Source organism: Streptomyces indicus (assembly GCF_900100315.1).
Taxonomy (GTDB): domain Bacteria; phylum Actinomycetota; class Actinomycetes; order Streptomycetales; family Streptomycetaceae; genus Streptomyces; species Streptomyces indicus.
This window is the reverse complement of record NZ_FNFF01000001.1, coordinates 1358531-1416201: the sequence shown is the minus strand read 5'-3', so window position 1 is coordinate 1416201 and position 57671 is coordinate 1358531. Positions and strand designations below refer to the sequence as shown.

At 72.2% G+C, this 57671-nt stretch carries 41 protein-coding genes (2 of these 41 running past the window's edge); 21 read left to right on the top strand and 20 right to left on the bottom strand.

Annotated elements, in window-relative coordinates; translation table 11 throughout:
- Positions 1 to 1304 carry the 5' portion of a TerD family protein gene (locus BLT97_RS06245; protein ID WP_093607595.1) on the bottom strand. The gene continues 904 nt to the left of window position 1, outside the view, so only the first 1304 of its 2208 coding nucleotides appear in the window; the start codon lies at positions 1302 to 1304; the stop codon falls past the left edge of the window.
- A gap of 130 nt (positions 1305 to 1434) precedes the next feature.
- On the opposite strand from BLT97_RS06245, the gene BLT97_RS06240 reads away from it, so the two are divergent.
- Entirely contained in the window at positions 1435 to 2046 is a 612-nt protein-coding gene (locus BLT97_RS06240; protein WP_093607594.1) for a 3'-5' exonuclease, read from the top strand.
- A 39-nt stretch (positions 2047 to 2085) separates the two neighbouring features.
- On the opposite strand, the gene BLT97_RS06235 is transcribed toward BLT97_RS06240, so the two are convergent.
- Entirely contained in the window at positions 2086 to 2724 is a 639-nt protein-coding gene (locus BLT97_RS06235; RefSeq protein WP_093607593.1) for a dihydrofolate reductase family protein, read from the bottom strand.
- 195 nt (positions 2725 to 2919) lie between these two features.
- Between BLT97_RS06235 and BLT97_RS06230 the strand changes: the two genes are divergently transcribed.
- The 3 genes from BLT97_RS06230 to BLT97_RS37765 all read left to right on the top strand — a co-directional run bounded on the left by BLT97_RS06230 (position 2920) and on the right by BLT97_RS37765 (position 7603).
- Positions 2920 to 4815, top strand: a complete 1896-nt coding sequence (locus BLT97_RS06230) for a protein phosphatase 2C domain-containing protein (protein WP_093607592.1) — start codon at positions 2920 to 2922, stop codon at positions 4813 to 4815.
- 105 nt (positions 4816 to 4920) lie between these two features.
- Positions 4921 to 6663, top strand: coding sequence for a pyruvate dehydrogenase (locus BLT97_RS06225; protein WP_093607591.1), 1743 nt, complete (start codon positions 4921 to 4923; stop codon positions 6661 to 6663).
- A 151-nt stretch (positions 6664 to 6814) separates the two neighbouring features.
- Positions 6815 to 7603: a hypothetical protein gene (locus tag BLT97_RS37765; protein ID WP_176953657.1), complete on the top strand. Its 789-nt coding sequence runs from the start codon at positions 6815 to 6817 to the stop codon at positions 7601 to 7603.
- A gap of 138 nt (positions 7604 to 7741) precedes the next feature.
- On the opposite strand, the gene BLT97_RS06215 is transcribed toward BLT97_RS37765, so the two are convergent.
- A complete protein-coding gene (locus tag BLT97_RS06215; RefSeq protein ID WP_093607590.1) occupies positions 7742 to 10801 on the bottom strand; it encodes an alpha-mannosidase in 3060 nt (1019 codons plus the stop codon).
- A gap of 249 nt (positions 10802 to 11050) precedes the next feature.
- Here BLT97_RS06215 and BLT97_RS06210 point away from each other — a divergent pair, with 249 nt between their 5' ends.
- Positions 11051 to 11494: an ATP-binding protein gene (locus BLT97_RS06210; RefSeq protein WP_176953656.1), complete on the top strand. Its 444-nt coding sequence runs from the start codon at positions 11051 to 11053 to the stop codon at positions 11492 to 11494.
- Positions 11495 to 11561: 67 nt separating this feature from the next.
- On the opposite strand, the gene BLT97_RS06205 is transcribed toward BLT97_RS06210, so the two are convergent.
- Positions 11562 to 12611: a DUF2637 domain-containing protein gene (locus tag BLT97_RS06205; protein WP_093607588.1), complete on the bottom strand. Its 1050-nt coding sequence runs from the start codon at positions 12609 to 12611 to the stop codon at positions 11562 to 11564.
- Positions 12612 to 12799: 188 nt separating this feature from the next.
- A complete protein-coding gene (locus tag BLT97_RS06200) occupies positions 12800 to 13663 on the bottom strand; it encodes a (2Fe-2S)-binding protein (protein ID WP_093607587.1) in 864 nt (287 codons plus the stop codon).
- Positions 13664 to 13815: 152 nt separating this feature from the next.
- Between BLT97_RS06200 and BLT97_RS06195 the strand changes: the two genes are divergently transcribed.
- The gene (locus BLT97_RS06195) at positions 13816 to 14709 is read left to right on the top strand and encodes a GntR family transcriptional regulator (protein WP_425442648.1); all 894 of its coding nucleotides are present in this window, start codon (positions 13816 to 13818) and stop codon (positions 14707 to 14709) included.
- A gap of 110 nt (positions 14710 to 14819) precedes the next feature.
- Positions 14820 to 15617, top strand: a complete 798-nt coding sequence (locus tag BLT97_RS06190) for an SDR family NAD(P)-dependent oxidoreductase (RefSeq protein ID WP_093607586.1) — start codon at positions 14820 to 14822, stop codon at positions 15615 to 15617.
- A gap of 36 nt (positions 15618 to 15653) precedes the next feature.
- Here the strand turns inward: BLT97_RS06190 and BLT97_RS06185 are convergent, their stop codons facing one another.
- Together BLT97_RS06185 and BLT97_RS06180 are read right to left on the bottom strand one after the other, a co-directional pair.
- Complete coding sequence (locus BLT97_RS06185; RefSeq protein WP_093607585.1) at positions 15654 to 16403, bottom strand: hypothetical protein; 750 nt, start codon at positions 16401 to 16403, stop codon at positions 15654 to 15656.
- A 338-nt stretch (positions 16404 to 16741) separates the two neighbouring features.
- A complete protein-coding gene (locus BLT97_RS06180) occupies positions 16742 to 18415 on the bottom strand; it encodes a PucR family transcriptional regulator (RefSeq protein WP_093607584.1) in 1674 nt (557 codons plus the stop codon).
- A 299-nt stretch (positions 18416 to 18714) separates the two neighbouring features.
- On the opposite strand from BLT97_RS06180, the gene BLT97_RS06175 reads away from it, so the two are divergent.
- From BLT97_RS06175 to BLT97_RS06145, 7 genes are all read left to right on the top strand, one after another.
- Positions 18715 to 19614 carry an FAD binding domain-containing protein gene (locus tag BLT97_RS06175; RefSeq protein ID WP_093607583.1) on the top strand — a complete coding sequence of 300 codons (900 nt, stop codon included), beginning with the start codon at positions 18715 to 18717 and terminating at the stop codon, positions 19612 to 19614.
- A gap of 2 nt (positions 19615 to 19616) precedes the next feature.
- Positions 19617 to 20210, top strand: coding sequence for a (2Fe-2S)-binding protein (locus BLT97_RS06170; protein ID WP_093607582.1), 594 nt, complete (start codon positions 19617 to 19619; stop codon positions 20208 to 20210).
- A 2-nt stretch (positions 20211 to 20212) separates the two neighbouring features.
- On the top strand, positions 20213 to 22594 hold the full coding sequence (locus BLT97_RS06165; protein ID WP_093607581.1) for a xanthine dehydrogenase family protein molybdopterin-binding subunit: 2382 nt from the start codon (positions 20213 to 20215) through the stop codon (positions 22592 to 22594).
- Positions 22595 to 22893: 299 nt separating this feature from the next.
- Positions 22894 to 24387 (top strand): NCS2 family permease, encoded by a 1494-nt coding sequence (locus tag BLT97_RS06160; protein ID WP_093607580.1) that lies wholly within the window; start codon positions 22894 to 22896, stop codon positions 24385 to 24387.
- Between the two features lie 41 nt (positions 24388 to 24428).
- Positions 24429 to 25580, top strand: a complete 1152-nt coding sequence (locus tag BLT97_RS06155) for an XdhC family protein (RefSeq protein ID WP_093607579.1) — start codon at positions 24429 to 24431, stop codon at positions 25578 to 25580.
- Between the two features lie 214 nt (positions 25581 to 25794).
- A complete protein-coding gene (locus BLT97_RS06150; protein ID WP_245769152.1) occupies positions 25795 to 27471 on the top strand; it encodes an immunity 49 family protein in 1677 nt (558 codons plus the stop codon).
- Positions 27472 to 27565: 94 nt separating this feature from the next.
- A complete protein-coding gene (locus tag BLT97_RS06145) occupies positions 27566 to 28555 on the top strand; it encodes a universal stress protein (RefSeq protein ID WP_093607577.1) in 990 nt (329 codons plus the stop codon).
- 13 nt (positions 28556 to 28568) lie between these two features.
- Here BLT97_RS06145 and BLT97_RS06140 read toward each other — a convergent pair whose 3' ends face one another.
- The gene (locus tag BLT97_RS06140; protein WP_093607576.1) at positions 28569 to 29198 is read right to left on the bottom strand and encodes a hypothetical protein; all 630 of its coding nucleotides are present in this window, start codon (positions 29196 to 29198) and stop codon (positions 28569 to 28571) included.
- Between the two features lie 129 nt (positions 29199 to 29327).
- Here BLT97_RS06140 and BLT97_RS06135 point away from each other — a divergent pair, with 129 nt between their 5' ends.
- The 3 genes from BLT97_RS06135 (at position 29328) to BLT97_RS06125 (ending at position 37262) form a co-directional block, all read left to right on the top strand.
- Positions 29328 to 30530, top strand: coding sequence for a glycoside hydrolase family 6 protein (locus BLT97_RS06135; protein ID WP_093607575.1), 1203 nt, complete (start codon positions 29328 to 29330; stop codon positions 30528 to 30530).
- Between the two features lie 138 nt (positions 30531 to 30668).
- Positions 30669 to 33713, top strand: a complete 3045-nt coding sequence (locus BLT97_RS06130; RefSeq protein WP_425442647.1) for a 3-keto-alpha-glucoside-1,2-lyase-like domain-containing protein — start codon at positions 30669 to 30671, stop codon at positions 33711 to 33713.
- A gap of 171 nt (positions 33714 to 33884) precedes the next feature.
- Entirely contained in the window at positions 33885 to 37262 is a 3378-nt protein-coding gene (locus BLT97_RS06125; RefSeq protein ID WP_245769151.1) for a molybdopterin-dependent oxidoreductase, read from the top strand.
- Between the two features lie 136 nt (positions 37263 to 37398).
- Here BLT97_RS06125 and BLT97_RS06120 read toward each other — a convergent pair whose 3' ends face one another.
- The 6 genes from BLT97_RS06120 to BLT97_RS06095 form a co-directional block, all read right to left on the bottom strand.
- Positions 37399 to 38250, bottom strand: a complete 852-nt coding sequence (locus BLT97_RS06120) for an LURP-one-related family protein (RefSeq protein ID WP_093607572.1) — start codon at positions 38248 to 38250, stop codon at positions 37399 to 37401.
- A gap of 166 nt (positions 38251 to 38416) precedes the next feature.
- A complete protein-coding gene (gene meaB / locus BLT97_RS06115) occupies positions 38417 to 39412 on the bottom strand; it encodes a methylmalonyl Co-A mutase-associated GTPase MeaB (RefSeq protein WP_093607571.1) in 996 nt (331 codons plus the stop codon).
- A gap of 24 nt (positions 39413 to 39436) precedes the next feature.
- Complete coding sequence (scpA, locus tag BLT97_RS06110; RefSeq protein WP_093607570.1) at positions 39437 to 41614, bottom strand: methylmalonyl-CoA mutase; 2178 nt, start codon at positions 41612 to 41614, stop codon at positions 39437 to 39439.
- Positions 41614 to 43428, bottom strand: a complete 1815-nt coding sequence (locus BLT97_RS06105) for a methylmalonyl-CoA mutase subunit beta (protein ID WP_093607569.1) — start codon at positions 43426 to 43428, stop codon at positions 41614 to 41616. Before BLT97_RS06105 ends, scpA begins: the two co-directional genes overlap by 1 nt.
- A gap of 172 nt (positions 43429 to 43600) precedes the next feature.
- Positions 43601 to 44029, bottom strand: coding sequence for an RNHCP domain-containing protein (locus tag BLT97_RS06100; protein WP_093607568.1), 429 nt, complete (start codon positions 44027 to 44029; stop codon positions 43601 to 43603).
- A gap of 22 nt (positions 44030 to 44051) precedes the next feature.
- Positions 44052 to 44441 (bottom strand): RNHCP domain-containing protein, encoded by a 390-nt coding sequence (locus BLT97_RS06095; protein WP_093607567.1) that lies wholly within the window; start codon positions 44439 to 44441, stop codon positions 44052 to 44054.
- Between the two features lie 296 nt (positions 44442 to 44737).
- Here BLT97_RS06095 and BLT97_RS06090 point away from each other — a divergent pair, with 296 nt between their 5' ends.
- Positions 44738 to 45862, top strand: coding sequence for a winged helix DNA-binding domain-containing protein (locus BLT97_RS06090; RefSeq protein ID WP_093607566.1), 1125 nt, complete (start codon positions 44738 to 44740; stop codon positions 45860 to 45862).
- 19 nt (positions 45863 to 45881) lie between these two features.
- On the opposite strand, the gene BLT97_RS06085 is transcribed toward BLT97_RS06090, so the two are convergent.
- Positions 45882 to 46532 carry a LysE family translocator gene (locus BLT97_RS06085; RefSeq protein ID WP_093607565.1) on the bottom strand — a complete coding sequence of 217 codons (651 nt, stop codon included), beginning with the start codon at positions 46530 to 46532 and terminating at the stop codon, positions 45882 to 45884.
- A 133-nt stretch (positions 46533 to 46665) separates the two neighbouring features.
- The gene (locus tag BLT97_RS06080) at positions 46666 to 47568 is read right to left on the bottom strand and encodes a helix-turn-helix domain-containing protein (protein WP_176953655.1); all 903 of its coding nucleotides are present in this window, start codon (positions 47566 to 47568) and stop codon (positions 46666 to 46668) included.
- A 267-nt stretch (positions 47569 to 47835) separates the two neighbouring features.
- Between BLT97_RS06080 and BLT97_RS06075 the strand changes: the two genes are divergently transcribed.
- Both BLT97_RS06075 and BLT97_RS06070 read left to right on the top strand, forming a co-directional pair.
- Entirely contained in the window at positions 47836 to 49377 is a 1542-nt protein-coding gene (locus BLT97_RS06075; RefSeq protein WP_093607564.1) for an AMP-binding protein, read from the top strand.
- Positions 49378 to 49479: 102 nt separating this feature from the next.
- Positions 49480 to 50328 carry an EamA family transporter gene (locus tag BLT97_RS06070; protein WP_093607563.1) on the top strand — a complete coding sequence of 283 codons (849 nt, stop codon included), beginning with the start codon at positions 49480 to 49482 and terminating at the stop codon, positions 50326 to 50328.
- Positions 50329 to 50419: 91 nt separating this feature from the next.
- On the opposite strand, the gene BLT97_RS06065 is transcribed toward BLT97_RS06070, so the two are convergent.
- A complete protein-coding gene (locus BLT97_RS06065; protein WP_093607562.1) occupies positions 50420 to 51337 on the bottom strand; it encodes an NADP-dependent oxidoreductase in 918 nt (305 codons plus the stop codon).
- Between the two features lie 117 nt (positions 51338 to 51454).
- Between BLT97_RS06065 and BLT97_RS06060 the strand changes: the two genes are divergently transcribed.
- Complete coding sequence (locus BLT97_RS06060; RefSeq protein WP_093607561.1) at positions 51455 to 51928, top strand: winged helix-turn-helix transcriptional regulator; 474 nt, start codon at positions 51455 to 51457, stop codon at positions 51926 to 51928.
- A 59-nt stretch (positions 51929 to 51987) separates the two neighbouring features.
- Here the strand turns inward: BLT97_RS06060 and BLT97_RS06055 are convergent, their stop codons facing one another.
- From BLT97_RS06055 to BLT97_RS06045, 3 genes are all read right to left on the bottom strand, one after another.
- Positions 51988 to 52932, bottom strand: coding sequence for an ROK family protein (locus tag BLT97_RS06055; RefSeq protein ID WP_245769190.1), 945 nt, complete (start codon positions 52930 to 52932; stop codon positions 51988 to 51990).
- 210 nt (positions 52933 to 53142) lie between these two features.
- The gene (locus BLT97_RS06050) at positions 53143 to 54201 is read right to left on the bottom strand and encodes a LacI family DNA-binding transcriptional regulator (RefSeq protein ID WP_093607559.1); all 1059 of its coding nucleotides are present in this window, start codon (positions 54199 to 54201) and stop codon (positions 53143 to 53145) included.
- Positions 54198 to 57671, bottom strand: the 3' portion of a protein-coding gene (locus BLT97_RS06045) for a glycoside hydrolase family 38 N-terminal domain-containing protein (RefSeq protein ID WP_093607558.1). It continues 1095 nt past the right edge of the window; only the last 3474 of its 4569 coding nucleotides appear in the window; its start codon lies beyond the right edge, outside the window; it ends in the stop codon at positions 54198 to 54200. The genes BLT97_RS06050 and BLT97_RS06045 overlap by 4 nt, the downstream gene beginning before the upstream one ends.

The following is a 57671-nucleotide window of genomic DNA, read 5'->3' as shown; positions in this document are numbered from 1 at the left end:
TCGGCGACCCAGGCGCGCCCGAGCCGGTTCACGAACACCCGCCGCGCACCGCCCTGTTCGAGCCGGCCGCCCCGGTTGAGCAGATGCAGCCGAACCGACAGCAGCACACGGCCCGCGGCCTTCGGCGCCGCCTGCCCGACGGCGGCGAGCACGGCTTCGCGCTCCTCGTCGGTGCGGGCCAGGCGCAGCAGCCGGTCCACCGAGCGCAGCAGCACACCGGGCGCGGACGTGAGCAGCTGCGCCGCACCGGCCACGTCACCCTCGGCGAGCAGCGCCTCCGTGCGTCCCGCGAGGGAGGGCACCTTCTCCTCACCGCGCGCGACCGCGAACACCCGGGCCGCGGACGGCCACCGCGGGTACTCGTGCGGATGCAGCCGCTCGCCCAGCCGCTTCCACGCCTCGCGGTGCACGCGTACGTCGGCGAGCTTCGCGGGCGACGCGGAGACGACCGCGTCCAGACCGGCGAGCAGCGCGCGGCGCACGGGCCGCGACAGCTTCACGAACTTCGTGGGCTCCCGCAGCGACACATCGCCGCCCGCGAGAGCGCACGCGAGCCGCAGCACGTCGGTCACGGTGTCGAGCAGCAGGCCCGAACCCGCCCCGAGCCGCGCCTTGTTGACGACGGCGCGGTGCTCGCGCACGGGTATCTCCCCGGGCTGCACCCCGTCCACGCAGTGCGCGGCCAGTACACCGAGATCCTCCAGGTGCTCCTCGCCGAGCGGCGTACGGCTCCCGGCCAGCGCGAGATACAGCTCCCGCGCCTCCTCCTCGACCGTCCGCCCGAGGTGCAGCACGGTGACCCGGTCACCGGCGGCCTCGACCAACTCCTCGTGCCGGGCGAGCAGCTCCTCGTACGTGTGCTGGTAGCGCCCGTACGCCGGCAGACTCACCAGATCGACCAGCCCGTCGCGGAGCTGCCCGAGCGTGCCCTCCCAGGCCTCCTCGTCGAGCAGCGCCTTGCGCACGCACTCCAGCCAGAACGCCTGCGTCTCGGGCACGTTCCGCGGGAAGTCGATGAAGTACACGTTGTGCTCGACGTGATCGCCCACGATCCGGCGCACGGTATCGAGGGTGCGCCGCCCGAGCTCCGCGACCGTCTCCGGGGCCAGCCCCCCGACCCGCGCGAAAAGCGGCGCGGACAACTTGAACCCCGCGGAGAGCAACACGGCATCCAACTGCCGTGCGACGACGGCCCCTCGACCGACTTCCGGCGCCTCGGGCACGGGCAGGCGGTAGGTGTGACGGATGACGAGGGATTCCAGCGTGTGCGGTACTTCCAGGGATTCCGGATGACGGTGGGACATGCCGGGCATCGTGACAGAGGGGCACAAGTGTGCGCACACGGATTTCGGACCGGCCGCACCCACCACCACTGAGGTCGACCCCACGAAAACCGGATGCCCGCGTGCTGCCGCCCCTGCCATCCTCGCCCCCATGTCCGCACCGAGCCGGAGCCGCCGCGCGGCCGGACCCAGCCTGTACATCTCCGTGGACGTGGAGGCGGACGGTCCCATCCCCGGCCCGTACTCGATGATCAGTTTCGGTGCGGCGGTCGCGGGCCGCCACGACCCCGACGGCGCCTATGTGCCGTACGACCCCGAAGCCCGCACCTTCTACCGCGAACTGCGGCCCATCAGCGAGGACTTCAACCCCGAAGCCCTCGCGGTGAGCGGCCTCGACCGGGCCCGGCTGGTCCGCGAGGGCGCCGAACCCTCCACCGCTCTGCGGGAGTTCAGCGCCTGGGTGCGCGAGGTGAGTGCCGGAACCCAGCCCGTCATGTGCGGCTATCCCGCCTCGTACGACTGGACCTTCCTCTACTGGTACCTGCTCCGCTTCACCGGCGGGAGCCCCTTCGGGCACTCCGGCTGTCTGGACCTGAAGAGCCTGTACGCGGCGAAGGCGAATCTTCCGCTCAGGGCCGTCGCCAAGCGGACCATGCCCCGCGAGCTGCTTCCGGGCCGGCCGCACACCCACCACGCCCTGGACGACGCGGTGGAACAGGCGGAGCTGTGCAGCAATCTGCTGCGGTGGCGGCCGCGCGGCTGACCGCCACGGCGCACCCGCAGCCGAGCGCGCGACGGCACCTCAGCGGCGCACCAGCATCACATGCGTCACGCTCGACGAGCTCACCATCTCGGCCACCCGGTAGCCCTCCACGCCCTCCGCCACGTTGTCGAGGAGCCGTTCGCCGCGGCCGATGAGCAACGGGGCGATGACCAGGTGCAGTTCGTCGATCAGGCCGGCGCGCAGATACTGCTGCACGACCGCCGCGCCGCCGCCGATCCGTACGTCCTTGCCGTCCGCGGCCTCGAACGCGCGCTCAAGGACCCGCTCCGGAGTGTCGTCGGTGAAGTGGAAGGTCGTGCCGCCGTCCATCTCCAGCTTCGGGCGCGGGTGGTGCGTGAGCACGAACACGTCGTGGTGGTACGGCGGGTTCTCGCCCCACCAGCCCTTCCAGGACTCGTCCTGCCACGGGCCGCGCTGCGGTCCGAACATGTTCCGGCCCATGATCGTGGCGCCGATGTTCTCGTCGCCTCGGACGTAGTAGTCCACGTCGGTCCCCGTCTTTCCCGCGGCGGCGTCCCGCGAGGCCTCGACGAACCACGCGTGCAGTTCGTCGCCCCAGCCGACGCCGTCGCCGAAGGGCGCGTCGATGCGCTGGTTCTCGCCGGCCGAGAAGCCGTCGAGGGAGATCGTCATGTTGTGTACGCGGACCTTGGGCATGGCCGTCACCTTCCGGGTCGGAGTCGATGCGCTCGCGCGCCCGTTGCGCGCTCTCACCCTTGCGTCGAACCGAGCCTGCCGGAATCGACACCCGCGCGGGATTTCTTTTCACGGCCTCGTCACCGCGTTCTCCTCGCGCCGAGAATTTTCGGGATGCCCCGTTTTCGTACGCCGCGTGCGGTGGACAATAGGGGCATGAGCCAGCAGGGGGACAGGCGCAACGACACGGCGGGCCACGGGGACGACTGGTGGGAGGAGTTGTACGGCGACGAGCTCGCCGACGACACCGGCCCGACCGCGACCCCCGAGTCCCTCGACGACCGGTTCGCGTCCGCCGCCGACACGGTGGTGGAGGAGGACGGGGCGCCGGAGGGCCGGGTGCCGCACGCGAGCCGGCCGCCGTACGAGGAGACCGCACCCGGTGGGGAGTGGGCCGCCGGCGACAAGCGGGCCGCCGACGAGGAACTGGCCGCCGACGACGCCCGGGCGGCCGAGGCGGTACGCGCCGCGAACGCCGACCGCGCCCCTGGCGCACCCCGGTTCGATGCGCCGCCCGCCCACCCCGCACCCCCAGCCACGGCCCCGGCGGCGCCCCCGCCGCCCCCGCCCGCGGGCCCGCCCCGCCCGCGCACCTGGACCCCGCCTCCGTACAACCCGCCGCCCGCGCCGCCCGCGACGCCTGCCGGACCCGCGACGCCTGCCGGACCCGCGTCACCGGCCCCGCGCGCGGCCCACGACCGCGACCTCACCGCACCACCGGGCGCCGAAATCCCCAGCAACCAGGCCCCGGTTGCCCCGCCCACACCGGCAGCACCCGCCCCGGCCGCACCCGTCGACGAGCCCACCGACCGGCAGTCCGACAGCCCGCAGCCCGCCGATCCGCAGCGCCCCGGCCGCCCGAAGCACGCCGGACCCGCCGACACCGGCGAGTCGGACATCGCGGTATCGGCGCAGGCGTCCCGAGCGCTGGCGTCCGGAGCGCAGGCGTCCGGATCACAGTCATCCGGAGCGCAGGACGTGACGGACCCACAGCGCACCCAGCACGAACAGCGCACGGAGAGTCCACAGCGACCAGAGAACACACCGCGCCCGGCCACCACGGAGCCGCCCCGACGCCCCACCCCCCTGCCCAACTACGTCGGCGACGGCCCGCCCACCTACGACGCCGAGCCCAGCACCCTCCCGCCCGCCGACCCCGACGAGCTGATGAACCTCGTCGCGGACACCGTGCTCGACGGCGCCCGCTACGGGGCCTACACGCTGCGCGCCACCTCCGTACGCGGGGACTCCGCGCGCTACCGAGGCGAGGTCCGCCGCGACTCGCTGCTCACCGCGCGCTTCGGCAGCGGCGACAGCGCCCTCGTCCTGGTGGCGATGGCCACCGGAGCGCGGGCGACCCCTGGCGCGCACCTCGCGGCCGCCGAGGCCTGTCACTGGATCGGCCGAGCCGTCGGCCGCAGCCACGCCCGGCTCGCCGAGGACATCAGGGGCGCGCGGCGCGGGGACCTGAAGTCGGGCCTGCACCGCCTGACCGACCGCAGCCTCGGCAAGCTGCGCGCCGGCGCGGCCGAGCGCGGCCTTGAGCCCGAGGAGTACACCGCCACCTCCCTGCGCTGCCTTCTCCTGCCCGCCGACCCCGAGTGCCGTACCCGGGTGTTCTTCGGCGTCGGCGGCGGCGGGCTCTTCCGGCTCAGGGGCGGCGAGTGGCAGGACATCGAGCCGAAGGTGGCCGACGCGGCGGGCGAGCCCGTGGTCGGCTTCGGTTCGGTGCCGTCCGAGACGCCCGAGGGGGACCGGCTGACGATGGACCTCGGCATCACCACCCCGCCGAGCCCGTACGACGAGCCGCCGGGCCCGCCCCGCGAGCCCTTCCGCTTCCGCGCCTCCGTGGCCCGCCCGGGCGACACGCTGCTCCTGTGCAGCGGCGGTCTCGCGGAACCGCTGCGCGGCGAGCCCGCGCTCGCAGGTGCCCTGAAGGACCGCTGGTCGAAGGGCGAGCCCCCGGGTCTCGCGGATTACCTGGCCGACATCCAGCTGCGCGTGAAGGGATACGCCGACGACCGCACCGCCGCGGCCGTCTGGGAGGCCTGAGCGCCCTGGGACCGGCGCACACCGGGCGACATACCGCCGCAAGGCGCAGATCATGGACTGCAACCGTACGAAGATCCGTCATCCAGTACGAGGAGTGCAGACCCCATGGCCAAGCAGAACGTCGCCGAGCAGTTCGTCGACATCCTCACCAAGGCGGGCGTCCGCCGCCTGTACGGAGTCGTGGGGGACAGCCTCAACCCGATCGTGGACGCCATCCGCCGCAACGCCGCGATCGACTGGATCCAGGTACGGCACGAGGAGACCGCCGCCTTCGCGGCCGCCGCCGAAGCGCAGGTCACCGGAAACCTCGCCGCCTGCGCCGGCTCCTGCGGCCCGGGCAACCTGCACCTCATCAACGGCCTGTACGACGCCCACCGCTCCATGGCCCCCGTCCTCGCCCTGGCCTCGCACATCCCCTCGCACGAGATCGGGCTCGGCTACTTCCAGGAGACCCACCCCGACCAGCTCTTCCGCGAGTGCAGCCACTACAGCGAGCTGATCTCCAACCCGAAGCAGATGCCCCGCCTGCTCCAGACCGCGATCCAGCACGCGGTCGGACAGCGCGGCGTCAGCGTCGTCAGCCTGCCGGGTGACGTGGCCTCCGAGCAGGCCCCCGAAAAGGCGGCCGAGACCTCCCTGGTCACCTCGCGCCCCACGATCCGCCCCGGCGACGCGGAGATCGAGCGCCTCGTCGCGATGATCGACGAGGCGGACAAGGTCACGCTGTTCTGCGGCAGCGGCACGGCGGGCGCGCACGCCGAGGTCATGGAGTTCGCCGAGAAGATCAAGTCCCCGGTGGGCCACGCCCTGCGCGGCAAGGAGTGGATCCAGTACGACAACCCGTACGACGTCGGCATGAGCGGACTGCTCGGCTACGGCGCCGCCTACGAGGCCACCCACGAGTGCGACCTGCTGATCCTGCTCGGCACCGACTTCCCGTACAACGCCTTCCTGCCCGACGACGTGAAGATCGTCCAGGTCGACATCCGGCCCGAGCACCTCGGCCGCCGCTCCAGGCTCGACCTCGCGGTGTGGGGCGACGTCCGCGAGACGCTGCGCTGTCTGACCCCGCGGGTGCGCACCAAGAACGACCGCAAGTTCCTCGACAAGATGCTCAAGAAGCACGCCGACGCCCTCGAAGGCGTGGTCAAGGCGTACACCCGCAAGGTCGAGAAGCACGTCCCGATCCACCCCGAGTACGTGGCCTCCGTCCTCGACGACATGGCCGACGAGGACGCCGTGTTCACCGTCGACACCGGCATGTGCAACGTCTGGGCCGCCCGCTACATCAGCCCCAACGGCCGCCGCCGCATCATCGGTTCGTTCTCGCACGGCTCGATGGCCAACGCGCTGCCGCACGCCATCGGCGCCCAGTTCACCGACCGCAACCGCCAGGTCATCTCGATGTCCGGCGACGGCGGCTTCTCGATGCTGATGGGCGACTTCCTCACCCTCGTCCAGTACGACCTGCCGGTGAAGGTGATCCTCTTCAACAACTCCTCCCTCGGCATGGTCGAGTTGGAGATGCTGGTCGCCGGTCTGCCCTCCTTCGGCACCGGCAACAAGAACCCCGACTTCGCCGCCGTCGCCCGCGCCTGCGGTGCGTACGGCGTGCGCGTCGAGAAGCCGAAGCAGCTCGCCGGCGCGCTCAAGGACGCCTTCAAGCACAAGGGCCCCGCACTCGTCGACGTGGTCACCGACCCCAACGCGCTCTCCATCCCGCCGAAGATCAGCGCCGAGATGGTGACCGGGTTCGCGCTCTCCGCCAGCAAGATCGTTCTGGACGGAGGGGTGGGCCGGATGCTCCAGATGGCCCGCTCCAACCTGCGCAATGTGCCGAGGCCTTGATATGTGAGGGCGCGCCCTGACGGCGTGTCGAGCTTCTGGGTGGCGTGTCGGTGGGCCGTACGAGTGGACTGTGCGTGCGGCCCGCCAAGTCCGGCGACCGGCGCGGAAAGTGTCATCGAGTGACCATCACACTTTCTCCACAGAAAGGCCCGTGCCACTCATGACCGCCTACCGCCGCGTCTCCGCCGTCGCCGTCGCCGCCCTGCTCATCTCCGGCGTCACCGCCCCCGCCGCCCTCGCCGCCACCCCCGACCGCGCTCCGGCCGCGTCGGTCGTCGCGCCGTCCCCGAACACCGCCCTCGTCGGTGCCGGCCTCACCCTCGACCTCGACGCGCTGCTCGACCTCGAGGCCCACGGCCTGGTGGCCGTAGGCATCGGCGGCGCCGTGGCCGTGGACGGCGAGGTGTCGCTCAAGGTCGGCCGCGGCTCCGTCCTCACCCACAAGAACAAGCAGATCGTCGGCGGCAAGGTCCTGCTCCAGGGCGGCGTCGAGCTGCGCAAGGGCGCCAAGAAGGTCCGCGTGACCAACCTGGCCGTCGACATCCGCACCGGCGCGATCACCGCCAAGGTCGGCGCCAAGGCCAACGTCCGCCTCGGTGCGGTCGTCAAGGCGGACGAGGTCCACGCCGAGCTGCACGAGGGCACCAGCAAGGCCACGCTGTCGCTGGCCACGGACGGCATCGCGCTGAACGCCGCCGCGTTCGCGGACCTCGGTACCCAGCTCGGCACCTGCATCGAGATCGACACCGACACGGTGATCGACGCCGCCCTGGACGTGGACCTCGACCTCGCGGTCGGCGCGGTCGTCGACGTCGACCTCGTGGCCGCCCTCGGCCTCGACGTCGCCCTCGACCTGGACCTGGACCTGGGCCTCGACCTCGACGCGATCCTCGACCTGGACGCGGACGTCGACCTCGGTCTGAACCTGGGCATCCTGTAACACGCCCGCACGTCGCACCCCTTCCTGTGCCCGGTCCCGCAGTTCGTGGGACCGGGCACAGGGGTGTTCAGAGGTGCGCGTGACCTGGCACAGGCGTGTTCCGAGGTGCGCGCGACCGGGCGCCGGGGAGTGCCGGGGTCAGGCCGGCCGCAGCCGCAGCGTCACGATCTGGAACGGGCGCAGCGACAGCGTGAGCCCTTCCGCGTCCGCGTCCGCCGCGCCCAGCGGCCGCTCGAGCAGATCGGTCACCTCGGCCCGCGCCACCGGGAACGACGCCGTGAGCCGGGCTCGGGCCCGCCCGCCGCGCGACTCGTAGAGCCGCACGACCACGTCGCCGCTGCGGTCCTCGGCCAGCTTGACCGACTCCACCGTCACCGCCGGATCGTCCACTGTGACCAGGGGAGCCACATCCGGTGCGTCCGCCACCCGCAGCGGCAGATTCAGGGCCAGTCCTTCGGCGACCGCTTCGCCCACGCCCGCACCCGGCAGCAGTGCGTAGGTGAAGCGGTGCGTGCCGAGGTCCGTCTCGGGGTCGGGGGAGTGCGGGGCCCGCAGCAGCGTGAGGCGGACCGTGGTGCCCAGGCCGTCCTCGTGCGGGGTACGCGTCACGTCATGGCCGTACGTGGAGTCGTTGAGTACCGCGACCCCGTACCCCTCCTCCGCCACGCGCAGCCACCGGTGCGCGCAGATCTCGAAGCGGGCCGCGTCCCAGCCGGTGTTGGTGTGCGTGGGCCGGTGCACATGGCCGAACTGGATCTCCGCGGCCGACCGTTCGGCCTGTACGTCCAGCGGGAAGGCCGCCTTCAGGACCTTCTCCGACTCCTGCCAGTCCACCTCGCACACCACGTCGATGCGCCGGCTGCCGGTGCTCAGGCGCAGCTCCTGCGTGAGGCGCGAGGAGCCGAAGGCCCGGACGACCCGGACCACGGCCCGCAGCGGACCGGACTCCACCAGCTCCACCGACTCGGCGGCCGTGAGGTCCGTGTGCTTGCGCCGGTAGTGCTTGTCGATGTCCCAGGCGTCCCACTGGTTGGGGTGGTCGGGGTGCAGCTGGAGGAGGTTGCCGCGCGTGCCGGGCGCGAGCACCTCGCGGCCCCCGGCGTCCAGGTCCCGTACGGAGGTGAGCAGTCCGTCGCGGTCGACCGCCACCGACAGGTGCTCGTTCGTCAGCGTGATGCCCTCGTCGGTCTCCTCGGCGAAGAGCGCGGAGTCACGGGTGTGCGCCGCCGCCGCGGCCAGGGACTTGGTGCCCAGGCCCTGCACGTTCACATGGACCGGCCCGTCCGCCGTGTCGACCACCTCGCTGCGCGGGTACGGCGAGGAGTTGAGCACCGAGAGGTCGCCGGGGCCGAGCGCCCGTACCGCCTCGGCCGTCAGCGCGTCGAGCTCGGCGAGCACCCGCGCGTAGGTGTCGCGTGCTTCGCGGTGCACCCAGGCGATCGAGGAGCCGGGCAGGATGTCGTGGAACTGGTGGAGCAGCACCGTCTTCCAGATCCGGTCGAGCGCCTCGTACGGGTAGGCGTACTCCGCGGAGCGCAGGGCCGCCGCCGTGCACCACAACTCGGTCTCGCGCAGCCGGTGTTCGCTGTACCGGTTGCCCTGCTTGGTCTTCGCCTGCGTCGTGTACGTGGCCCGGTGCAGCTCCAGGTACAGCTCGCCCGACCAGACCGGCGCGGCCTCCGCGTACTCCTCCTCGGCCGCGCGGAAGAACACCGAGGGCTTCTCGATCTCGACCCGCGGCGACCCTTCGAGGGAGCGCAGCCGGCGCGCCCGCTCCAGCATCTCGCGGGTGGGACCGCCGCCGCCGTCGCCCCAGCCGAAGGGGACCAGCGAGTGCGAGGCGCGGCCCTTGTCGCGGAAGTTCTTCTCCGCGTGGGCGAGTTCGCTGCCGAGGAACTGCGAGTTGTACGTGTCCACCGGCGGGAAGTGCGTGAACACGCGCGTGCCGTCGATGCCCTCCCACCAGAAGGTGTGGTGGGGCATCTTGTTGGTCTGGTTCCAGGAGAGCTTCTGCGTGAGGAACCAGCGCACCCCGGCCAGCTTCGCCAGCTGCGGGAAGGCGGCGGTGTAGCCGAAGGAGTCCGGCAGCCAGATCTCCTCGGTCTCGACGCCGAGCTCCTCCTGGAAGAACCGCTTGCCGTGCACGATCTGCCGGACCAGGGCCTCACCGCCCGGCATGTTCGCGTCGGACTCCACCCACATCGAGCCCACCGGCGCCCAATTGCCGTCCGCCACGGCCTTCTTGATGCGCTCCCAGATGTGCGGCTGGTGCTCCTTGACCCAGGCGTACTGCTGCGCCTGCGAGCAGGAGAAGACCAGCTCGGGGTAGTCGCGGGCGAGCGCCGTGACATTGGCGAAGGTGCGCGAGGCCTTGCGGACCGTCTCGCGCAGCGGCCACAGCCAGGCCGAGTCGATGTGCGCGTGGCCGGTGGCCGAGACGCGGTGGGCGCTGGCCGCGGCGGGCTTGGCGAGCTCACTGCTCAGGGCGGTGCGCGCGGCGGCCGCCGTGCCCGGCACGTCGTGCAGGTCGAGCGCGTCCAGCATGTCCTCCAGGGCGCGCAGGATCTCGTGGTGCCGCGGCCGGTCGGCCGGCAGCTCCGCCATCAGCTCCGAGAGCACCTCGATGTCGAGGACCAGCTGCCAGACGTCTACGTTCAGTACGGCGAGGTCGGCAGACGCGAATCGGTAGATGGGCCGATCCCCGGCCGTCAGGATGTCGCCCAGGTGCGTCGGCTCGAAGTCGTGCGAGAGCACGGTCGGATTGGCCGCCGCTTCGAGGAGCAGCCGCACCTCCTCGCCGCCCTCGGCCCGCTCGGCCACTGTGAGATGCCGGTTCCGCGGGTGAATTCCCTTGAGGGGGACGCCGGTTGCGTCGTACAGCATCCCCTCGGCCTGGAATCCGGGGCCCTCCCCGCTGAACCCAGGGTCGACGACCACCTCCACGTGGCGGCCCGCCCAGGTCTGCGGTACGGCCCCCTCCAGCCTGAACCAGCTGGTGGACCAGGGGCTGCCCCACTCCGTGCCCGTCGCGAAGGGCTCGTACGAGGCCGTCAACGCCTCGCCCACCGGCACCGGTTCACCCGGTGTGTGCCAGACGGACAGGGAGAGCGGCACCCGCTCCCCGTACTGGGCGGGGCGGATGAACTGCCGCAGGGCTCGCTCCAGACGCCCCTGCACCAGCGGTCGGTCATCGTGCATCGGAAATCACGGCTCCTGTTCGCTTGCCGGTCGGCTCGCACGCGCTCTTCCTGATGTTCCCCGCTTCCCGTCCGCAGGCCCCGATACGCCGCGCCCGCCGCTTAGTTGACGAATCGACATGCGTGCTGTGCGCGGCGGGCGGGCATGCATCCCGTGAACCTGTTCGAGGAGACAGGCCGCCGGAAGCAAGTGAGCAAGTACGACCGAACGTGCAGAAGGGGAGTCGTCATCGGCGCACGGGGCGGGGTCATGACAGGGCAGGCAAGGCAGCGGTCGGCCGACGGCGCCACGGCACAGGGGGAGCACGCATCACTCAAGTGCAGACTCGGACGCTCCGATCTGCGCGCGGTGCCCGAAGTGCGCCGTGCGTTACGGGAGTTGCTCGCGCACTGGGGCAGGCCCGGACGCTCGGACGTGGCGGAGTTGCTGACCAGCGAGATAGTCACCAACGCGCTGGTGCACACGGAGTACGACGCGGTGCTGACCGCGACCGTGGCACCGGAGCGGCTACGGGTCGAGGTGAGGGACTACACGGGCCGCAGGCCCAAGGCGCGGGTACCGCACGCCGACGACGGTACGCGCACGAACGGCAGGGGACTCCTGCTCGTCCAGTCCCTCGCGGACGCCTGGGGCGTCAGGCCGAACGGGACAGGGAAGGTGGTGTGGTTCGAACTCGACAGCGGACCGGCATGACACTGCGGACCCGCATGACATGAGCGGGGGCGCCCCCGGTGCGGGGCGCCCCCGACTGCTGTGACGCTCAGCCGAATTGCTGCTCCAGATCCTTGAGCTTCTGCTCGAGGGAGTCCAGTCGTGGAAGCGTCTGGGTGTCGTCCTCCGCGGTGAGGTCGACGGTGGCCGGGCCGTCAGAGCCGGTCACGGCCTGAAGAGAGGGCCTGCTGCGTACGGGCAGTTGTTCCGCGGGCGCTATGGCGGGCTCCCCGAGTGACTGCGGGCTGCCGGCGCCCGGAGCGGCGGCCTCCACCTCCAGCCTGCCGCCCGTGCGGCGGCCGCCGTTGAAGGCGTGGCCCCGGCTCACCGCCTTCAGGCGGGCGCGCTCCATCCGGTCGTGCTCGCGCCGCCGCAGCCGGTTCTGCTCCTTGGCCTTGCGGTCCTCGCGTACTTCCTCCACCGCCTCGTCCAGGGTGCGCACGCCTTCGAGGAGCATCAGCGACCAGGCGCCGAAGGTCTCGCGCGGCGCGCGCAGCCAGCGCACGATACGGATCTGCGGCAGCGGACGCGGCACCAGGCCCTGCTCGCGCAGGGCGGCCCTGCGGGTCTGCTTGAGCGCGCGGTCGAAGAGCACCGCGGCGCTCAGCGACATCCCCGCGAAGAACTGCGGCGCGCCCGCGTGGCCCAGCCCCCTGGGCGCGTGCACCCAGTTGAACCAGGCCGCGGCGCCCGCGAAGGTCCACACGAGCAGGCGCGAGCCGAGCGCCGCGTCACCGTGGCTGGCCTCGCGCACCGCGAGCACCGAGCAGAACATCGCCGCGCCGTCGAGGCCGAACGGGACCAGGTACTCCCAGCCCCCGGACAGGTTGAGGTTCTGCCGGCCGAAGCCGACCAGGCCGTGAAAGGAGAGTGCGGCCGCGACCGCGGCGCAGCAGAACAGGAGCAGATACGAGGCCGATCCGTAGATCGCCTCCTTGCGCCGGCGCCGCTCCTCGCTGCGCTCCCAAGAGTCCTGCTCCACGGCGGCCTTCGCACCGGCCCGCTTGCCGCGCGTGAGCACCGCAACCGCCACCAGCATGCCGAGCAGCAGCACCCCGCCGGGAAGCAGCCAGTCCAGCGATATGTCGGTCATTCTCATCGGGGTCCCTTGCGTCGCATGAGGGGGTCTACCGGGCGTCATCCTGACGCAGACGCAAAGGCGTTCAGAGGGTTTCGTGGGAAGAGAACGCCAAGGGGGTGCCGAGGGCTACGGATGAGTGATTTCTGGTCGAACTGCCGTACTGAACAGGGGAGTTGCGTTCGAGCACTCTCACCCGATCGGGTGGTTCAGGCGGAGCTGGTTGCGGTCAGCTTGACGATCCGCTCCGCATCGCAGGTACGCGGACAGGTGACGCAGGTGTCGTCCGGGCGCAGCGTGTAGAACAGGCAGCAGCTCGCCCGGTCCCGGGTGGGCAGCGCCTCACCGTTCGGACCCGTGAGCTCGCGGAACGCCGCCGTGCCCACGTACGGCTTCGTGGTGCCGGGCAGCAGCTCCTCCAGCTCGGCCATCGCACGGCGCTCCTCGCCGAGCAGATGCGCGATGTACCAGAGGCCCTCGACGATCTCGTCGGTGGCCATGCCCCACAGGGCGCGCGGCCCGCGCCGCATCCGCGGTCCGAAGCCTTCGAGCACCGGACCCAGGTGCTCGGCCACCGCCGCCCGTACCTCCGCCATGAGCGCCGCCTCGTCGGGCACGACCCGTGCACCCGGCGAAGCGGCCAGCGGATCGCCCGGCAGGCAGGCGAACTCCTCGACCCGTACGGCTATCTTTCCCAGGGTCCGCTGGAACGTGACGTTCGCCACGGGCACGCGCGGCACGCGGCGCCTGAGGAACCACGGCACGGTGATCAGCAGGCAGGCCGGCCAGGCGTAGCGGTGCAGCCCGAAGCTGGCGATCACGTCCGGGCGGGCCTGCTGCCCGTAGTCCCGGAGCACCTGCGCGTCGTCCCATGCGAGAAAGGTGTCGAGCGCGGCCCCGCCTTCCGCGAGCCGGGCTGCGGCGACCCAGCCGCCTCCCTGCGGGGCCTGCTCGCCCTCGGCCAGTTCGTGCACCGCGAGTCCGGGGAACACCTCGGTCAGGCGCGCGTACGCATCCGCGACAGCCGAAGGGGCTGCGCGCACGGCGCCTGGCAGAGCGGCGTCAAGGGACATGCGGGGGACCACCGAATCGCGATCGTTAGCAGGTAAGCCTTACCTTACCCGACGAATTCGATGTTTGAACTGCGGGTGGGGGCTCCCTATCGTCAGGGGGTCGGGCCGCCGGGGCCCGCGACCCGAAACGTGTGCCGAGGAGGTGGACCCGAGTGGAGCAGGCCCGACCGCGCGCCGCCTCGGATCCCGCCTCGGCCGCCGCGTACGAGGGCGGGGCCGGCCGCCCGTCCGCGCCGCCTGGGGTGCGTGTCCCCGCGCAGGTCGCCCGGGGTGAGCACACGCACAGCGAGCCGACCGCACCGGCCGCGGTGCCGGTCCCCGGCGTGGCTTCGGGTGCTGGTTCCGGCGTGGCTGCCGGTGCCCGTTCCGGCGTGGCTTCCGCTGCCGCCGCCGGTCCGGCTCCCGGTGGTGCGGCCGCCGCTCCCGTCCAGCGTCATTCCGTACGCGGGCAGATCCTCGAAGCCCTGCGCGCGGCCCTCGTCGGGGGCGAGCTGGAGCCCGGCGAGGTGTACTCGGCGCCCGCGCTCGCCGCCCGGTTCGGGGTCTCGGCCACTCCCGTACGCGAGGCCATGCAGCAGCTCGCCCACGAGGGCGCCGTCGAGGTCGTGCCCAACCGCGGCTTCCGGGTCGCCGAGCGAAGCGCACGGGAACTGGCCGAACTGATCGAGATCCGCTCGCTGTTGGAGGTCCCGGTGATGCTGCGCCTCGCGCGCACCGTGCCGGCGGACCAGTGGTGCACGCTGCGGCCGCTCGCGGAGGCCACGGTGACGGCGGCGGCGCGCGGGGACATCGCCGGATACGTCGACGCGGACCGCGCCTTCCACGGGGCGATCCTCGCGCTCTCGGGCAACCGGCAGCTGGTGATGGTCGCGGACGACCTGCACCGCCGCTCCCAGTGGCCGCTGGCCACGGGGCCGGTCCACGTCCGCCGCGCCGACCTGATCGCCGACGCGGCGGAGCACACGGCGCTGCTCGACGCGCTGGTCGCGCAGGACCTTGCGGTGGTGTCCTCGTTGGTGCGGGAGCACTTCAACGGGGCGCAGTAGCAGTTCCGTTCGGGAAGGGGCGGGTAGGGAGAACTCGCCCGCCACAGGCGCACCGGCCCGCACCCTGCCCCACCCGCACCCGAAGACACCCTGTGCGGCAAGATCACCCCATGACCCCGGACCCCGCCGCCCAGCCCACCGTCCACCTCGCCACCCACTTCGGCCTCCACACCCGCACCGCCCTCATCACCGGCGGCAGCTCCGGCATCGGCAGAGCCATCGCCACCTCCCTGGCCAGGGCGGGCGCAAAAGTGGTCCTCATGGCCCGAGGTGCCGAGAAGCTCCAGGAGACCGTCGACGCACTCCGCACCGAGGGCCTCGAAGCCACCGCCGTCACCGCGGACGTGGGCGACCGCGCTGCGCTCCGCGAGGCCGCCGAACAGGCAGTCGTCCCGTACGGCGAGCCGGACATCCTGGTCACCTCCGCGGGCATCAACCTCCGTCCCCCGCTGGACGATCTGACCGAGTCCGACTGGGACACGACGATGGCCGTGAACCTGGACGCGCCGCACTTCCTGGGGCAGCGCTTCGGGCCGGGGATGGCCGAGCGCGGCTGGGGCCGCATCATCCACCTCGCCTCGCAGCAGTCCCTGCGCGCCTTCGGCAACAGCGGTGCGTACGGCGTCTCCAAGGCGGCGGTCTGCGCGCTGACCCGCTCCCAGGCCGAGGCCTGGTCGCGGCACGGTGTCTGCGTGAACGCCCTCGGCCCCGGTTTCGTCGAAACCCCGCTCACCGAGGCCGTGTTCAGCGATCCGGCCCGCGTGGAGGCGATGGCGAACCGCACGATGACGGGCCGCAACGGGACCCCGGAGGACTTCGCCGGCCCGGCCCTGTTCCTCGCGAGCGAGGCCGCGCGCTACATGACGGGCCAGACCCTGTTCGTGGACGGCGGTTTCTCGGCCACGTAGCCCCGGACCCCGCATCCGAACTTCGTTCGGATCGCCTCAAGCGCCGGCGGGGCTGGTCGGGCTACTCGGGAAGCGTCCCGCCAACCACGTAGGCACACCCCCGAGCAACCGGTACAACCGCGCCGCCTCCGTCATCAATCGGCTTGCCGTCGGCTCGGGTTCGGCTTCGGCGAGGGCGACCAGGGCCGGGGCCGTGCCGACGAGGTAGCCCAGTTCCTCCCGTATGCGCAGGGACTCCGCGAAACCGTGGCGCGCTTCCGCCAGTTCGCCCTCGCGCAGCGCGAGTCCGGCGAGGTGGCGCCAGGTGAAGGAGAGCAGCAGCGGGTCGTCGTGGGCGGCCGCGCCCGCGTGGGCCCTGCGGTAGGCGGCGAGCGCGGCCTGCGGGGAGTCGGCGATGTGCTCGGCGATCAGGCCGCGCCGGAAGTCCAGGAGCGGGCGGCCGGGCGCGCTCGGGTGCAGCAGCGCCGCCGCGCGGCCGAGGGCGGCCCGGGCCTCGTCCGCCCGGTCCCGTACCGCCAACACCGTTGAGGCGTACGCGAGATGACCGCGCTCGCAGGCCGCCGCGCCGCGTTCCTCGTCGTTCTGGGCGAGTGCCTCGGCGGTGCGCAGCGCGTCCTCCGCCTCGGGCCAGCCCTGCTCCGTGAACAGGCAGCGCTCGACGAGCAAGGAGGCGCGCTGGAGGGCCGCGGCGGGGGAGGGGTCGGAGGTGAGCAGGGCCGCCGCGTCGGTCCAGCAGCCGCGCGAGCGCAGGCGCCAGACGGCGGTCTGGAGGGCGGATCTCTTCAACGCGGGTTCGGGGACCGGTGTGGCCGAGGCGGTCGAGGCCTTCGGTGCGGATGCCGGGGGCTTCGCCCCGGACGTCGTGGACCCTGACACGGAATCCGAGCCAGACACGGCGGTGTCCGCCACATTCCCCTCCCCAGGAGCGCGTCATTGAGCTGTGGCGGCATCTCAGCACGGAACGGGGCGGGGCGCCAAGGGGGCGGGTGAAGGAATTCACAATCTTGGGAAAGCGAAGGGCGGGTGCGTGCACCGCACCCGCCCCGTGCTACGCGCGCGCCCCTGCGGGCGCGGGCGCTCAGCTCATCCGCAGCGCCGAGCCCAGCTCGTCCCCGGCGCCTGCCTCAGCTCATCCGCAGCGCCAGGAAGAAGTCCAACTTGTCCTCCAGGCGCGACAGATCACGGCCCGTCAGCTGTTCGATCCGCCCGACGCGGTAGCGCAGCGTGTTCACGTGCAGGTGGAGCCGGGAGGCGCAGCGGGTCCAGGAGCCGTCGCAGTCGAGGAAGGCCTCGAGGGTCGGGATCAGCTCGGCGCGGTGCCGGCGGTCGTAGTCGCGCAGCGGGTCCAGGAGCCGGGCCGTGAACGCGCGGCGGACGTCGTCCGGCACGAAGGGGAGGAGCAGGACGTGCGAGGCCAGTTCCTGGTGGCCGGCCGCGCAGACCGTGCCGGGCCGGGCCGCCGCGACGCGGCGGGCGTGCCGGGCCTCCTCCAGGGCGCCGCGCAGACCGTCCGCGGAGTGCACCGAGGCGGAGACGCCGAGCGTGAGGCGGCCGTCGTCCGAGAGGCCCGCCGCGAGCGGCTCGCGCACGGTGGCGAGCAGCGAGTCCGCGAGCAGGCTGGGCTCCGGGCCGTCCTCGGGCGCCACGGCCGGCAGCGGTACGAGGGCGATGGCCTCGTCGCCGGTGTGCGCCACCGCGATCCGGTCGGAGGGCTCGGGGCCCGAGGCGGTCGGGTCGACGAGGATCTCCTCCAGGAGCGACTGCGCCACCGGGCCGCCCTCGATCTCGCCGCCCTCCCACTCGACGCGGGCGACCACGACCTGCCAGTGCGGGGCCGCGCCCAGACCGGGCAGCAGCACGGGGGCGGCCACGCGCAGGCGTGCGGCGATCTCGGCGGGGGCCGCGCCCGTCTGCACCAGCTCCAGGACTTCCTGGGCGAGCCGGCGGCGCACCGTACGGGCCGCGTCGCGGCGGTCGCGCTCCACGGAGATCAGCTGCGTGACGCCCTGGAGCAGGTCGAGCCGCTCCTCGGGCCAGTCGCCCGCGTCCGCCTCGACCGCGAGCAGCCAGTCCGAGAGCACGGTCTCGCGCACGTCGCGCGAGGCGGCGGCCGCGCCACGGCCGCTGCTGTGGATGGGGAAGAGCGAGTACGTGGACCCCTGGACGTTCACACGGTGCGGGCCGCGGCGGCCCGTGCGGATGGCGGCCAGGTGCTCGGCCGCGAGGGCCGTGCACACCTCGGTGGACAGCGGCTCGCCGACCGAGCGGGAGCCCGCGATGGGCCGCCCGGCGGGGGACAGGACCCACGCGCGCAGGTCCAGGTCGGTGCCGAGCAGGTCGAGCACCACGTCCGGGCCGCCGCCCGCCGGGCCCGAGGTCATCAGGCGCCGGTGGCGGTCCACCACGGCCGCGAGATCGCCGGCGCGCTCGCCGGAGACCTGCCGGACGACGTGCTCAGTGATCGTCGCGAAGGCCACCTGCTCGTTGACCGCGAACAGCGGCAGACGGTGGCGTACGCAGGCCTCGACGAGGTCGTCGGGGATGTCGCCGAGCTCGGCCTCACCGGCCGCGAGGGCCGCGACGCCGGTCTGGGCCAGGATCCGCACGAACGGCTCGGAGTCCGCCGGGCTCTTGCGCCACGCCAGTCCCGTGAGCACCAGCTCGCCGCCGGAGAGATAGCGGCTCGGGTCCCGCAGGTCCGTGGTCATGACGCCGCGGACGGTGCGGTCCAGCTCGTCCTCGCCGCCGAGGAGCCGCAGGCCGAGCACGTCGGTCTCCAGAAGGGCGCGCAGCCGCATGTCGTACCTCTCCGCTGTCGCTGGCTTGAATCGTGTCGCCGGTCCGGGTGAAGCGGTTCCGACAGGAAACCGATGGGGTTGGTGGGACCCGGCCTTCATACGAATCTACAAGATGAAAGCAGCGACCAGGGAACTCCTTCATGGTTTCGGTGACTGACCGGGACCAAGGTCCTGCCGGTGTACTTGCGCTATTCCGCGTTAACAGCACGTGAACGAGTCGGGGCAGGGGCCGCACGGCCAAAGGTCCTCTGGCTCGAAAAGACCCTCAGAACGACCCGATACGTAGAAGAGAGCCTCTGATGGACTTCCTTCGCCCCGCCAGCTGGGAGGAGGCGCTCGCCGCCAAGGCCGAGCACCCCACAGCTGTGCCGATTGCGGGTGGCACCGATGTCATGGTCGAGATCAACTTCGACCACCGTCGCCCCGAGTACCTCCTGGACCTCAACCGCATCGCGGAGCTGAGCCAGTGGGAGGTCGGCGAGGAGAAGGTCGTCCTCGGCGCCTCGGTTCCGTACACCCAGATCATCGAGAACCTCAAGACGGAGCTGCCGGGCCTGGCCCGCGCCTCGCACACCGTCGCATCCCCGCAGATCCGCAACCGCGGCGGCGTCGGCGGCAACCTGGGCTGCGCCTCGCCCGCCGGTGACTCGCACCCGGCCCTGCTCGCCTCCGGCGCGCACGTCGAGGTCGAGTCGCAGGCCCGCGGTGTGCGCCTCATCCCGATCGACGAGTTCTACAAGGGCGTCAAGCGCAACGCGCTCGAGGCCGACGAGCTCATCAAGTCGGTGCACATCCCCAAGGCCACCGGACCGCAGGAGTTCTCCAAGGTCGGTACGCGCAACGCGATGGTCATCGCGGTCTGCGCCTTCGGCCTGGCCCTGCACCCGGAGAAGCGCATCGTGCGCACCGGCATCGGCTCGGCGGCCCCGACCCCGGTCCGTGCCAAGGAGGCCGAGGAGTTCCTGAACGCGGCGCTCGAAGAGGGCGGCTTCTGGGACAACGGCAAGATCATCACCCCGTCCATCGCGAAGCAGTTCGCCACGCTCGCCTCGGGTGCCTGCAACCCGATCGACGACGTGCGCGGCTCGGCCAACTACCGCCGCCACGCGGTCGGTGTCATGGCCCGCCGCACGCTGATGTGGACGTGGGAGTCGTACCGCGGCAACGCAGAGGGCCGCACGCTTGAAGGAGCCGCGTAACCATGCGAGTCAATTTCACGGTCAACGGCCGCAAGCAGACGGCCGACGATGTCTGGGAGGGCGAGTCCCTTCTCTACGTCCTGCGCGAGCGCATGGGCCTGCCGGGCTCCAAGAACGCCTGTGAGCAGGGCGAGTGCGGTTCCTGCACCGTCCGCCTCGACGGCGTGCCGGTCTGTTCCTGTCTCGTCGCCGCCGGCCAGGCCGAAGGCCGCGAGGTCGTGACGGTCGAGGGCCTCGCCGACTACGCCGCGCACCGCGACGACGCCCACCCGGGCGGCGCCTGCGGCTCCGGCTCCTGCGGCACCTCGCTCGACGCCGCCCAGCGCTGGCAGGCCAAGGGCACCGACGGCCAGACCGGCGAGGGCACCGAGCTCTCCCCGATCCAGAAGGCGTTCATCGACGCCGGCGCCGTGCAGTGCGGTTTCTGCACCCCCGGTCTCCTGGTCGCCGCGGACGAGCTCCTGGAGCGCAACTCCTCGCCGTCCGACGCGGACATCCGCGAGGCGCTCTCCGGCAACCTCTGCCGCTGCACCGGTTACGAGAAGATCCTCGACGCGGTCCGCCTGGCGGCCGCCCGTCAGGAAGAGGCGGTCTGATCATGGCTGGCACCACCACCGGTATCCCCCGGGATGTGACCCAGGGTCTGACCCAGGGCGGCATCGGCGAGTCGACGCTGCGCCCGGACGGCACCCTCAAGGTCACCGGCGAGTTCGCCTACTCCTCGGACATGTGGCACGACGAGATGCTCTGGGGCCAGACCCTGCGCTCCACCGTCGCGCACGCCGAGATCGTGTCCATCGACACCTCCGAGGCCCTCGCGATGTCCGGCGTCTACGCGGTCCTGACCGCCGACGACCTGCCGGCCGCGAAGAACTACGGCCTGGAGTTCCGCGACACCCCCGTGCTCGCGTACGGCAAGGTCCGTCACCACGGTGAGCCGGTCGCCCTCGTGGCCGCCGACCACCCGGAGACCGCGCGCCGCGCCGCCGCGAAGATCAAGGTCGAGTACAAGGAGCTGCCCCTCATCACCGATGAGGCCTCGGCGACCGCTCCCGACGCCGTGCTCGTCCACGAGGGCCGCGACGACAAGCACTCCAAGCACGTCCCGCACCCCAACATCGTGCACCGCCAGCCGATCGTCCGCGGCAACGCCGACGAGGCCGCCAAGCGCGCCGATGTCATCGTCAAGGGCGAGTACACCTTCGGCATGCAGGACCAGGCCTTCCTCGGCCCGGAGTCCGGCCTCGCCGTGCCCGCCGAGGACGGCGGCATCGACCTCTACGTGGCCACCCAGTGGCTGCACGCGGACCGCGAGCAGATCGCGCCCTGCCTCGGCCTGCCCGAGGACAAGGTCCGCATGACCATGGCCGGTGTCGGCGGTGCCTTCGGCGGCCGCGAGGACATCTCGATGCAGATCCTCGCCTCGATCCTGGCTCTGCGCACCGGCAAGCCGGTGAAGATGGTCTACAACCGCTACGAGTCCTTCTTCGGGCACGTGCACCGCCACCCGGCGAAGCTCTACTACGAGCACGGCGCCACCAAGGACGGCAAGATCACGCACATGAAGTGCAAGATCGTCCTGGACGGCGGCGCGTACGCCTCCTCGACGGTCTCCGTGGTCGGCAACGCCTCCTCGCTGTCGGTCGGCCCGTACGACATCAACGACGTCGAGATCGAGGCCATCGGCCTCTACACGAACAACCCGCCCTGCGGCGCCATGCGCGGCTTCGGCGCGGTGCAGGCCTGCTTCGCCTACGAGGCGCAGATGGACAAGCTGGCCGCGGCCCTCGACATGGACCCCGTCGAGCTGCGCCAGATCAACGCCATGGAGCAGGGCACGCTCATGCCGACCGGCCAGGTCGTGGACTCGCCCGCCCCGGTGGCCGAGCTGCTCCGCCGGGTCAAGGCCCGTCCGATGCCGCCGGAGCGCCAGTGGGAGAGCTCCGAGGGCGCCGACGTCCGCGCGCTCCCGGGCGGTCTCTCCAACACCACGCACGGCGAAGGCGTCGTCCGTGGTGTCGGCTACGCGGTCGGCATCAAGAACGTCGGCTTCTCCGAGGGCTTCGACGACTACTCCACCGCGAAGATCCGCCTCGAGGTCATCAACGGTGAGGCCGTCGCCACGGTCCACACCGCGATGGCCGAGGTCGGCCAGGGCGGCGTGACCGTCCACGCGCAGATCGCCCGTACCGAGCTCGGTGTCCAGCAGGTCACCATCCACCCCGCGGACACGCAGGTGGGCTCGGCCGGTTCGACCTCCGCGGGCCGCCAGACCTACATGACCGGTGGCGCGATCAAGAACTCCTGCGAGCTCGTCCGCGAGAAGGTCCTGGAGATCGGCCGGCGCAAGTTCGGTTCGTACCACCCGGCGTGGGCCAACGCCGAACTCCTCCTGGAGGGCGGCAAGGTCGTCACCGACGGCGGCGAGGTCCTCGCGTCCCTCGTGGACGTGCTCGAGGACGAGGCCGTGGAGATCGAGGAGGAGTTCCGGCACCGCCCGACCGAGGCCTTCGACCTCCGCACCGGCCAGGGCAACGGCCACGTCCAGTACGCCTTCGCCGCGCACCGCGCGGTGGTCGAGGTGGACACCGAGCTCGGCCTCGTCAAGGTCGTCGAGCTGGCCTGCGCCCAGGACGTCGGCAAGGCGCTCAACCCGCTCTCCGTGATCGGCCAGATCCAGGGTGGCACCACCCAGGGCCTCGGTGTCGCGGTGATGGAAGAGATCATCGTCGACCCCAAGACCGCGAAGGTGCGCAACCCCTCCTTCACGGACTACCTGCTCCCGACCATCCTCGACACCCCGACCATCCCGGTCGAGTACCTCGAGCTGGCGGACCCCAACGCGCCGTACGGCCTGCGCGGCATCGGTGAGGCACCGACGCTCTCCTCGACGCCGGCCGTCCTCGCCGCGATCCGGAACGCCACCGGTCTGGAACTCACGAAGACGCCGGTGCGCCCCGAGCACCTCACCGGCACCTGAGTGTCAGGGGCGGGAGGCGAACCCTCCCGCCCCACCTCCGGGCAGGACGTGGCCGAGGAGTCATAGGTCAAGTCTTCCGGCCGGGAGCCGCGTCCGACGCGGCTCCCTGGGAGCCCCACAGGTCCCTCACCGAATGCCCGGAGCCAAGTGCCGCTCCGCTCGCGGTACTTCGCACCACCACGCAACACCCCACGCATCAACGCAACGTTCTCGGGCCGTCTCCCGGGTCGTGCAGCCCAGAGCAATCCCAAATCTCGCTCTCGAGCGGGTGCCCCTATGAACCTTGGGAAGTAGGCACCATGACCCAGCAGTCCATCGAGCCGAACAAGGCCGACATCTCCCCGAACGACGGAGCAGGCGCGGTCGCGCCTCCACCATCGGGCGGTTCCTGGCTCGACCGGTACTTCCGCATATCGCAGCGTGGTTCGACCGTGGGCCGGGAGGTGCGCGGCGGTATCACCACCTTCATGGCGATGGCGTACATCATCCTCCTGAACCCGGTGATCCTCAGCAGCGCGCAGGACGTCACCGGAGCCCAGCTCAGCATCGCCGAACTCACCACCGCCACCGCGCTCGCGGCCGCGGTGACCACCATCGCGATGGGCTTCCTCGGCAACGTGCCGCTGGCCCTCGCCGCCGGACTCAGCGTCTCGGCCGTGATGGCCTTCCAGGTCGCCCCGCAGATGACCTGGGGCAACGCGTGGGCCATGTGCATCATCTACGGCGCGATCATCGTGCTGTTGGTGGTCACCGGACTCCGCGAAATGATCATGAACGCGATCCCGTTGGCGATCAAGCACGCGATCACCATGGGCATCGGCCTGTTCGTCTGCCTCATCGGCCTGGTCCAGGCCGGCTTCGTCACCTCGATGCCCGGTGACGGCGGCGTCGCGGGCGCCAAGCCCATCCAGCTCGGCACCAAGGACATGCTGACCGGCTGGCCGGTCGTCTGCTTCGCGGTCACCGTGCTCCTGATCTTCGCCCTCCTGGTCCGCAAGGTCCCGGGCGCGATCCTCATCGGCATCGTCGGCGGTACCGTCTTCGCCGCGATCGTCCACCAGGTCGCCGGACTGTCCACGAAGGACTGGGGCCTCAACTCCCCGACCATCGACGGCTCGCCGTTCTCCTCGCCGGACTTCGGCCTCTTCGGCTCGGTCTCCTTCTCCGGCATCGGCGACATCAGCGCCATCACCGTCGGCGTCATCGTCTTCACCCTGGTCCTCGCGGGCTTCTTCGACGCCATCGGCACCATCATCGGCATCGGCCAGCAGGCCGGACTCGCCGACAAGGACGGCAAGATGCCGGGCCTCAACAAGGCCCTGGCCATCGACGGTGCGGGCGGTGTGGTCGGCGGTGTCGCCGGCGCCTCCGGCCAGACCGTGTTCGTCGAGTCCACCGCCGGTGTCGGCGACGGTGCGCGCACCGGCCTCGCCAGCGTCATCACCGGTCTGGGCTTCGCGCTCTGCCTCTTCTTCACCCCGCTCGCCCAGGTCATCCCGACCCAGGTCGCGGCCGCCGCGCTGGTCGTCATCGGCTCGCTGATGATGTCCAACGCCAAGCACATCGACTGGAACGACCAGGCCACCTCCATCCCGGTGTTCCTGACCACCGTCCTGATGCCCTTCACGTACTCCATCACCGCGGGCATCGCGGCGGGCATCATCGCCCACGTCCTGATCAAGGTCGTGACCGGCCGCCGGCGTGAGATCGGCTGGCTGATGTGGGTGCTCGCCCTCATCTTCCTGGCCTTCTTCTCGCTGAACGCCATCGAGGGCTGGCTGGGCCTGCACTAGCACCGACTGTTCCCATCCACACATCCGTTAGGAGACCGAACATGCTGGACATCGCCGAAGAGCTGAACCGGTGGGTCGAGCAGGGACGTGACTTCGCGATCGCCACCGTCGTGGCGGTCAGCGGCAGCGGGCCCCGGCAACCGGGCGCCGCGCTCGCCGTCGACAGCGAGGGCACGGCCATCGGTTCGGTCTCCGGCGGGTGCGTGGAAGGAGCCGTGTACGACCTGTGCATGCAGGCGTTGGAGGACGGCGAGACCGTGCTCGAACGCTTCGGCTACAGCGACGAGGACGCCTTCGCGGTCGGCCTGACCTGCGGCGGCATCATCGACATCCTCGTCACCCCCATGCGGGCGGACGCTCCGGGACGGGGAGTGTTCGCCGCTGCGCTGGCCGCGGCCGCCGCGGGGGAGGCGGCCGCGGTCGCGCGGATCACCGACGGTCCGGCCGAAGTCATGGGCCGGGCGCTGCTCGTACGGCCCGACGGCTCGTACGAGGGCGGCCTCGGCGGCCACCCCGAACTCGACCGCACGGCCGCCGCCTCCGCCACCGCGATGCTCGACGGCGGGAAGAACGGCACTGTCGTCATAGGCGAGGACGGCTCCCACTGCGGACAGCCCCTGACGCTGCTCGTCGAGTCCTCGGTGCCGGCCCCGCGCATGATCGTCTTCGGTGCCATCGACTTCGCCTCGGCCCTGGTCCGTATCGGCAAGTTCCTCGGCTACCACGTCACCGTCTGCGACGCCCGCCCGATCTTCGCGACGAAGACCCGCTTCCCCGAGGCGGACGACATCGTGGTCGAGTGGCCGCACAAGTACCTGGAGCGCACCGAGGTCGACGGCCGTACGGTCCTCGCGGTGCTCACCCACGACGCCAAGTTCGACGTGCCGCTGCTCCAGCACGCCCTCAAGCTTCCTGTCGCCTACATCGGCGCGATGGGCTCCCGCCGCACCCACGAGGACCGCAACAAGCGGCTGCGCGAGGTCGGCGTCACCGAGCTCGAACTGGCCCGCCTGCGCTCGCCGATCGGCCTCGACCTGGGCGCCCGTACGCCCGAGGAGACGGCCCTGTCGATCGCGGCCGAGATCGTGGCCAACCGCCGTGGCGGCAGCGGGGTTTCGCTGACCGGGGCGCACACGCCGATCCACCACGACACGTCCGCGCAGCCGGCCGGCCGGATCGGGTCGGTGGCCTGACGGACCGGCCCGTCGTCTTCTGAACCAGCACCACGAGAGGGTCCGCCGCCCCAACGGCGGGCCCTCTCTTCGTCGTTCAGGGCCGGTACGGACCCGGATCGCGCCAGAGCCGGTACGGACCCGGAGCCGTGCCAGGGCCGGCGCGGACCCGGTCGGCTTCGCGTATGCGATGCCCTTTAGGGTCGTGCCGACGACCGAGGATGGGAGCCTCCGCGTGACCGACGCGACCGACGCCGACCTTGCCGTGCTCACCCCCGCCCAGGCCGCCCGCCTGCGCGAACTCGCCGCACCCCACTTGGGGGACGGGGTCCACGGGCTGCGCAACCTCGCGCAGCGGTGCCGGCTCCTCCCCGAGGACCAGTGGCCCGCCGCCGTCGAGGAGCACTTCAGGAGTCTGCGGTCGGCGGGCAGGGGCGACGAGAGCCGCGAGCAGATCCTGCGCGAGGTGCACTGCCGGCTGCTGCCGCACGGCTCGTTCACGCCCGAGACGATCCAGACGATGCGCTACGCCCGCCTGGTCGCCGACGGTCTTGTCTTCGCGTACGCGCTCGACCAGCCCGCCACCGTACGGATGCTCACGGACCCCGACGTGGCGCGGGTCGGCGACGAGGACGCGCTCGGCCGGGCCGCGTACGAGAACCTGACGCGCGTGCCCGTCCAGCACGAGGAGATCGCCCTCGAAGGGCGCGCGGTCCTGCAATCCGTGTACGGGGACTCGCCATTCGTCGCGAGCCGGGCCCTGTATCTCGGGCAGCTGCACCACCAGCTCACCGGCGCGAGCCTGCCCGACGCGGGTGCGCTCTTCGTCGTACCGACCCGGCATCTGATCGCCTACCACCCGATCGTCGACGGCTCGGTCGCCGACGCGGTCAACGACCTCGCGGCATACGGGCTCGGGGCCCACGAGGACGGTCCCGGCTCGCTGTCCCCGCGCGTGTACTGGTGGCACGACGGCCGGATCACCTCGCTCACCGTCATCGACGAAGCCGCCAAGTCCTTCTCCATCCAGCCGCCGTCCGAACTCCTCACGCGGATGCGCACGCTGGTGCGGCTCGACGACGCGGGCCGCATCCCCGGGCGCGGCCGTACGGACGTCACCGCGTCCCAACTGGCGGGCACCGCAGGCGAGTTGCTCACCCGGCTGCCGCAGGACCCCGCCCTGCTCGCCGAGGCGTTCCCGCGGCTGCTCGACCTCGCGCACGCGCACTGCGCCGACGATCCCGCCGCCTCGCTCCTGGACACCTGGGACGCCTGGGCCACCTCGCTCCAGCTCGGCACCGCGCTGTTCACCGGTGCCGAGCCGCAGTCCTGCGCGCTCGGCGAGGACTGCGAACGACCGCTGCCCGCCTTCCCGGCCGCCCCGCCCGCCGACGCCCGCGCCTGGCTCGACACCTTCTACCTGGCGATCGTCTGCCGTGACCGAGCACGGATCCAGCGCCTGCGCGAGGTGCCGCTCGACGTCCTGGGCGAGGACCCGACGGCGGACCCGTACCTGCTGCACTGGATCGACACCCTGCAGACCTACTTCGCCGCCGACTGCTCCATGGACGACGTGGTGGAGAAGCTGCTCGCCGTCATCGACGCCTCGCACGGCGAGGCGGTGACGCGTGCACCGGCGGACTTCGTGAACGCCGTCGACTACCAGCCGGTCGCCCTGTTCCACCGGCTGATCGCCCGCGACCACGAGAAGTTCGCGAAGACGCTCGCGGACGCGCTCAAGGAACACGTCCGCTTCTGGGGCGACTCCACGGCGCCGCGAGCCCAGGTCGCACTCGGCCCACTGGCCATGGCGAGCCTCGCGCACAGCTGGGGTTTCCCGGTGGACACCGGGCTGCCGCAGTTGCCGGAGTGCCTGGTGGACGGTTCGCGCATCGAACGCATCCCGGGCTGACCACAGTCACCTGCCGCCCTCCCTCTTGCTCCAACCTTCAAACAAGGGCCTTTCGTCCCTGCCGTCCCGTCCGGGCGCGCAGGACCCTTGAGATATGAGCACGCACGCACCAGTGATCGCAGCAGTCGACGGTTCGGAGCACAGCCTCGTCGCCCTGGAATGGGCCATGGAGGCGGCGCGAACGCGGGGAGCGGAGGTGCTCGCGGTGCAGGTGCGCGGTGCGGCTCCGGTCCCGGTCGCGCCGACGCTCGCGACCCTGCCCCCGGTCCCCTCCCCGGCGCCCGTCGAGCAGGACGGCGATCCGGTACGGGACCGGGTCGAGGAGTTCCTCGCCGGGCGGAACGCCGCAGGGCGCCACCAGTGGCGGGTCGAGAACCTCATCGCGTCGCGTACGGAGGGCGCCGAGGACGCGGCGCGCACGGAGCCGGATCCCAAGGTCACGTACACGGTCCTCGACGGCGCACCCGCCTCCACCGTGCTCGCCGAGCGGGCGGCCGACGCGCAGCTCCTCGTACTGGGTTCGCGCGGCCTGGGCGGATTCGCCGCGCTCCTGCTCGGCTCCACGGGCCGCAAGCTGGCCATGCAGGCCCCGTGCCCGGTCGTGATCGTGCCGCACGCGGACCGTACCCCCGACCGCGTCGAGACCCCCGGACGGGAACGGATCGTCCTCGGCCTCGCACCCGACGAGACCTCCGACGCCGCCGTGGAGTTCGCCTTCGCCGAGGCCGAGCGCCGCGGCGCCGAACTCCAGGTCGTCTCCACCTACTTGGTGCCGCTGACCTCGCTCCTCGTGGTCGGCGAGCTCGCCGACACCTCCGACACCCCGGTGGGCCAGAACCTCCGCGAGGCCCAGACCGCCCGCCTCGCCCCCTTCCGCACCCGCTACCCGTCGGTCGCGGTCGACCAGATCGCCACGGCGGGCGACCCGGCGGGCCGCCTGGTCACGGCCTCGACCACGGCCGCCCTCACGGTGGTCGGCCGCCACCGCCGCCGCCTGCGCCCGGACGCACTCCTGATGGGCTCGGTGACGAACGCGGTGCTGCAGCACGCGCAGAGTCCGGTGGCGGTGGTCCCGGGGGAGTGAGCCGCACCGCGGCTCAGCACTTCAGGCCGATGACGGCCCAGCCGCGCCCGGCGGCCCGGCTGATGACGTCCCCCCACTCGGACACGAGCCGCGCGAAGGACGCGAAGTCCTGGATCCAGCCGATGGGTTCGACGATGTGGCGCTCGAAGGGCTCGCGCAGGGTGTCGAGCCGGGGCGCCACCTCGGACCAGTACCGGTCCAGCACCTTCACGTCCTCGGGCGGCAGCCACAGCATCGCCTCGATCTCCGGCGACCACATGTCCGGACGCGACACGACCGCCGGCGTGAAGGGCGGCTGCCCCTGCGGCAGGAGCTCGTAGTTGTGTTCACCCCAGAACAGGGGAGCGGCGAACTGGTCCAGGACCTCGCGCAGGGACGCATCGACGAAGCCACGCAGCTCGTCCCAGCGGTTGCCCGCCCAGAAGTGCGCCTTGTACGAGGTCATCGTGTCGCGAAACTCATACCGCGCCCACCACTCGGCGTCCCCGTCCCCGGGCCCTGACCACCCCTCCGGCCGTGCCAGATAGACCTCGAGATCCTCTGCCCCGAACACGGCATCCTCGACCATCCCGGAACGCTCCTCCACCGGCAGGGAACGCAGCCGCTCCCAGTCGACGATCAGCACTTCCATGTCGAGGCCCATGCGGCCAGCGTACGAAACCACCTGCGCTGCCACCGAGCAGGACTGTCCCATGCCTTGACGCGCCCACCCCCCTCCACAACCATCCGTGGGAGCGCTCCCGTATGTCCCCCTGCGAGTCAGGAGTGAACCATGCGACGTCGAGCAATTCCCTTGTTGTCCGCGGCACTTGCCCTTGCCGCGGCCTTCCTCGTCGGTCCGGCCGGGGCGGCCGAACCCGAGCCCGGCGAAGCGGGTGCCGCCGCGGCCGGCGATGAACGGCACAGACCCCGGCTCTACACCCCTCCCGCCAATCCGGACGCCTACACCCAGGCCCATGAGCTCGCCCTCGCCGGGCAGTTGCGGGATGCTGCCGGGATCGTCTCCATGGTGCGTACTCCGCAGGCCGTCTGGTTCGGTGACCAGAGTCCTGCCGAGGTCGAGCGTGAGGCGCGGCAGGTGGTGCGGGACGCCGACGGGGCGACCGTCGTGTTCTCGCTGTACAACGTGCCCGGCCGTGACTGCTCCGGCTACTCCGGCGGTGGTGCCAACACCACCGCCGAGTACAAGGCGTGGATCGACGCCGTGGCCCGCGGTATCGGCCGCAGCGAGGCGATCGTGGTCCTGGAGACCGACTCGCTCGCGCTGCTGCCGAGCGACTGCGGGCAGGACGACGCCCAGGGCACCAAGACCGCCGCGCGGTACGCGGAAATCAACTACGCCATCGGCCAGTTGGAGCCGCTCAAGGGCACCAGGGTCTACCTCGACACCGGCCATGCCGCCTGGCACGGCCCCGCGTCGATCACCCCACGGCTCGTGAAGGGCGGCATCGCCAAGGCGACCGGGTTCTTCACCAACGTCTCCAACTATCAGACCGACGCCGCCAACTCCTGGTTCGGCAGGCTGGTCTCGGCCTGCGTCGCGTACGTCGGCGAGGGCGGTGACGCGGCACAGTGTCCGCACCAGTCGTCGGCCCGTGAGCAGGCCGAAGCCTGGATCGGCGCCAACGTCAAGACGCCCCCGTCCCGCTGGAAGCACTTCGTCACGGACTCCAGCCGCAACGGCCAGGGGCCGTGGGTCCCGCCGCCCGGCAAGTACACGGACCCGCAGGACTGGTGCAACCCGCCGGACCGCGGCCTCGGCGCACGCCCCACGCTCCGCACCGGCGACCCCCTGCACGACGCGCGTCTGTGGGTCAAGATCCCCGGCGAGTCGGACGGCTTGTGCCTGCGCGGCACACCAGGGCCGGAGGACCCCGAGCGAGGGATGGTGGACCCCAAGGCCGGTGACTGGTTCGCAGAGCAGGCCCTCGAGCTGGTGCGGCTCGCCAACCCGCCCATCCTGCCCGGGAGTTGACCGGCGGCGGGGCGTGACCCCACGAGTTTCTCCTTTCTGTGGACAAAGTATGGACGCTCAGCGACCTCATCCCTACGCTGAGCGTCGCCCCGCCACAGAAGTCTGCGTTGACCACAGCGGAACCACGCAGGAGGAACCGTGGAGCCACGCCCCGCGCGCATGTCCCGCCCCACCCGCCGCAGAGCACCAAGAGCCCGAAGAACCACCGGTCTACTGCTTACCGCACTGCTCGCGACCGCCCTCGCCGCCCCCGCCGCCGCCGAGGAACGCGCGGACGACCCCCGCCCCTTCGCCGACCTGCCGCCGCAGGAACCCGGCGTCACGCTGCGGGTGTTCGACATCCAGTCGCCGCTGGAGAAGATCTGCGACCTCAAGCCGGCGCAGACACCGAACATCGACAAGCTGATACCGACCGCCGACTGGAGCTCGACCGAAGGCTTCGGGTTCTCCGACAACTTCGTCAGCCAGATCCTCGGCAACCTCAACGTGCCCGAGGCCGGCACGTACGGCTTCCGGCTCATCAGCGACGACGGCTCCCGGCTGTTCCTCGGCGACCAGCAGGTCATCGACCACGACGGCCTGCACGGAGCCGAGCCCAAGGACGGCGAGATCACCCTCAACGCCGGGTACACCTCGCTGAAGATCGACCACTTCGACCGGGGCGGCGGCCAGCAGGTCACCCTCCAGTGGAAGCCGCCGGGCGCGAGCGAGTTCGTGACCGTGCCGAACTCCGTGCTCAGCACCGACGCCGGAGTCGTCCGCGTCACCGCACCGGGGCGCAAGGAGTGCGAGGGCACGTACGACACCCCCGGCGACGGCCTGCCGCTGACCGAGGTCAACCCCGGCTACACGCTCACCGACCTGCGGCCGAAGGGCTTCGAGCCGCAGGTGTCCGCCATGGACTGGCTTCCCGACAAGCGCCTCGCGATCACCACCTGGGGCGGCAGCCAGGAGACCAAGGGCGAGGTGTACCTGCTCGACAACGTTGCCGGACCGACCGGGCCCGACAAGGTCACGTACAAGAAGATCGCCGAGGGACTCAAGGAGCCCATGGGCGTCAAGTACGTGGACGGCAAGCTGTACGTGAGCGAGAAGCACCAGCTCACCGAGCTCGCCGACACGGACGGCGACGACGTGATCGACGAGAAGAAGAAGATCGCCGAGTGGCCCTACGGCGGCAACTTCCACGAGTTCGCCTTCGGACTGCTCTACGACAAGGGCGACTTCTACCTGAACCTGTCCGTGGCCATCAACTACGGCGGCGCGACCACCGATCCGCAGCCCGCGCCGAACCGCGGCACCACGATCAAGGTCAACAAGAAGACGGGCAAGGTCAGTTACATCGCCGGCGGTCTGCGCACCCCGAACGGGATCGGGCGCGGCCCGGGCGGCGACCTCTTCGTCACCGACAATCAGGGCGGCTGGCTGCCCGCGTCCAAGCTGATGCACATCAAGCAGGACCGCTTCTTCAACCACTACATGAACCCGGACGGCCCGTTCGACGACCGGCCGGTCAGCAAGCCCGCGCTGTGGCTCCCGCAGAACGAGATCGCCAACTCGCCCTCCACACCGCTGCAGTTGAAGAAGGGGCCGTTCGCCGGGCAGATGGTGTTCGGCGACGTGACGTACGGCGGGCTCCAGCGCGCCGACCTGGAGAAGGTGGACGGCCAGTACCAGGGCGCGGTCTTCCGGCACACCCAGGGCCTCGAATCCGGCATCACGCGGATCAGCGAGGGCCCGGACGGCGCGCTCTACGTCGGCGGCCTCGGCGCCGACGGCAACTGGGGCCAGGCGGGCAAGCTCCGCTTCGGCCTGCAGAAGCTGACCCCCAACGGCAAGACGGCCTTCGACATCAAGACGATGCGCGCCACCCGCGACGGCTTCGCACTCACCTACACCAAGCCGCTGTCGGACGAGACGGCCGCCAAGCTGACCGAGGGCGCCTACTCCGTGGAGCAGTGGCGGTACGCGCCGAGCCCGGCGTACGGCGGTCCGAAGGTGGACGAGGAGTCCCTGCCCGTCGCCAAGGCCACGCTCTCGGACGACCGGCGCACGGTCCGCCTGACCATCCCGGGCCTGCGCTCCGACCGTGTGGTGCACGTCCGCTCGCCGCGGCCGTTCTCCTCCGCCGAGGGCGAGCAGCTGTGGTCCACCGAGGCCTGGTACACGCTCAACGCCAAGCCGGGCCCGGACAACCCGCAGACCACGTACGACGCGGAGTCCGCGCAGCTCGGCGGGAGCGCCGGCATCGACACCGAGCACGCCGGATTCACCGGCAGCGGCTTCGTCGACGGCTTCGGCGAGCAGGGCGCGTCGGCGCGCTTCTCCGTGGACGTGGCGGAGGCGGGCGCGTACGATGTCGGCCTGCGCTACGCCAACGGACCGCACCCCGCCCCCGGCACCAAGACCGTCTCCGTGTCGGTGAACGGCGGCGATCCGCAGCAGATCGACCTGCCCAGCACGGTCGAGTGGAACCGCTGGTCCACGCGGACCGAGCGCCTGAACCTGCGCGAGGGCCGCAACACGATCACGTACGCCGTCCGCGAGGGCGACAGCGGGCACGTCAACCTCGACGCGATCGACCTGCGCGCGCCGGGCGAGCGCCGGCAGCTCTTCGACGGCGGCAGCATCGCCGCGGCCTGGCAGCACGCCGACGGCCGCAGCCCCGAGTGGCCGCACACGGCCGAGAAGTCCATGGAGGTCTGCTGCGGCGACCTCCGCACGAAGGAGGCCTTCCAGGACTTCAAGATGCACGTCGAGTTCCGGGTCCCGAAGCTGCCGGACGACGTCACCGGACAGGACCGCGGCAACAGCGGGGTCTACCTCCAGGAGCGGTACGAGGTGCAGATCCTCGACTCGTACGGGGACACCACCCCCGCCACCAACGAGGCCGGGGCGATCTATCTCAAGAAGGCCGCCGACCACAACATGGCGACCGCGCCCGAGACCTGGCAGACGTACGACATCACCTTCCGCGCCGCGCGCTTCGACGCGCAGGGCAAGAAGACCGAGGACGCCCGGATCACCGTGATCTGGAACGGCCGCAAGGTCCACGACGACGTCGCGATCGACGGGCCCACGGGCGCGGGACTGCCCGAGACACCGGCCGCCGGCGCGATCAAGTTGCAGGACCACGGCAACAAGGTGCGGTTCAGGAACGTCTGGATCGAGCCGCTGAGCTGAACTCCGTGCGAAGGGGGCGCGGGCCCGGGACTTTGGTCCCGGGCCCGCGCCTTCGCCGTCCGGCGGGACGGGACTTCCGCCGGACCGGATGATCGATCAGAGGGTGTGCAATGGAGGGACAGCTGCCCTCAAGGTCGAGCGACAGTCTTCCCGAGGTCGATGGGAGTCCCCGTGCCCAGCCCTGCCGCGGTCGAACAGCGCGGATACTGCACCCTCTGCAAGTCCCGCTGCGGCGCGATCTTCACTGTGGAGAACGGCCGCCTCACGGGCGTACGCCCCGATCCGGAGCACCCCACAGGCGCCGCGATGTGCCCCAAGGGCCGGGCCGCCCCGGAGATCGCGCACAGCACCCGCCGCCTGACCACACCTCTGCGCCGCACCCGCCCCAAGTCCGACCCGGACCCGGGCTGGGAGCCGGTCACCTGGGACGAGGCCCTCGACGGCATCGCGGCCCGGCTCACCGCGATCGCCGCCGAGACAGGCCCCGAGTCGGTGGCCTTCGGCGTGGCCACGCCGAGCGGCACGATGGTCTCGGACGCCACCGAATGGATCGAGCGTTTCGTACGGGGCTTCGGCAGCCCCAACACCGTCTACAGCGCCGAGCTCTGCAACTGGCACAAGGACACCGCCCACACCTTCACCTTCGGCACCCCGCTGCCCCCGCCGGACTACGCCCACGCCGACCTCGCCCTCCTGTGGGGCTTCAACCCGGCCAAGACCTGGCTCGCCCAGTCCGCCGCCGTCTCGGCCGCACAGGCTCGCGGCATGCGGCTCGCCGTGGTCGACCCGCGCCGCTCCACCAGCGCCCTCGCGGCCGACCACTGGCTGCGCATCCGCCCCGGCACGGACGCCGCACTCGCCCTCGGGCTCGCGCACCTCCTCATCGAACACGGCTGGTACGACGAGGAGTTCGTGCGCACCTGGACCAACGGGCCTCTGCTGGTACGAGAGGACGACGGGCACTTCCTGAAGGCCTCCGACGTGCACGCGGGCGCCGAGGGCCACCTGGTCTGGAACGAGGAGACCGGCGCGGCGGAGACGTACGACACCCGGTACCCCGCGGGCCGCCCGGAGCGTTTCGCCCTGCGCGGCACGTACTACGTCCCGACCCTCACCGGCGGAGTCACCTGCGTCCCGGCCTTCCAGCACTACGCGGACGCCTGCGCCGAGTGGACCCCGGACCGTGTCGCCCGTACGACCTGGATCCCCGAGCGGGAGATCCGGGCCTTGGCGGAGCAGATCGGACAGGCCCGGTCCGTCACGTACTACGGCTGGACGGGCGTGGCCCAGAGCGCCAACGCCACCCAGACCGAACGCGCCCTCGCCACCCTCTACGCCCTCACCGGCTCCTACGACACCCGGGGCGGCAACCACGTCGCGCCCCCGCCGCCCTACCGCCCCGCCGCCGGGCAGCTCGCCCCCGAGCAGCGCGCCAAGGCCCTCGGCCTCGACCGCCACCCGCTCGGCCCGCAGGCCTCCGGCTACATCAACGCGGGCGACCTGTGCCGTGCCATCGAGGATCAAGAGCCTTACCCCGTACGGGCGTTGATGTGCTTCGGCTCGAACCTGGTCGTCGCCCAGCCCGACTCCGACCGTGTCGCCCGCGCCCTCGGCAAGCTGGACTTCCAGGTCCACCTCGACCTCTTCGAGAACCCGACCAGCGCCACCGCGGACTACCTCCTGCCGGTCAGCAGCGCCTACGAGCACGAGGGCCTGCGCTTCGGCTTCGAGACCGGGCACCGCGCACAGGAACAGGTGCAGCTGCGGCCGCGGATCGTCGAGCCGCAGGGCGAGGCGCGCTCCGACACCGAGGTGGTGTTCGCGCTCGCCACCCGCATGGGAATGGGGGAGGGGTTCTTCGGCGGAGACATCGAGGCGGCCTGGGACTGGCAGCTGGAGCCGCTGGGCCTGACGGCCGCCGGACTCCGCGCGCGGCCCGGCGGTGTACGGGTGCCGCGCCCGCTCAAGTACCGTAAGTACGCCGAGTGTTGCGCGGACGGCACGGTCACCGGCTTCGCCACCCCGACCCGGCGCGTCGAGCTGTACTCCGAGCGGCTCCTCGACCACGGCTACCCGCCCGTCCCCGTCCACCGCGAACCGGCCGCCCCCGACCCCGAGTTCCCGCTGGTCCTCACCAACGCCAAGCACGGCTACTTCCTGCACAGCCAGCAGCGCGGCCTCACCACGCTGCGCCGCCGCGCCGCCGACCCCTGCCTCGACCTCAGCCCCGAGACGGCCGCCGCACGCGGGATCGCCGAGGGCCAGTGGGTCGAACTCGCCACCCGGCGCGGCGCGATCCGGCTGCGCGCCCGCTTCGACGACTCGCTGCACCCGTCCGTGGTCGTCGGCGAGTACGGCTGGTGGCAGCAGGCCACCGACCTCGCGCTGCCCGCCGCCGACCCGCTGAGCGCACTCGGCAGCAACTACAACCGCCTCGTCGACCACTCCACCACCGACCCGCTCAGCGGCTCCGTGCCGTTGCGCTCCCAGGTCTGCGAGGTGCGCCCGCTGCCCGCCGACGGGGCGTGGCCGGGGCGGCGCACCTTCACGGTCACCGCCGCCGGCAAGGAGGGCCGGGGTGTGCGCACGCTGTCCCTCGCCCCGGTCGACGGCGGCCGGCTCCCCGACTACCGCCCCGGCCAGCATCTGACCGTGCGCGCGGAGGGCTCGGACCTCGCCCGCAGCTACTCCCTCACCGGCCCGGCGGTGGACGCCGACCGCGCGGTCTACACGCTCGCGATCCGCCGTATCGCCGAGGGCGCCTTCTCCTCGTACGCCCATGACGAGCTGCGCATCGGCGACCGACTCGAACTCGCCTCACCCGGCGGTGTGTTCGCGATCCCCACGCACACCGACACCCCGGTGGTCCTGGTCGCGGGCGGCATCGGCATCACGCCGTTCCTGAGCTATGTGGAGACGCTGGCGGCGAGCGGCGGCACGGTGCCGGAGGTGGTGCTGCACTACGGCAACGCCCACGGCGAGGACCACCCGTTCCGGGCACGCATCACCGAACTGTGCGCCCGTATCCCGCAGTTGAAGGTGCTCACCTACTACGCGAACCCTCTCCCGTACGAGAAGGAGGGCCGGGACTACGACCGGCGGGGCTTCATCACGGCCGACGCCATCGCACCGCACACCCTGGTGGAACGCCGCGCCCGCTTCTACTTCTGCGGCCCGGAGCCGATGATCGAATCACTCACGGCAGGCCTGCACGAACGCGGCGTGCCGCGCTTCGAGATCTTCAGCGAGAAGTTCCGCCCGGCGCAGCGGGAGGTGCCGGTCCCCGAGGACGCCCGCTTCACGGTGCGCTTCGCCCGCTCGGGCCGCGAGGTGGAGTGGGCGGCGGAGGAGGGCACGCTGCTCGAACTGGGGGAGCGGGCGGGCGTGACGATGAGGTCGGGCTGCCGGGTGGGCCAGTGCGAGAGCTGTGCGTGCACGGTCCTGAAGGGAGACGTGGCCCACCGCGTCGTCCCGTCCGACGACCTGCCTGCCTCGGACGCACTGACATGCCAGTCGGTGCCGTTGTCGGATGTCGTGTTGGACGCGTAAGCAGCCCCTGCGGCGCTTGAGCAGATCCGAACGAAGTTCGGATGCGGGGGTCCGGGGGCAGCGCCCCCGGTTTCGGGAAGGGGCGGGGTGGGGGAGAAAAGCCCGCCGCAGGCGCCCCCCACCGGCACCCGAGGGCCTACCCGAACCCGCGAGCGTCCTGCTTCAGCGCCGTGTCGACAGTCAGCGCCGTCGCCACGACCAGACTCAGCAACGGATCCTGAAGCGGCCGATGAATCTGCAGCACATAGTTGTCCGCCGTCGTGAACATCGTCTTCGCCAGCCCCTCCCACGTCTTCGTGATCCGGGCGATCTCCTGGTCCATGTGGTCCACGATCGCGAAGTTCCAGGCCCGCCAGTTCTCCGCCTTGATGGCGCCGACCTGCTGCCCGTTCACCACCATCGCGAAGTTGATCTTCCCGATGGCGTTCTGCTGCACGATCTCGCCGATCGGCTGCCCGTTCGCGGCCTCGACGATCACGCGGGACTTCACGAACTTCGCCGGGCGGGTCAGCCGCATGACCGGCTGCCCGTACGCGTCGCGGATCTCCAGCTTGTGCGTCATGAACTGGTCCACGCTCGCGACGAAGCGCAGCACCTTGCGGGCCGTGGACTGGCCGACCTGGACGACCGAGCCGAGGGTGTTGCCCTGCTGGTCGTAGACCGCGTACTCGTTGGTGAGCTCGACCAGCTTGGCCTTCTGGTTCACCACGAGGACGGGCTCGCTGAAGAGCGTGCCGCCGCCCTGCCCGGTGGGGGCGACGCCCGCCTGCTGCTGCACCTGGCGCTGCACCTGGTGCGCGTCGTAGGGGCTGGCGGGCTGCGGCGGTACGGGGGGCTGCCCGTACGGGTTGGCCTGCGGCGCCTGCGGAGGCACCTGGCCCTGCACGGGCGAGGTGTGGGCGGTCCACTGGTGGCCGTCCCACCAGCGTAGGGTCTGGGGCGTGCCCTGGGGGTCGGCGTACCAGCCGGGCGGAGTCTGCGTTGTCACGGGCGCAATGTAACCCGGTCGGCGGGTGCGGGTCGGGGTCGAGGGCTGTGCTGTTCGTCGCATCGGTGCTGGTGGGCGCCTGCCGCGGGCTTTCCCCCACCCCGCCCCTTCCCGAAACCGGGGGCTACGCCCCCAGACCCCCCAACCGCACTTCGTGCGGATCTGCTCAATCGCCGCAGGGGCTGGAAGTGAACGCCTGGAGGATCCCCTCCGCCGCCAACGTAGGCGTCAACTCGCCCTCCCGAACCCGCCGTTCAAGCTCCGGCGCCGCGGCCCGTACCGCCGGATGCGCCCGGAGCCGGCCGAGCAGCTCCTCGCGGACCATCGACCACGTCCAGTCCACCTGCTGGGCACGGCGCTTATCCGCGAGGCGGCCCGTGGACTCGAGCAGCGTCCGGTGCTGTTCCAGCCGGTCCCATACGGTGTCCAGGCCCGTGGACTCGCGGGCGCTGCACGTCAGGACCGGGGGAGTCCATGCGGCGTCGGCGGGGTGCATGAGCCTGAGGGCCCCTGCGAGCTCGCGCGCCGCCGCCTTCGCGTCCCGCTCGTGCGGGCCGTCGGCCTTGTTGATGGCGAGCACGTCCGCCAGCTCCAGGACGCCCTTCTTGATGCCCTGCAACTGGTCGCCGGTGCGGGCCAGGGACAGCAGCAGGAAGGAGTCGACCATGTTCGCCACGGCCGTCTCCGACTGCCCGACGCCGACCGTCTCCACGAGCACGACGTCGTAGCCCGCCGCCTCCATCACGACCATCGACTCACGCGTGGCCTTCGCGACACCGCCGAGCGTGCCCGCGGACGGCGACGGCCGCACGAACGCGGCCGGATCCACCGACAGGCGCTCCATCCGGGTCTTGTCGCCCAGGATGGAACCGCCGGTACGGGTGGACGACGGGTCCACGGCGAGCACGGCGACCCGGTGCCCGAGCCCGGTCAGCATCGTCCCGAACGCGTCGATGAAGGTCGACTTGCCGACACCGGGCACCCCGGACACCCCGATCCGCCGCGCCTTGCCGCTGTGCGGAAGGAGCGCGGTCAGCAACTCCTGGGCGAGCGCCCGGTGCTGGGGCCGGGTGGACTCGACGAGCGTGATCGCGCGCGCGACGAACGCCCGCTTCCCGTCGAGCACACCCTTGACGTACGCATCAAGATCGATCTTCGGCATGTACGGACCGTGCCTCCGCCGGTTCTACTCGTGGCCGAGCGACGCGGCCAGTCGCTCCACCAGGTCGTACGCCGCGTCCGGGATGACCGTGCCGGGCGGGAACACCGCCGTCGCGCCCATCTCCAGGAGCGTCGGGACGTCCTGCGGCGGGATCACACCGCCGACCACGATCATGATGTCCTCGCGGCCCTCCTCGGCCAGCGCCTCCTTCAGCGCCGGTACGAGGGTGAGGTGACCGGCGGCGAGCGAGGAGACGCCGACGATGTGCACGTCCGCCTCGACGGCCTGCCGCGCGACCTCGGCCGGCGTCTGGAACAGCGGGCCGACGTCCACGTCGAAGCCCAGGTCGGCGAAGGCCGTGGCGATCACCTTCTGGCCGCGGTCGTGGCCGTCCTGGCCCATCTTCGCGACGAGGATGCGCGGGCGGCGGCCCTCCTCCTCGTCGAACTTGTCGACGAGCGCGCGGGTGCGGTCCACGTTCGCCGACTCCCCTGCTTCGTTGCGGTACACGCCGGAGATCGTACGGATCTGGCCCGCGTGCCGCCCGTACACCTTCTCCAGGGCGTCGGAGATCTCGCCGACGGTGGCCTTCGCACGGGCCGCGTCCACGGCGAGTTCGAGGAGGTTGCCCTCCCCGCCCGCCGCGCGGGTCAGCGCGTCGAGGGCGTCCTGGCAGGCGCGCTCGTCGCGCTCGGCGCGCAGCCGCCGCAGCTTCTCGATCTGCTGGGCGCGCACCGAGGAGTTGTCGACCTTGAGGACCTCGATCGCCTCGTCGCTGGCGACGCGGTACTTGTTCACGCCGATCACCGGCTGGCGTCCGGAGTCGATCCGGGCCTGGGTGCGGGCCGCGGCCTCCTCCACGCGCAGCTTCGGGATGCCCGCGTCGATGGCCTGCGCCATCCCGCCCGCGGCCTCGACCTCCTGGATGTGCTGCCAGGCGCGCCGCGCCAGGTCGTACGTCAGCTTCTCCACGTACGCGCTGCCGCCCCACGGGTCGATCGTGCGCGTGGTGCCCGACTCCTGCTGGAGCAGGAGCTGGGTGTTGCGGGCGATGCGCGCCGAGAAGTCGGTGGGGAGCGCCAGGGCCTCGTCCAGTGCATTCGTGTGCAGGGACTGCGTGTGGCCCTGCGTGGCCGCCATCGCCTCCACGCACGTACGCGTCACGTTGTTGAACACGTCCTGCGCGGTCAGCGACCAGCCGGACGTCTGCGAATGGGTGCGCAGGGACAGGGACTTGGCGTTCTTCGGGTCGAACTGCTTCACCAGCTTCGCCCACAGCAGGCGCGCGGCCCGGAGCTTCGCGACCTCCATGAAGAAGTTCATGCCGATCGCCCAGAAGAAGCTGAGCCGCGGCGCGAAGGCGTCGACGTCCAGGCCCGCCTCCTGCCCGGCCCGCAGGTACTCCACCCCGTCCGCGAGCGTGTACGCCAGCTCCAAGTCGGCCGTCGCGCCCGCCTCTTGGATGTGGTAGCCCGAGATGGAGATCGAGTTGTACCGCGGCATCCGCTGCGAGGTGTACGCGAAGATGTCGGAGATGATCCGCATCGACGGCTTCGGCGGATAGATGTAGGTGTTGCGGACCATGAACTCCTTGAGGATGTCGTTCTGAATGGTCCCGGCCAGCTTCTCGGGCGGCACGCCCTGTTCCTCGGCGGCCACGATGTAGAGCGCGAGCACGGGGAGCACCGCGCCGTTCATCGTCATCGAGACGGTCATCTTGTCCAGCGGGATGCCGTCGAAGAGCTGGCGCATGTCGAGGATCGAGTCGATCGCCACGCCCGCCATGCCGACGTCGCCGGTCACGCGCGGGTGGTCGCTGTCGTAGCCGCGGTGCGTGGGCAGGTCGAAGGCGACGGACAGGCCCTTCTGGCCGGCCGCGAGGTTGCGGCGGTAGAAGGCGTTGGACTCCTCGGCCGTGGAGAAGCCCGCGTACTGCCGGATCGTCCAGGGCTGGTTCACGTACATCGTCGGGTACGGGCCGCGCAGATACGGGGCCATGCCGGGGTAGGTGCCGAGGAAGTCCAGGCCTTCCAGGTCCTCGCCCGTGTACAGCGGCTTGACCGCGATGCCCTCCGGGGTCTCCCAGAGCAGCTCGCCCTCGTCCTTGCCGGTGGAGTCCTCGACGGCCTTGCGCCAGGCGTCCGTCGACGTGTCCGGCGCCGGGCTCCCCAGTGCGATCCCGGTGAAGTCGGGGATGGACATCAGGACACTCCCAGACGGTCGAGGGTGGAGGTGAGGACGTCCACGGCGTTGCAGCCGGCGAACACGTAGGAGTCGATGCCCTCGTACGAGGCGGGCTTCCCGGCGAGGAACACGAACTCCGCGCCCGCGGACCGGAGTTCCGCCGCGGCCCGCTCGGCCTGCTCCTCGTACAGGCCGTCGCTGGAGCACAGGCAGGCGATCCGCGCGCCGGAGGCCGCGAACTCCGCGGGGCCGCCCGTGACGGGCTCGATGCCGCCCGCCTGGAAGAGGTTCGAGGCGAAGGTGGCGCGGGCGGTGTGCGCGGCGGCGGGGCCGAGCGTCGCGAGGAACACCTTCGGACGCTCGCCCTGCTCGCGCAGCTGCGCGTCCGAGCGGGCCCGCAGGTCCTCGTACGCCTCGTCGCGGCTGACCCGCGGCAGTCCGCCGGCCGGGCCGGCGGGGGCGGGCTCGCGCTGCACGGGCTTCTCCGCGAGGTGCGGGAACTCGCTGACGCCCGTGATGGGCTCCTTGCGGGTGGCCAGCTTGCGGCTGCGCACCGACCAGGTCTCGGCGATGCGCTCGCGGAGCAGGCCGGAGCGCAGGGCCGCGGCCTGGCCGCCGGCGCGCTCGATCTCCTGGAAGAACTCCCAGCCCGCGTGCGCGAGTTGATCGGTGAGCTGCTCCACGTACCAGGAGCCGCCCGCCGGGTCGATCACCCGGGCCAGGTGCGACTCCTCCAGGAGGATCGTCGAGGTGTTGCGGGCGATCCGGCGGGCGAACGCGTCGGGCAGGCCGAGCGCGTGGTCGAAGGGCAGCACCGTCACGGACTCGGCGCCGCCCACCCCGGCAGCGAGCGTGGCGACCGTCGTGCGGAGCATGTTCACCCACGGGTCGCGGCGGCTCATCATCACGCTCGACGTGACCGCGTGCTGGCGCTGTGCGCCCGCGGTGCCGCAGACCTCCGCGACCCGGGCCCAAAGGCGCCGCGCGGCACGGAACTTGGCGATGGTCAGGAACTGGTCGGCGGTGGCCGCGTACCGGAACTCCAGCTGGCCCACCGCCGCTTCGGCGCTCACGCCCGCCGCGGTCAGCTCCCGCAGATACGCGACCGCGGTGGCCATCGAGGCGCCGAGCTCCTGCCCTGCGGAGGCCCCGGCCTCGTGGTACGGCAGCGCGTCCACGGTGAGCGCCCGCAGCCCCGGGAACTCCCCGGACCGCTCGCGGATGTACGCGATCACCGGCGCGAAGTCCTGCTCGCGGCCGGTGCGCGCCTCGTACCCGAGCGGGTCGCCGCCCAGGCTGCCGCGCACCTCGGAGGCGGGGGTGCCGCGCTCGGCGTGCAGCCGGAGCAGCTCGCGTGCTGCCTCGGGGAACTGCGCGCCCGCGTCGAGCACGACCGGCGCGAGGTCGAGGTACACACCGTCGAGCGCCCGCGCGAGCCCGTCGACCGGCAGACCGCCCTCGCCGACGGTCAGCCACAGGGAGGTGACGCCGTTCTCCAGGTCGCCGAGCAGCGCCTCGTTCGCCTTGGCCGGGTCGGGCTGCGCGTGCCGCTGCCGTACGTCCCAGCCGGCGGCCGCATTGCCCTCGGGCCGGGCGCCGCGCAGGTACGGCGCGAAACCGGGCAGGCCGGGCGCCGTGTCGGCATGCGTGTACAGAGGGCGGGTGGTGAGCCCGTCCTCGAGCTTGGTGGAGAGGGCATCCTCGGCGGCATCGCCCGAGACTTCCTTGCCCGACTTGCGCAGTACGCCTTCCACGAGGCGCTGCCACTGCTCATGGGTCGCATCAGGGAACTCGGCGGCCAGGGAGAGCCCGTCGTCAGGCAGGACCGTCATGCTCGGATGTTAGCCGCCGTTAGCAAAGGAGCAGCAGAGGTCAAGGCTGTGACCTTGCCCTCTTCAGGTGGGGGTTGATCCTTCGGGCGATCTGCACTACTGGCAGGTAACCGGGGCGGGCCGACCGGGTAACCGAGGGGCGGAGAGGGAGTCTCCGCCCCTCGGGCGCCGGTCAACGCACCGCGAGCAGCGCGCTGTTGGCCACGCGGCGGTCCTGGAGCGGCCTGAGGGCCAGGCGGACCAGGACCAGCGCATTGTCGTCGCCGGCGATGCGGTTGGCGCTGAGCCGGCCGCAGCTCAGGCAGCGGTGGATCAGCATCCACTCGCCGTCCGGGCGCACGGTCAGGCTCAGCGGCTCCATGCGGCCCCCGCATCCCGCGGCACGATCGCCGGGGATGCGCAGGTCGACATGGAGACTTGTCAGGCAGTTCGGGCAGTGATTGCGGTGCGCGGTGCCGGGCGCGACGAGGGAGACGTCGAGCCGGCAGCCCGTACACCGGAAGTCATGTGCCCGATGACGCCCCGCGCCATGCAGGACGTCTTTGTGGCGCTGCGGCCGGACGCGCTGGTCGCGGCCGGAGCGGCGAGTGCGGCGTGGCATGGCGAATCCTCCGTGGCCGCGCTCAGAGCGTGCCGAACGCTTCGAGCGGGAACGGGGGATCGGCCAGCGGCCGCACGGCCATCCGCATCAGGATGAGCTGGTTGTCGTCGGCGCAGACCGGATCCGAACTGAGCTCGCCGCAGCGGACGCAGCGGTGGACGAGCGTCCAGTCGCCCGTGCGCAGCACGGCGATGGCGATGGGACTCATCCGCGAGCCGCACGCGGACGGACCGCCCTCGACCTGGTCGAGAACGTGCCGCGAGTGCAGACAGGACGGACAGTGGTTGCGCCGCGTCGTGTCGGCGGCATACGACGACACGGTCAGCCCGCAGCGCACGCACGTGAACGTGTCGGTGCTGAGTGCCGCGGACGGGGTGGTGCGGTGCTGGTGTGCGAGGTGATCGCTGGACACCCGGGTGCTCCTTGCTGAGAAGTGTGCGATGACAGCAAGAGCAGGCCGAGCGGGCCTCGGTGGACCTTGGGTCAGTGGGGACCTGAGTCGGTATTACGCGATGACGCGAGGCGCGCTCGGCGCGAGGCGGGTCATCAAGACACCTCAATCATCAGTGCAGGAACGGGTGGACGGCCGGTGCGCGAGCCCCGGCGACGGATCAAGAGAACACCGGGAAGCGGAGCCGCGTCCACTGATTTTCCGCGCCGCCGCATCGCGGACAGAAACTGTCCGCGTCCCTCGCTAACGTGCAGCACATGACGGCAGCCAAGAAGGCCCAAGGTCCTGTGCTCAGCACCCGCGCGCTCAACCGCGCCACCCTCGACCGGCAGCTGCTCCTGCGCCGGCACCCCATGAAGCCCGCCGCCGCCGTGTCCCACCTCCTCGGCCTCCAGGCGCAGAACGTCAAGCCGCCCTACTACGCCCTCGCGGCCCGGCTCGAGGAGTTCGACCCGGCCGCGTTCTCGGCCCTCATGCAGGACCGCGAGCTCGTCCGGATCGTCACCATGCGCTCCACGATCCACACGCACACCGCGGACGACGCGCTCGCCCTGCGCCGCCTCGTCCAGCCCGCACGCACCCGCGAGCTGAACATGTTCCGCAAGGGCCTGGCCGGCGTGGACCTGGACCGGCTGACCGCACAGGCGAAGGAGCTGGTCGAGGAGCAGCCGCGCACGCTCGCGCAGATCCGCGAGCACCTGCTGCGCACCTGGCCGGACGCCGACCCGCAGGCGCTCGGCATCGCGGCCCGCTGCTCGCTGCCGCTCGTCCAGGTCACCCCGCGCGGCCTGTGGCGGCAGAGCGGCCAGGTCTCGCTGACGACGCTGACGCACTGGCTCGGCCGGGACGACACCGCGGACGCGGACCCGGACGACACGGTCCTGCGCTACCTCGGCGCGTTCGGACCGGCGTCCGTGAAGGACTTCCAGACCTGGAGCGGCCTGACCCGGATGCGGGAGGTGTTCGAGCGGCTGCGCCCCGGCCTGACGACCTTCCGCGACGAGCACGGCGTCGAGCTCTTCGACCTGCCGGACGCGTCCCGCCCCGACGCGGACACCCCGGCGCCGGCCCGGCTGCTGCCCGAGTTCGACAACCTGCTCCTGTCCCACGCCGACCGCACCCGCGTCGTGCCGCCGGACCTCAAGGGCCGTACCTGGCTGGGCAACTTCGCCTACAGCGTCTTCCTCGTCGACGGGTTCCTCGCCGGCACCTGGAAGCTCACCGAGGAGAAGGAGTCGGCGACCGTCACGTTCGAGCCCTTCGGCACGCTCACCAAGGCCCAGCGGGCCGAGCTGGAGGCCGAGGCGGCGCGGCTGCTCGACGGCCCGATGGGCACGGGGGTCCCGTACGACCTCCGGTACGGGCAGGTGGTGGGCGCCTGAGCCCGGCGCGGCGGGGCGGTCAGTCCGCGCGCCCCGTGGCCGCCACCGTCACCCCGAGCCCGATCATCGCGAACCCGCCCGCGCCCCCGATCATCGACAGCCGGCGGTCGGAGCGGGCGAACCAGGTGCGGGCGGCCGAGGCCGTCAGGCCCCACAGCGTGTCGGTGACCAGGCCGATGCAGATCGGCACCAGACCGAGGATCAGCATCTGCCCGGGCAGCCCGCCCGCGGAATGGTCCACGAACTGGGGGAGCACGGCGGCGAAGAAGACGATGCCCTTGGGGTTGGTGACCCCCACGATCACGCCGTCGGCCACGGTCCGCAGATCCCCGCGCCGCTCGCCCTTCCCGGCCGCGGCGCGGATCGCGGAGGCCTTCATGTCCTTGCGGTGCCGGTACGCCTGCACCCCCAGGTACATCAGATACGCGGCACCCGCGAGCTTCACCGTCACGAACACCGCGACCGAGCGCTCCACCAGCGTGCCGACCCCGAGGGCGACCGCCACCACGAGCAGATACGAGCCGACCACGTTCCCCAGGACCGTCGCCATCGCCGTGCGCCGGCCGTGCGCGAGGGCGCGCCCGATCACGAACAGCACGCTCGGCCCCGGGATCACGATCACGAGCAGCGACATCGCGGCGAACGCGAGCAGCCGGTCCATGGACACCATGTCCTCACCCCCGCCGCGATGCTAGGTGACGCGGGGCAGCGGATGTCAGGCCCTTGCCGCGGGTTCACGGGTTCACAGGCTCACGGGTTCACAGGCTCACGGGTTCGCAGGCGGGCGGGGGAGCGGGCGTCGCTCAGGGCAGCAGCCCCGCCCGTCGCGCCGCCACCACGGCCTCCCAGCGCGAGCGCGCCCCCAACTTGCGCATGGCCGAGCGCAGATAGCCCTTCACCGTCTCGGCGCCGAGACCGAGCCGCTCGGCCGCCGCCGCGTTGGTGGCGCCGAGGGCGACGCAGGCCAGCACGTCCACCTCGCGCGGGGCGAGCCGCACCTCCGGCGCGGGGCGCCCGGCCCGTACGGAGGAGTCGGCCGCGGACGCCAACGTGCCGTACACCGCCTCCAGTTCTGCCCGCAGCAGCGGGTCGTCCAGCTTCGGGGCCAGGGCGCGCAGCGCGCTGTGCGCCTCGCGCACCCGCTCCCAGGCGTCCGCTCCCACGGCCGGCTCGCGCGCCGCCATCAGGAGGGCCTGCGCCTCCTCCCGTACGACCAGGGCCTGTTCGACATCGCGCGCCGCCGCGACCGCCGCCGTCAGGATCCGCTCGCCCATCGGACGCGGCGCGCGCAGCGCCCCGTACAGGACCCCGCGCACCTGGCGCCGGACGATCACCGGCACCGCGAGCACCGACCGCAGCCCCTCGGCGGCGACCACCGCGTCGTACTCGTGGCTGATGTGCCGGGCCTCCTGGTAGTCGACCACCGCGCAGGGCCGCGACAGCGCGACGGTCTTGCCGCCGAGCCCCGAACCCGTAGCGATACCGATGCCCTGAAGGGCGCTGGAGTACGTGCCGCTGACCTCGTCGATGCGCAGCCTGCCCCGCTGACTGCCCGGCGCGGGTGGCGACTTGAGGCGGTCGTGGAGCAGCCCGCCGAGCGCCACGGGCAGCCCGGTGTCACGGCGCAGCCGCACCAGCGCCGACCGCAACGCGAACGCGTCGGCGTCCTCGCCCTCGTGCCCCTCGTACCTCTCGTACCCCGTCACCTGCCGGCCCCCTCTCGTGCTCCCACGTCCGCGCTCCGGTCCCGTCCGACACCACGGGGTCTGGTGGTACCGGTGCCTCTGAGCACAGGATGCTACGTAGGGACTGGCCGCAGACCGGCCGGTCCCGCCGAAGTGGGGCAGAGGAACGGAATACGGTCGAGAGCACCGATCACGGGCGACCGCACCGGAACGCAACCGACAACCCGCCGAACACAACCGACAACCCACCGATCACAGCCGACAGCAGCGGATCACAGGAGAGACACCATGCGGATGCCGATGACCGTCGCGGACTTCCTCCACCGGGCGGAGGCGGGCTTCGCCGACAGCCCCGGTGTCGTCGACGAGCCGGACCAGCCCGCATCCGTCGTACCGGACTCCACCTACGGGCGGCTCGGCGAGCGGGTGCGCGCCTGGCAGGCCGGGTTCGACGCGCTCGGCATCGGCGAGGGCGAGCGCGTGGCCGTCGTCAGCCACAACTCCGCGCGGATGCTGGAGCTGCTGTTCGCCGTGCCGATGAGCGGCCGCATCGCCGTGCCCGTGAACTTCCGCCTCAAGCCCGAGGAGACCGAGTACATCGTCCAGCAGAGCGGCGCCTCGGCCGTCCTCGTCGACCCGGAGCTCGACGACGCGCTCGCCTCGGTCAAGGCCCGGCACCGCTTCGTGCTCGGTGAGCAGACCGAGACCGAGGTGATGCGCTTCGGCGTCGAGCCGCGCCCGTGGTCGCAGCCGGACGAGGACGCCACCGCCACCATCAACTACACCTCCGGAACCACCGCACGCCCCAAGGGAGTTCAGCTCACCCACCGCAACATCTGGGTGAACGGCCTCACCTTCGGCCTGCACACCCGCGCCTGGGAGCGGGACGTGTACCTGCACACGCTGCCGATGTTCCACTGCAACGGCTGGGGCATGCCCTTCGTGATGGCCGGGCTCGGCGCCAAGCAGGTCGTGCTGCGCAAGGTCGACGGCACGGAGATCCTGCGCCGGGTCGAGCAGCACGGTGTGACCCTGATGTGCGGGGCGCCCGCCGTGTGGAACGCGGTGCTCGCCGCGGCCGCCGACTGGCAGGGCGAGATCCCCGGCCGCGACAGGGTGCGGGTGGTGTGTGCGGGCGCGCCGCCGCCGAGCCGGACGATCCAGCGCGTGGAGGAGGAACTGGGCTGGGAGTTCACCCAGATCTACGGCCTCACCGAGACCTCGCCGCTGCTCACCTTCAACCGCACCCGCCCCCAGGACGACGCGCTGCCGGCGCAGGAGCGCGCCCGCAAGCTCTCCCGGGCCGGGCTCCCGGCGCTCGGCGTACGGCTCGAAGTCGCGCCGTCCGGTGAGGTGTTGGCGCAGTCCAACGTCGTCCTCGACGGCTACTGGGACAAGCCCGAGGAGACCGCGGCGGCCCTGGAAGGCGGCTGGTTCCACACCGGCGACGGCGGCACGATCGACCCGCAGGACGGCCATCTGACCATCTCCGACCGCAAGAAGGACGTCATCATCACGGGCGGCGAGAACGTCTCGTCCATCGAGGTCGAGGACACCCTCTTCAGCCACCCCGCGGTGGCCGAGGTCGCGGTGATCGGCGTCCCGCACGAGAAGTGGGGCGAGACCATCAAGGCGCTGGTGGTCCTGGAGGAGGGCGCGAGCGCCACGGATGCCGATCTGATCGCCCACTGCAAGGCCCGTATCGCCGGCTACAAGGCACCGACCTCGGTGGAGTTCCGCGCCTCGATCCCGCGCACGGCCACCGGCAAGATCCAGAAGTTCAAGCTGCGCGAGCCGTACTGGGAGGGGCAGGAGCGGCAGATCAACTGAGGCCGGTCGAGCGAGGTCCGGTCGGGCGAGGTCCGGTCGGGCGAGGGCCGGGCGGCCGCGGGCCGGTGCTTCAGCCGGGCCGCGCGGGGAACCCATCGCCGGATGGGTGCACTCCTCGCGCTGGCCTCCGCCGTCTGCTACGGCATCGTCGACTTCGCCGGCGGGATCCTGTCACGCCGTATCCCCTTCGCGGCGGTCACGCTGCTCGGCCAGATCGGCGGCCTGGTCCTCGCCGTGGCGGCCGCCCTGCTCGTCCCCGCACCGTCCGTCACGGCGACCGGCCTGGCCTGGGGCGCGCTCTCCGGGGTGGGCAGTGCGGCCGCGATGTGGTTCCTGAACCGGGGGCTCGCCCGGGGCGACATGAGCGTGGTCGTGCCGGTGAGCGCCGTCACCTCGGTGGCCCTGTCCGTCCTCACCGGGGTCCTGCTCCTGCACGACCGCCCGACGCCCCTGGCCTGGGCGGGCATTGCGGTCACGGCTCCCGCGCTGTGGCTGGTCTCCGGCGGCCGCGGCACCCCGGGCCGGCGGGGCGTGCGGGACGGTCTCCTGGCGAGTGCGGGCGTGCCGGACGGTCTCCTGGCCAGCGCGGGAGTGGCGGTGCAGTACCTCGCGCTCGCCCAGGCCGGGGAGTCCGGCGGCCTGTGGCCGGTGGCCGCGGGCCGCGCCGCCGCCGTCCTGGTGCTGCTGCCGCCGTCCGTACGCCACCTGCGCGTGCCCGTGCGGCAGGGCCTCCAGGCGCTCCTGATCGGCGCGGGCGCGGCCCTCGGCCTCAGCCTGTACCTGCTGGCGACCCACCAGCAGCTGCTGGCGGTGGCCGTGGTCCTCGCCTCGCTCTACCCCGCCCTGCCCGTGATCCTCGGCCTGACCCTCCTCCACGAACACGTCAACCGCCGTCAGGCGGTGGGGCTTTGGGGGGCGCTGGTGGCGACGGTGCTGCTCGCGCTGGGGTGAGAGCCGGAGGTGGCTCGGGAGCGACGGCGCCGATCCGGCTCCCGGATCCCGCGCCCCCGCTCCCGGACCCCGCGCCCCCGCTCCCGCGTACTCAGGGCACCAGCACGTACCGCCCGCGCACCCCGCCCTTAGCCATGGCGCGGTGGGCCTCGGCGGCCTGGGCCAGGGGCAGGACGGCCTGTACGCGGGCCGGCAGCTCGCCGGCGGCGGTGCGGGCGAGCAGGTCGCCGAGGCGCGCGCCGTCGGGGTGGGTGACGACCACGTCGACCGAGATGCCGCGTTCGGCGGCCGGCCGCGCGCTCGGCTGCACGCCGACGAACGCGCCGCCGTCGCGCACCAGGGCGACCGCCGCCTCCTGGAGGGCCGCACCGTCGGCGACCGCGTCCCAGCCGCGTTCTGGGGCGGCGGTGAACTCGGCGCCGAGGCTCCGTACGAACTCCTCGTCCTGCTCCCTGGCGAGTCCCGTCACGCGCCAGCCGCGCTCCGGCGCGAGGGCGGCGGTGTACGCGCCCACCGCGCCGGCCGCCCCGGTCACGAGCAGCCTGTTGCCGTCGGCGGGCGCGTCCCCGAGCAGGTCGAGCAGCTGGGCCGCGGCGAGCGCGTTGACCGGCACGGTCGCCGCCACGGTCAGGTCCAGGCCGTCCGGTACGACGGCGAGCTGGGCGGCCGGGATGACGAGCTGCTCGGCGTACGGGCCGAAATCGCGGTCGAAGCCGTCGACCAGACCGGCGACGCGCGTGCCGACCGCCAGCTCGACCCCAGGCCCGACGGCGGCGATGGTGCCGGCGAAGTCCCAGCCGATTCCGGTGTGTTCGGGTTGGTGGACCATGCCCAGCGCGTGGAAGACGCCGTTCACGACGCCGAGGTCCACGGGGTTGACCCCCGCTGCGGCGATCTCGACGCGGACCTCGCCGGGCCCGGGCGCGGTGAGGGGGACGTCGACGATCTCGATGGAGTCCGGGCCCGCGGGCGTGCGGACGACGGCTGCGCGGTAGGTGGCTGCGTTCATGGGGTGCTCCAGGTGGCTTGTGCTCGGTGGCTGTGTGCATCACTCTGAAGCCGTTGCTCTCCAGCGGGAAGTAGGCACCTGAAAGTGCGTAACTCCCCCGACAGAAAGGGTAGTTCGATGGCGACCACGACCGCGGCCCACAAGCGGGAGCAGGCGAAGCGGGAATACAACGCGTTCCTCGACGTCTGCCCCAGCCGGCAGCTGCTCGCCCGGATCTCCGACAAGTGGGTGGCCCTCGTCCTGGCCGCGCTGACCAGCGAGGGCCCGCAGCCGGGCGGCACGGCTGAGGGCGCGCGGCCCGGTGCGGAGGACGAGACTGCCGGGCAGCCGCGTGCGCTGCGCTACTCCGACCTCTCGCGCCAACTCGCGGGCGTCAGCCAGAAGATGCTCACGCAGACGCTGCGCGCACTCGAACGCGACGGCCTGATCACCCGCACCGTCACCCCGACCGTCCCGGTCACGGTCACCTACGAGCTGACCGCGCTCGGCCGCTCGCTCCAGCACCTCATGCGCGGGGTCAAGGAGTGGGCGGAGACCCACATGGACGAGGTGCTCGTGCACCGCGAGACATACGACAGCCGCCCGGCCTGACCCCCGCGGTCCCGCCCGCCTGCCCAGCCCCCCGGTACCTCACACGTCCGTCCGCGCCCTCACACGTCGAGCAGCTGTCCCGCCGCCGCGGCCGCCCCCACCAGGCCCGCGTCAGTGCCCAGTGCGGCCGGGGTGATCTCCAGGTGGCGTACGAAGGACAGCGCGGCATACGTCTCCAAGTGCCGTCGCAGCGGGGCGAACAGGAGGTCGCCCGCCGCGGCCACCCCGCCCCCGATCACGCACAGATCGATCTCGACCAGCGTGGCCGTCGCCGCGATGCCCGCCGCGAGCGCCTTGCCCGCCCGGTCGAAGGCGGCCAGGGCCTTGGGGTCGCCCGCGCGTGCGGCCTCGGCGGTCGCCGCCGCGTCCGCGAAGCCCGCGTGCCGGGCGATCGACGTACCGGAGGCGATGATCTCCACACAGCCGCGGCTGCCGCAGGGGCACGGCTCGCCGTCGAGTTCGACGCTGATGTGGCCGATGTGCCCGGCGTTCCCGGTCGGGCCGGGGTGGAGGCGTCCGTCGAGGACGAGACCGCCGCCGACGCCCGTGGAGACCACCATGCACAGCGCGTTGCGGTGCCCGCGCGCGGCGCCGAGCCAGTGCTCGGCCGCGGTCATGGCCACGCCGTCCCCGACGAGGACGGCGGGCACGGGGGCGCCGAGGCGGGCCAGGGCCGCACGGGTGCGTTCCAGGACCGGAAAACCGCGCCAGGCCGCGATGTTGACCGGCGAGACCTCGCCGCGCGAGGCGTCCACGGGACCGGCGCTCCCGATGCCGCAGCGGCGCACGGACGCCCACTCGGGCGCGCCGGACAGCTCGGTGAGGACCTCCTCGACGGCCGCCATCACCTCGTCCCCGCCGGTGCCGCGCGGCGTCGGCCGGCGCGCGCTCACGAGGAGCCGTCCCGTCGCGTCCACGAGCGCACCGGCGATCTTCGTACCGCCGATGTCCACGGCGAGCGTCACACCGGAGTGCCCGGCTTCGGAGGCGTCAAGCGGCCGCAGATCGACGGTGGTCACGGTGGTGCTCCTGTCTGGAGTGCAGTTCATGGACAGCTCGGCTCAGGTACAGCTCGGCTCACGTACGGCCCGGCTCACGTACGGCTCGCGGTCGGCAGCTGCTCCGGTCCGCGCGGGCGCCGTCCCCCGTACCGGTCAGCGCACCGCACCGGACAGCGCATGCACCCGCCGGCGCACCGTACCCGCCCCGCCTGCTCACGGCGCGGGCGGCCCCGTGCTCTCCCGCGGCTCCAGATGCGGGAGTTCGGCCTGGAGGCTGCGCACCGGCCCCCCGTCGAGCTGCGCGAGGAGCTCCTCCGCCGCGAGCCGCCCGAACCCCGAGGTGTCCCGGACGAGGGCCGTGAGGCGCGGGTGCGTGACCCGGCACAGCGCCGAGTCGTCCCAGGCCACGATGGACAGTTCCCCGGGGACCTTGATGCCGCGCTCGGCCGCCACGGCGACCCCGGCCACCGCCATCACGTCGTTGTCGTACACGATCGCCGTGGGCGGGACGGCCTCGTCGAGCACCCGCCGCGTCGCCTCCGCGCCCTCCGCGTCCGAGTAGTCCGTGGGCACGGAACGGATCGCGGTGAGCCCGAGCCGGTGTGCCTCCGTGCGCAGCGAGGTGATCCGCCGCTCGGTGTGCGCGAGTCCGGGCAGGCCCGCGACATGGACCACGTGCCGGTGCCCGAGCTCGTGCAGGTGGGCGAGGACGGAGGCCATGGCCGCGGAGTCGTCGGCCCATACGGTCGACACCTGCCGGCCGCCCTCCGCGGGCGCGCCGATCATCACCGAGGGCAGGCCGAGCGAGTCCAGCAGTTCGGGCCGCGGGTCCTCGCTGCGCGGGTCGACGACGAGCACCCCGTCCACGCGCTTCTCCGCCCACCACCGCTTGTAGACGGCACACTCCGCCTCGATGTCCTCGACCACCTGGAACAGCAGCGCCACCTTGCGCGAGGCGAGCACTTCCTGGACACCGGAGACCAGCTGGAGGAAGAACGACTCCACGCCGAGGGTGTGCGCGGGCCGCGCGAGCACCAGGCCCACACACCCCGAACGCTCCCCGGACAGCGCGCGGGCCGCGCTGTTGGGCTGCCAGCCGAGGTCCTCGGCGACGCGGTGGATGCGGTCGCGGGTGCCCTGGGACACCCCGGGGCGTCCGTTGAGCGCGAAGGAGACGGCGCTCTCCGAGACCCCGGCCCTGCGGGCGATGTCCTTGATGGTGGGTCTGCGCGCGGGGGTCGTCCGGGCGCCGCCGTCGCTCTGCGGTGTCATGGTGCTTTCCCCTCGTGCGTGGCCTGTCCGGTCCCCGGTCCGAGTGTGTCCGTCCCGGTCCTCGGCCCGTGCGTGTCCTGTGCGGTCCTGGTGTGTGGGCGTGGGCCTTCGCCCACATGGACGGCGACGGCGGGCCCGTAGGCGATGCGCCCCTGGCACACCGCTTTGATCAGCACCCAGTAGACACCGGGCGGCGTGTCCATGGGGGGAGTCAGCGCGAACACGGTGCGCGTCACCTCCCGTGCGGCCAGGTGCAGTTCGGCGGACCGCTCGGGGACGATCCGCCAACCGCCGTACGGGGAGACCACGAGGGCCTCGCCGTGCAGCGGGCTGTGCAGGTCGTTGCGGATCCGCACGGCCAGCTCGGCCCGGCCGCCCGGCGCCACGTCCACGCGCCCGGTCTCCGCCGTCACGCCGACCCCGGGCGGGGGCCCGTCGTGCCCCGGCACGGTGACGGTGAGGACGTCCTCGACCGCGCCGGCGGGCGTGGTCGCGACCACCCGTACGAGATGGTCGCCGGGCTCGGCGCCGGGGGCGGGACGCACGGTCAGCGGCAGCCGAACGTGGCCGCCCGCGCCGGTCCGCACGGTGTCGCGGGTCCACGAGACGTCCCAGCCCTCGGGTGGATGGACCTCGACCAAGTGCTCGGCGGTTTCCAGGGCTTCCTGTTCCGAACTGCCTTCTCCGCAGGCCGTGTTGGAGGTGAGCGTGACCTGGGTGCGCAGCGGACCCGCGCCGGCCGTCAGCGCGTACGGCATGACCTGCACGGAGTACGGCGCGTTCCCGAGCGGCGCCGTGCCGGTGTTGTGCAGCCAGTAGCGGCTGAACACCGGCTGCACCGCCTCGCGCAGCTCCTCGGTCCCGGGCAGCGGCTCGGGGGTGAGCCGGAGCGTGGTGTACGCGTTGCCGTGCAGCGCGAGCAGCCCGTCCTCGCCGGACGGACCGCCCGGCACGGGCCGGTCGAGCAGGTCCGCGCGCTCGGCGCCGAGCACCACCATCTCCTTCGTGAGTCTGGCCCGCACTGGCTCGCCGTGCGTCTCGCGCAGGCGTACGGCGAGCGCGGCGCCGTCGGCCGACTTCTTCACGGTCTCCACGACCACCTGACGGGAAGGCTCCACCGACAGCTGCGAGAAGGCGCGGTGCGCGGGGCCGTCGTGGGGCGTGCCGGTCACGGCGGTGAGCGGCTGGTTGAACTCCCGTCCCCTGCGCACGAGATCGGCCGCGCGCCAGTCGCCGTCCGAAGCGACGAGCGCGTGCTCGAAGACATGGGTCCAGTGCTGGAGCTGGAAGGAGCTGCCGTCGGGCGCGGTGCGCCGGGGCGGGTCCATCCACTCGGCGCTGGGCCGGCCCGTGCAGGAGCGCATCAGGGTGCTGTGCAGCCGGCCCGCCGTGTCGATCGCGAAGCTGGGCGTCCCCCGGACGAGCAAGCCGACGGTGCGGTCCTCGAAGGGCTCGTCGGTGCCGAGGTCGCGCGGCCGCGAGGCGCTCAACAGGCCGTCCCGTACGACCTGTTCGGCGAGCGCGCCGAGACGGGCGGGGTCGGTGAGCACGGCCACCGGAAGGTCCCGCACCCCGGTCAGGTCGCAGCCGGGCCGCCACAGCTCGCGCAGCGCCTCGCGCGCCGGCACCCACACCAGGGGCGAGGCGCCGGAGCGCACGGCCTCGGCGAACTCCGGTCCGGCGTCTGCGAGGACCGCGGCCGTGAAGGAGTTGACCTCGGGGCCGCCGACGGCGATACGGAAGTCGGGGAGGCTGCTGTCGACGGCGAGGTCTCCCCACCGGGGCCCTGCGGCACGCGTGGGCGTGGTGGTCACGCCCCGGCGCACCAGCGCGGTGACGAGGTCGCGCAGCGGGTCGGTGTCGTCCGCCGCGGGCTGCCCGTATCCCAGCAGACCCGCGTCCGGCAGCACGATCTCGCCCGCGCCGAGCGGGCGTTCGGCGCTGTCGCTGTCGCTGTCGCCGAACCGCACCCGCAGTGTGGAGCTGAGCGCGAACCAGTTCAGGCAGGGCGTGTCCAGGGTCCACGGCGCCCGTGTGTGGTCCACGCCGGTGTCGCTGTCGGGGAAGGCGAACCCGCGCCCGACCGCGGCCGCCGCGGTCTCCGCCACGGGCAGCGCGCCCGGCACATCGGCCGGGATCCGCAGCCGAAGCAGCTGGTCGCTGCCGTCGAACTCGTCCACCTTCGTGGTGAGTTCGACGCGGTCCAGGCCGTCCCACAGTGTGGTCGTACGGGTCCAGCGCACCGGACCGGTCCGGCCGCGCGCCACGATCCGTGCCCCGAGGGGCGACCGCTCCACGGTCACGGCCTCGGCCGGCGCCGCGCCCGAGCCGGTTCCCGGGCCCTTGGGCAGCAGATGCCAGGGGCCTTCTTCGAAGAAGGGGTGCGCCGGGTACTCGTCCTGGACGAGCAGCTCGTCCACCTCGCCGTCCGTCAGGAGCTCGCGTCCGCTCCTCAGGTCGGTGACCCGGCTGAGTCCGCCGCCGCGTGCGGGGTCGGCCTCGACGGCGAACGCCGCGTTGGCGATACGGGGGCGGCCCGCCGCCGGCGCGGACTCCTCAGGCCGGCCGCCGGCACCGGACTCCTCGGCCCACCCGCCGGAGAGCGGCCCGTCCGTGCCGACCAGCCACCAGGTGCGGTGTCCGAGCGAGGGCACATCGCGGGCGAGGAAGGCGAGCTGCGCCACCCCGTCGTGCACGTGCTCGACCAGGACCGGAGCGGGCGCGCCGCCCTCCTCGCCGCGCACCCCGACGCATGCCGCGTCCGCGACGCCGAGCGCATCGAGGGCGACCTGCGTACGTACCACGTCGGTCCGGGCCCAGGACACCGGGTTGAACACCGTCACGGCGACCACGCCGGCGGGCCCGGCGGCGCGGTCGCTCGCCTCGCCGGCCTCCGCCTTGGTGCTGCCCGGCGCCCAGCTCCCCGGCACCCGCGTGTCCATCGCGTCCGTCAACGCGCTGAGCGCGGACTCCCGTACGGAATGGGCGAGTTCATACGCCTCGCGCCATGTCGGCAGCAGATCCAGATACACCTGGTCGGAGAACGTGCCCGTCACCGCGTCGTGGTGCGCGGCGTGCAGGAGATGCCGCCACGCCTTGTCCAAGGCGTCCGCCGGGTAGGGGATCAGGCCCAGACCGTGCACCAGGGACGCGAAGGTCTCGGCCTCCTGGACCAGGTACTCCGCCGCGCGGTGCGCCTGCTTCACATCGGCGTACGTCACGTCCTTGCCCGTGTACACCGGCCCCATCTCCCGGGTCACCGGCAGCGGCCGCTCCCCGCGCGCCGCCAACTCGGCGCGTACGGCGGCGAAGTGCTCGCGCGGTCCCGCGTGCTCCATGCGCGGCCAGGTGTAGCGGCGGTTCCACGCGTGCTGCACGTCCAGGCCCCAGGGGTGCGGCCAGGAGAAGTCCGTGCCCATGGGGATGAGCACGTTCCGGGTGGCCGCCCCCGTGCGCAACAGCTCGTACAG

Coding starts and splice junctions, on each gene's coding strand:
- BLT97_RS06135 (WP_093607575.1), top strand. CDS start 29,328: ATGCGACGTCGAGCAATTCCCTTGTTGTCCGCGGCACTTGCCCTTGCC.
- BLT97_RS06240 (WP_093607594.1), top strand. CDS start 1,435: ATGTCCGCACCGAGCCGGAGCCGCCGCGCGGCCGGACCCAGCCTGTAC.
- BLT97_RS06225 (WP_093607591.1), top strand. CDS start 4,921: ATGGCCAAGCAGAACGTCGCCGAGCAGTTCGTCGACATCCTCACCAAG.
- BLT97_RS06065 (WP_093607562.1), bottom strand. CDS start 51,337: ATGAACGCAGCCACCTACCGCGCAGCCGTCGTCCGCACGCCCGCGGGC.
- BLT97_RS06170 (WP_093607582.1), top strand. CDS start 19,617: ATGCGAGTCAATTTCACGGTCAACGGCCGCAAGCAGACGGCCGACGAT.
- BLT97_RS06100 (WP_093607568.1), bottom strand. CDS start 44,029: ATGCCACGCCGCACTCGCCGCTCCGGCCGCGACCAGCGCGTCCGGCCG.
- BLT97_RS06235 (WP_093607593.1), bottom strand. CDS start 2,724: ATGCCCAAGGTCCGCGTACACAACATGACGATCTCCCTCGACGGCTTC.
- BLT97_RS06140 (WP_093607576.1), bottom strand. CDS start 29,198: ATGGGCCTCGACATGGAAGTGCTGATCGTCGACTGGGAGCGGCTGCGT.
- BLT97_RS06160 (WP_093607580.1), top strand. CDS start 22,894: ATGACCCAGCAGTCCATCGAGCCGAACAAGGCCGACATCTCCCCGAAC.
- BLT97_RS06175 (WP_093607583.1), top strand. CDS start 18,715: ATGGACTTCCTTCGCCCCGCCAGCTGGGAGGAGGCGCTCGCCGCCAAG.
- BLT97_RS06200 (WP_093607587.1), bottom strand. CDS start 13,663: ATGTCCCTTGACGCCGCTCTGCCAGGCGCCGTGCGCGCAGCCCCTTCG.
- BLT97_RS06060 (WP_093607561.1), top strand. CDS start 51,455: ATGGCGACCACGACCGCGGCCCACAAGCGGGAGCAGGCGAAGCGGGAA.
- BLT97_RS06090 (WP_093607566.1), top strand. CDS start 44,738: ATGACGGCAGCCAAGAAGGCCCAAGGTCCTGTGCTCAGCACCCGCGCG.
- BLT97_RS06145 (WP_093607577.1), top strand. CDS start 27,566: ATGAGCACGCACGCACCAGTGATCGCAGCAGTCGACGGTTCGGAGCAC.
- BLT97_RS06215 (WP_093607590.1), bottom strand. CDS start 10,801: ATGCACGATGACCGACCGCTGGTGCAGGGGCGTCTGGAGCGAGCCCTG.
- BLT97_RS06075 (WP_093607564.1), top strand. CDS start 47,836: ATGCGGATGCCGATGACCGTCGCGGACTTCCTCCACCGGGCGGAGGCG.
- BLT97_RS06085 (WP_093607565.1), bottom strand. CDS start 46,532: ATGGTGTCCATGGACCGGCTGCTCGCGTTCGCCGCGATGTCGCTGCTC.
- BLT97_RS06165 (WP_093607581.1), top strand. CDS start 20,213: ATGGCTGGCACCACCACCGGTATCCCCCGGGATGTGACCCAGGGTCTG.
- BLT97_RS06180 (WP_093607584.1), bottom strand. CDS start 18,415: ATGCGGCTGCGCGCCCTTCTGGAGACCGACGTGCTCGGCCTGCGGCTC.
- BLT97_RS06070 (WP_093607563.1), top strand. CDS start 49,480: ATGGGTGCACTCCTCGCGCTGGCCTCCGCCGTCTGCTACGGCATCGTC.
- BLT97_RS06205 (WP_093607588.1), bottom strand. CDS start 12,611: ATGAGAATGACCGACATATCGCTGGACTGGCTGCTTCCCGGCGGGGTG.
- BLT97_RS06210 (WP_176953656.1), top strand. CDS start 11,051: ATGACAGGGCAGGCAAGGCAGCGGTCGGCCGACGGCGCCACGGCACAG.
- BLT97_RS06105 (WP_093607569.1), bottom strand. CDS start 43,428: ATGACGGTCCTGCCTGACGACGGGCTCTCCCTGGCCGCCGAGTTCCCT.
- BLT97_RS06050 (WP_093607559.1), bottom strand. CDS start 54,201: ATGACACCGCAGAGCGACGGCGGCGCCCGGACGACCCCCGCGCGCAGA.
- BLT97_RS06190 (WP_093607586.1), top strand. CDS start 14,820: ATGACCCCGGACCCCGCCGCCCAGCCCACCGTCCACCTCGCCACCCAC.
- BLT97_RS06230 (WP_093607592.1), top strand. CDS start 2,920: ATGAGCCAGCAGGGGGACAGGCGCAACGACACGGCGGGCCACGGGGAC.
- BLT97_RS06155 (WP_093607579.1), top strand. CDS start 24,429: ATGCTGGACATCGCCGAAGAGCTGAACCGGTGGGTCGAGCAGGGACGT.
- meaB (WP_093607571.1), bottom strand. CDS start 39,412: ATGCCGAAGATCGATCTTGATGCGTACGTCAAGGGTGTGCTCGACGGG.
- scpA (WP_093607570.1), bottom strand. CDS start 41,614: ATGTCCATCCCCGACTTCACCGGGATCGCACTGGGGAGCCCGGCGCCG.